57 protein-coding genes (2 of these 57 running past the window's edge) are annotated in these 57,671 nt (G+C 39.4%); 16 read left to right on the forward strand and 41 right to left on the reverse strand.

Translation table 11 applies throughout. The features are described from left to right. From R8G33_09475 to R8G33_09520, 10 genes are all read right to left on the reverse strand, one after another. Nucleotides 1-295, reverse strand: partial view of a type IV pilin protein gene (locus R8G33_09475; GenBank protein MDW3095888.1) — the 5' portion only. The gene continues 119 nt to the left of window position 1, outside the view; the window shows 295 of its 414 coding nt (coding positions 1-295); the start codon lies at nucleotides 293-295; the stop codon falls past the left edge of the window. A gap of 1 nt (nucleotide 296) precedes the next feature. Continuing rightward, nucleotides 297-671: a hypothetical protein gene (locus R8G33_09480; protein ID MDW3095889.1), complete on the reverse strand. Its 375-nt coding sequence runs from the start codon at nucleotides 669-671 to the stop codon at nucleotides 297-299. Next, nucleotides 671-4,381 carry a PilC/PilY family type IV pilus protein gene (locus R8G33_09485; protein MDW3095890.1) on the reverse strand — a complete coding sequence of 1,237 codons (3,711 nt, stop codon included), beginning with the start codon at nucleotides 4,379-4,381 and terminating at the stop codon, nucleotides 671-673. The genes R8G33_09480 and R8G33_09485 overlap by 1 nt, the downstream gene beginning before the upstream one ends. After that, on the reverse strand, nucleotides 4,365-4,877 hold the full coding sequence (locus tag R8G33_09490; GenBank protein ID MDW3095891.1) for a PilX N-terminal domain-containing pilus assembly protein: 513 nt from the start codon (nucleotides 4,875-4,877) through the stop codon (nucleotides 4,365-4,367). Before R8G33_09490 ends, R8G33_09485 begins: the two co-directional genes overlap by 17 nt. A gap of 43 nt (nucleotides 4,878-4,920) precedes the next feature. Next, nucleotides 4,921-5,994 (reverse strand): PilW family protein, encoded by a 1,074-nt coding sequence (locus R8G33_09495; protein ID MDW3095892.1) that lies wholly within the window; start codon nucleotides 5,992-5,994, stop codon nucleotides 4,921-4,923. A gap of 3 nt (nucleotides 5,995-5,997) precedes the next feature. Further along, complete coding sequence (pilV, locus tag R8G33_09500; protein ID MDW3095893.1) at nucleotides 5,998-6,489, reverse strand: type IV pilus modification protein PilV; 492 nt, start codon at nucleotides 6,487-6,489, stop codon at nucleotides 5,998-6,000. Beyond that, nucleotides 6,489-7,037 carry a GspH/FimT family pseudopilin gene (locus R8G33_09505; protein MDW3095894.1) on the reverse strand — a complete coding sequence of 183 codons (549 nt, stop codon included), beginning with the start codon at nucleotides 7,035-7,037 and terminating at the stop codon, nucleotides 6,489-6,491. Before R8G33_09505 ends, pilV begins: the two co-directional genes overlap by 1 nt. A gap of 296 nt (nucleotides 7,038-7,333) precedes the next feature. Continuing rightward, nucleotides 7,334-8,200, reverse strand: coding sequence for a divergent polysaccharide deacetylase family protein (locus R8G33_09510; protein MDW3095895.1), 867 nt, complete (start codon nucleotides 8,198-8,200; stop codon nucleotides 7,334-7,336). Continuing rightward, nucleotides 8,181-9,509: a S41 family peptidase gene (locus tag R8G33_09515; protein ID MDW3095896.1), complete on the reverse strand. Its 1,329-nt coding sequence runs from the start codon at nucleotides 9,507-9,509 to the stop codon at nucleotides 8,181-8,183. The genes R8G33_09510 and R8G33_09515 overlap by 20 nt, the downstream gene beginning before the upstream one ends. Nucleotides 9,510-9,588: 79 nt before the next feature. Next, nucleotides 9,589-10,698: a peptidoglycan DD-metalloendopeptidase family protein gene (locus R8G33_09520; protein ID MDW3095897.1), complete on the reverse strand. Its 1,110-nt coding sequence runs from the start codon at nucleotides 10,696-10,698 to the stop codon at nucleotides 9,589-9,591. A 179-nt stretch (nucleotides 10,699-10,877) separates the two neighbouring features. Between R8G33_09520 and R8G33_09525 the strand changes: the two genes are divergently transcribed. Genes R8G33_09525 through R8G33_09545 form a run of 5 tightly spaced genes read left to right on the forward strand, consistent with a single transcriptional unit; the run spans nucleotide 10,878 to nucleotide 13,507 of the window. After that, on the forward strand, nucleotides 10,878-11,210 hold the full coding sequence (locus R8G33_09525; protein MDW3095898.1) for a metalloregulator ArsR/SmtB family transcription factor: 333 nt from the start codon (nucleotides 10,878-10,880) through the stop codon (nucleotides 11,208-11,210). Between the two features lie 59 nt (nucleotides 11,211-11,269). After that, a complete protein-coding gene (locus R8G33_09530) occupies nucleotides 11,270-11,695 on the forward strand; it encodes a rhodanese-like domain-containing protein (protein MDW3095899.1) in 426 nt (141 codons plus the stop codon). After that, complete coding sequence (gene grxC, locus R8G33_09535; GenBank protein ID MDW3095900.1) at nucleotides 11,692-11,952, forward strand: glutaredoxin 3; 261 nt, start codon at nucleotides 11,692-11,694, stop codon at nucleotides 11,950-11,952. Before R8G33_09530 ends, grxC begins: the two co-directional genes overlap by 4 nt. 48 nt (nucleotides 11,953-12,000) lie before the next feature. After that, on the forward strand, nucleotides 12,001-12,465 hold the full coding sequence (gene secB, locus R8G33_09540) for a protein-export chaperone SecB (GenBank protein ID MDW3095901.1): 465 nt from the start codon (nucleotides 12,001-12,003) through the stop codon (nucleotides 12,463-12,465). 34 nt (nucleotides 12,466-12,499) lie between these two features. Then, nucleotides 12,500-13,507 (forward strand): NAD(P)H-dependent glycerol-3-phosphate dehydrogenase, encoded by a 1,008-nt coding sequence (locus R8G33_09545; GenBank protein ID MDW3095902.1) that lies wholly within the window; start codon nucleotides 12,500-12,502, stop codon nucleotides 13,505-13,507. Here the strand turns inward: R8G33_09545 and R8G33_09550 are convergent. Continuing rightward, the gene (locus R8G33_09550; GenBank protein ID MDW3095903.1) at nucleotides 13,504-13,968 is read right to left on the reverse strand and encodes a tRNA (cytidine(34)-2'-O)-methyltransferase; all 465 of its coding nucleotides are present in this window, start codon (nucleotides 13,966-13,968) and stop codon (nucleotides 13,504-13,506) included. The two genes, R8G33_09545 and R8G33_09550, sit on opposite strands and share 4 nt — an antisense overlap. On the opposite strand from R8G33_09550, the gene R8G33_09555 reads away from it, so the two are divergent. Beyond that, entirely contained in the window at nucleotides 13,967-14,908 is a 942-nt protein-coding gene (locus R8G33_09555) for a dihydroorotate dehydrogenase (protein ID MDW3095904.1), read from the forward strand. The genes R8G33_09550 and R8G33_09555 overlap by 2 nt on opposite strands. 169 nt (nucleotides 14,909-15,077) lie before the next feature. Here the strand turns inward: R8G33_09555 and ntrC are convergent, their stop codons facing one another. From ntrC to glnA, 4 genes are all read right to left on the reverse strand, one after another. Further along, the gene (gene ntrC, locus R8G33_09560; protein ID MDW3095905.1) at nucleotides 15,078-16,490 is read right to left on the reverse strand and encodes a nitrogen regulation protein NR(I); all 1,413 of its coding nucleotides are present in this window, start codon (nucleotides 16,488-16,490) and stop codon (nucleotides 15,078-15,080) included. Further along, a complete protein-coding gene (gene glnL, locus R8G33_09565) occupies nucleotides 16,483-17,574 on the reverse strand; it encodes a nitrogen regulation protein NR(II) (protein ID MDW3095906.1) in 1,092 nt (363 codons plus the stop codon). The genes ntrC and glnL overlap by 8 nt, the downstream gene beginning before the upstream one ends. A 179-nt stretch (nucleotides 17,575-17,753) precedes the next feature. Then, the gene (locus R8G33_09570) at nucleotides 17,754-18,308 is read right to left on the reverse strand and encodes a DUF4124 domain-containing protein (GenBank protein ID MDW3095907.1); all 555 of its coding nucleotides are present in this window, start codon (nucleotides 18,306-18,308) and stop codon (nucleotides 17,754-17,756) included. A gap of 87 nt (nucleotides 18,309-18,395) precedes the next feature. Then, nucleotides 18,396-19,805 (reverse strand): glutamate--ammonia ligase, encoded by a 1,410-nt coding sequence (glnA, locus tag R8G33_09575; protein ID MDW3095908.1) that lies wholly within the window; start codon nucleotides 19,803-19,805, stop codon nucleotides 18,396-18,398. Nucleotides 19,806-20,663: 858 nt separating this feature from the next. Between glnA and glyQ the strand changes: the two genes are divergently transcribed. From glyQ to R8G33_09595, 4 genes are read left to right on the forward strand one after another with little or no spacing between them, the layout of a single operon-like run. Beyond that, entirely contained in the window at nucleotides 20,664-21,545 is an 882-nt protein-coding gene (glyQ, locus tag R8G33_09580; GenBank protein MDW3095909.1) for a glycine--tRNA ligase subunit alpha, read from the forward strand. 8 nt (nucleotides 21,546-21,553) lie between these two features. Beyond that, nucleotides 21,554-23,623, forward strand: coding sequence for a glycine--tRNA ligase subunit beta (gene glyS, locus R8G33_09585; protein ID MDW3095910.1), 2,070 nt, complete (start codon nucleotides 21,554-21,556; stop codon nucleotides 23,621-23,623). A gap of 16 nt (nucleotides 23,624-23,639) precedes the next feature. Continuing rightward, the gene (gmhB, locus tag R8G33_09590) at nucleotides 23,640-24,179 is read left to right on the forward strand and encodes a D-glycero-beta-D-manno-heptose 1,7-bisphosphate 7-phosphatase (protein MDW3095911.1); all 540 of its coding nucleotides are present in this window, start codon (nucleotides 23,640-23,642) and stop codon (nucleotides 24,177-24,179) included. After that, the gene (locus tag R8G33_09595; GenBank protein ID MDW3095912.1) at nucleotides 24,179-24,898 is read left to right on the forward strand and encodes a lysophospholipid acyltransferase family protein; all 720 of its coding nucleotides are present in this window, start codon (nucleotides 24,179-24,181) and stop codon (nucleotides 24,896-24,898) included. The genes gmhB and R8G33_09595 overlap by 1 nt, the downstream gene beginning before the upstream one ends. Here R8G33_09595 and R8G33_09600 read toward each other — a convergent pair. Beyond that, nucleotides 24,895-25,926, reverse strand: coding sequence for an NADP(H)-dependent aldo-keto reductase (locus tag R8G33_09600; protein MDW3095913.1), 1,032 nt, complete (start codon nucleotides 25,924-25,926; stop codon nucleotides 24,895-24,897). The two genes, R8G33_09595 and R8G33_09600, sit on opposite strands and share 4 nt — an antisense overlap. A 235-nt stretch (nucleotides 25,927-26,161) precedes the next feature. On the opposite strand from R8G33_09600, the gene sulP reads away from it, so the two are divergent. Continuing rightward, nucleotides 26,162-27,940, forward strand: coding sequence for a sulfate permease (gene sulP / locus R8G33_09605; GenBank protein ID MDW3095914.1), 1,779 nt, complete (start codon nucleotides 26,162-26,164; stop codon nucleotides 27,938-27,940). Nucleotides 27,941-27,951: 11 nt separating this feature from the next. Here sulP and trmB read toward each other — a convergent pair whose 3' ends face one another. From trmB to R8G33_09645, 8 genes are all read right to left on the reverse strand, one after another. Then, nucleotides 27,952-28,644, reverse strand: a complete 693-nt coding sequence (trmB, locus tag R8G33_09610) for a tRNA (guanosine(46)-N7)-methyltransferase TrmB (protein MDW3095915.1) — start codon at nucleotides 28,642-28,644, stop codon at nucleotides 27,952-27,954. Then, nucleotides 28,641-29,411, reverse strand: a complete 771-nt coding sequence (locus tag R8G33_09615; GenBank protein MDW3095916.1) for a thiazole synthase — start codon at nucleotides 29,409-29,411, stop codon at nucleotides 28,641-28,643. Before R8G33_09615 ends, trmB begins: the two co-directional genes overlap by 4 nt. Nucleotides 29,412-29,479: 68 nt before the next feature. Beyond that, nucleotides 29,480-29,680: a sulfur carrier protein ThiS gene (gene thiS, locus R8G33_09620; GenBank protein MDW3095917.1), complete on the reverse strand. Its 201-nt coding sequence runs from the start codon at nucleotides 29,678-29,680 to the stop codon at nucleotides 29,480-29,482. A 141-nt stretch (nucleotides 29,681-29,821) separates the two neighbouring features. Continuing rightward, on the reverse strand, nucleotides 29,822-31,198 hold the full coding sequence (locus tag R8G33_09625) for an AMP-binding protein (protein ID MDW3095918.1): 1,377 nt from the start codon (nucleotides 31,196-31,198) through the stop codon (nucleotides 29,822-29,824). A gap of 1 nt (nucleotide 31,199) precedes the next feature. Beyond that, nucleotides 31,200-32,276 carry a glycosyltransferase family 4 protein gene (locus R8G33_09630; protein ID MDW3095919.1) on the reverse strand — a complete coding sequence of 359 codons (1,077 nt, stop codon included), beginning with the start codon at nucleotides 32,274-32,276 and terminating at the stop codon, nucleotides 31,200-31,202. Nucleotides 32,277-32,301: 25 nt separating this feature from the next. Next, on the reverse strand, nucleotides 32,302-34,194 hold the full coding sequence (locus R8G33_09635) for an amidotransferase 1, exosortase A system-associated (protein ID MDW3095920.1): 1,893 nt from the start codon (nucleotides 34,192-34,194) through the stop codon (nucleotides 32,302-32,304). Between the two features lie 132 nt (nucleotides 34,195-34,326). Beyond that, nucleotides 34,327-35,556: a TIGR03088 family PEP-CTERM/XrtA system glycosyltransferase gene (locus R8G33_09640; protein MDW3095921.1), complete on the reverse strand. Its 1,230-nt coding sequence runs from the start codon at nucleotides 35,554-35,556 to the stop codon at nucleotides 34,327-34,329. Between the two features lie 172 nt (nucleotides 35,557-35,728). Continuing rightward, nucleotides 35,729-36,142 (reverse strand): MarR family transcriptional regulator, encoded by a 414-nt coding sequence (locus tag R8G33_09645; protein MDW3095922.1) that lies wholly within the window; start codon nucleotides 36,140-36,142, stop codon nucleotides 35,729-35,731. Nucleotides 36,143-36,318: 176 nt separating this feature from the next. On the opposite strand from R8G33_09645, the gene R8G33_09650 reads away from it, so the two are divergent. The 5 genes from R8G33_09650 to R8G33_09670 all read left to right on the forward strand — a co-directional run bounded on the left by R8G33_09650 (nucleotide 36,319) and on the right by R8G33_09670 (nucleotide 39,635). After that, on the forward strand, nucleotides 36,319-37,380 hold the full coding sequence (locus R8G33_09650) for an FAD-dependent oxidoreductase (protein MDW3095923.1): 1,062 nt from the start codon (nucleotides 36,319-36,321) through the stop codon (nucleotides 37,378-37,380). A gap of 62 nt (nucleotides 37,381-37,442) precedes the next feature. Then, nucleotides 37,443-37,871: a Fur family transcriptional regulator gene (locus R8G33_09655; GenBank protein MDW3095924.1), complete on the forward strand. Its 429-nt coding sequence runs from the start codon at nucleotides 37,443-37,445 to the stop codon at nucleotides 37,869-37,871. Nucleotides 37,872-38,089: 218 nt separating this feature from the next. Beyond that, the gene (locus R8G33_09660; protein ID MDW3095925.1) at nucleotides 38,090-38,305 is read left to right on the forward strand and encodes a hypothetical protein; all 216 of its coding nucleotides are present in this window, start codon (nucleotides 38,090-38,092) and stop codon (nucleotides 38,303-38,305) included. Nucleotides 38,306-38,538: 233 nt separating this feature from the next. Continuing rightward, nucleotides 38,539-39,123 (forward strand): hypothetical protein, encoded by a 585-nt coding sequence (locus R8G33_09665; protein MDW3095926.1) that lies wholly within the window; start codon nucleotides 38,539-38,541, stop codon nucleotides 39,121-39,123. A 290-nt stretch (nucleotides 39,124-39,413) separates the two neighbouring features. Further along, on the forward strand, nucleotides 39,414-39,635 hold the full coding sequence (locus R8G33_09670; GenBank protein ID MDW3095927.1) for a hypothetical protein: 222 nt from the start codon (nucleotides 39,414-39,416) through the stop codon (nucleotides 39,633-39,635). A gap of 9 nt (nucleotides 39,636-39,644) precedes the next feature. Here R8G33_09670 and R8G33_09675 read toward each other — a convergent pair whose 3' ends face one another. The 17 genes from R8G33_09675 to rsmG form a co-directional block, all read right to left on the reverse strand. Then, nucleotides 39,645-40,901 carry a 2-oxo acid dehydrogenase subunit E2 gene (locus R8G33_09675; GenBank protein ID MDW3095928.1) on the reverse strand — a complete coding sequence of 419 codons (1,257 nt, stop codon included), beginning with the start codon at nucleotides 40,899-40,901 and terminating at the stop codon, nucleotides 39,645-39,647. A 7-nt stretch (nucleotides 40,902-40,908) separates the two neighbouring features. Further along, entirely contained in the window at nucleotides 40,909-43,593 is a 2,685-nt protein-coding gene (gene aceE / locus R8G33_09680) for a pyruvate dehydrogenase (acetyl-transferring), homodimeric type (GenBank protein ID MDW3095929.1), read from the reverse strand. 76 nt (nucleotides 43,594-43,669) lie between these two features. After that, the gene (locus tag R8G33_09685; GenBank protein ID MDW3095930.1) at nucleotides 43,670-45,106 is read right to left on the reverse strand and encodes a lipopolysaccharide biosynthesis protein; all 1,437 of its coding nucleotides are present in this window, start codon (nucleotides 45,104-45,106) and stop codon (nucleotides 43,670-43,672) included. A 79-nt stretch (nucleotides 45,107-45,185) separates the two neighbouring features. Next, nucleotides 45,186-47,015: a glutamine--fructose-6-phosphate transaminase (isomerizing) gene (gene glmS / locus R8G33_09690; GenBank protein MDW3095931.1), complete on the reverse strand. Its 1,830-nt coding sequence runs from the start codon at nucleotides 47,013-47,015 to the stop codon at nucleotides 45,186-45,188. A gap of 22 nt (nucleotides 47,016-47,037) precedes the next feature. Further along, complete coding sequence (gene glmU / locus R8G33_09695) at nucleotides 47,038-48,411, reverse strand: bifunctional UDP-N-acetylglucosamine diphosphorylase/glucosamine-1-phosphate N-acetyltransferase GlmU (GenBank protein MDW3095932.1); 1,374 nt, start codon at nucleotides 48,409-48,411, stop codon at nucleotides 47,038-47,040. Nucleotides 48,412-48,566: 155 nt separating this feature from the next. Continuing rightward, nucleotides 48,567-48,989 (reverse strand): F0F1 ATP synthase subunit epsilon, encoded by a 423-nt coding sequence (locus tag R8G33_09700; protein ID MDW3095933.1) that lies wholly within the window; start codon nucleotides 48,987-48,989, stop codon nucleotides 48,567-48,569. 9 nt (nucleotides 48,990-48,998) lie between these two features. Then, nucleotides 48,999-50,378 (reverse strand): F0F1 ATP synthase subunit beta, encoded by a 1,380-nt coding sequence (gene atpD / locus R8G33_09705; GenBank protein MDW3095934.1) that lies wholly within the window; start codon nucleotides 50,376-50,378, stop codon nucleotides 48,999-49,001. Nucleotides 50,379-50,427: 49 nt separating this feature from the next. Further along, on the reverse strand, nucleotides 50,428-51,294 hold the full coding sequence (gene atpG / locus R8G33_09710; protein MDW3095935.1) for a F0F1 ATP synthase subunit gamma: 867 nt from the start codon (nucleotides 51,292-51,294) through the stop codon (nucleotides 50,428-50,430). A gap of 5 nt (nucleotides 51,295-51,299) precedes the next feature. Next, the gene (gene atpA / locus R8G33_09715) at nucleotides 51,300-52,841 is read right to left on the reverse strand and encodes a F0F1 ATP synthase subunit alpha (protein MDW3095936.1); all 1,542 of its coding nucleotides are present in this window, start codon (nucleotides 52,839-52,841) and stop codon (nucleotides 51,300-51,302) included. A gap of 37 nt (nucleotides 52,842-52,878) precedes the next feature. Next, nucleotides 52,879-53,415, reverse strand: a complete 537-nt coding sequence (locus tag R8G33_09720; GenBank protein ID MDW3095937.1) for a F0F1 ATP synthase subunit delta — start codon at nucleotides 53,413-53,415, stop codon at nucleotides 52,879-52,881. Nucleotides 53,416-53,424: 9 nt separating this feature from the next. Continuing rightward, the gene (locus tag R8G33_09725) at nucleotides 53,425-53,895 is read right to left on the reverse strand and encodes a F0F1 ATP synthase subunit B (protein MDW3095938.1); all 471 of its coding nucleotides are present in this window, start codon (nucleotides 53,893-53,895) and stop codon (nucleotides 53,425-53,427) included. Nucleotides 53,896-53,929: 34 nt separating this feature from the next. Then, a complete protein-coding gene (gene atpE, locus R8G33_09730; protein MDW3095939.1) occupies nucleotides 53,930-54,163 on the reverse strand; it encodes a F0F1 ATP synthase subunit C in 234 nt (77 codons plus the stop codon). A 47-nt stretch (nucleotides 54,164-54,210) separates the two neighbouring features. Beyond that, complete coding sequence (gene atpB, locus R8G33_09735; GenBank protein MDW3095940.1) at nucleotides 54,211-55,068, reverse strand: F0F1 ATP synthase subunit A; 858 nt, start codon at nucleotides 55,066-55,068, stop codon at nucleotides 54,211-54,213. Between the two features lie 2 nt (nucleotides 55,069-55,070). Beyond that, entirely contained in the window at nucleotides 55,071-55,454 is a 384-nt protein-coding gene (locus R8G33_09740) for an ATP synthase subunit I (GenBank protein ID MDW3095941.1), read from the reverse strand. Between the two features lie 209 nt (nucleotides 55,455-55,663). Continuing rightward, nucleotides 55,664-56,557 carry a ParB/RepB/Spo0J family partition protein gene (locus tag R8G33_09745; GenBank protein ID MDW3095942.1) on the reverse strand — a complete coding sequence of 298 codons (894 nt, stop codon included), beginning with the start codon at nucleotides 56,555-56,557 and terminating at the stop codon, nucleotides 55,664-55,666. 3 nt (nucleotides 56,558-56,560) lie between these two features. Next, on the reverse strand, nucleotides 56,561-57,349 hold the full coding sequence (locus R8G33_09750) for a ParA family protein (GenBank protein ID MDW3095943.1): 789 nt from the start codon (nucleotides 57,347-57,349) through the stop codon (nucleotides 56,561-56,563). A gap of 5 nt (nucleotides 57,350-57,354) precedes the next feature. Next, nucleotides 57,355-57,671 carry the 3' portion of a 16S rRNA (guanine(527)-N(7))-methyltransferase RsmG gene (gene rsmG, locus R8G33_09755; GenBank protein ID MDW3095944.1) on the reverse strand. It continues 301 nt past the right edge of the window, so 317 of the gene's 618 nt are visible here — the last part of the coding sequence; its start codon lies beyond the right edge, outside the window — the gene reads right to left on this strand; its stop codon occupies nucleotides 57,355-57,357.

Here is a 57,671-nt window from a genome sequence, read left to right on the forward strand (position 1 = left end):
GGGTTCCACATGTACCAGCACTTATTAAATAAAATGCACCTTCAGTAGACACGCTTCCACCGCCTGCATCAGCATAACTCAGGTCAGCAATCAAATTAGTAGTGTAAGTATTATTACTAGTAAAGAACTTTCTTTGTTGCTGCATTATTTCCAACAATTTTACTTTAGCATCTGCATAACGAGTTCTCGTTACATGATTTTGATACGACGGATATGCAAGAGATGCAAGTATTGCGACAATTGCTACTATTATTAACAACTCAACAAGAGTAAAGCCAGATAAATATCTTTTCACTTTATCTTGCTAGCTCAACTGTACAATCTAGTAACCATATATGTGTTATCTCTCTCGAGTTAGTCTCGCTAACTTTAAATGCAATTTCTTGATCTTCGTCATCATCTTCTAGTTCATCTTTATCATATTCACAATCTGCCTCTGAAGCATCAAAAATTTCCACATCTTCTATTAAATTAAAGCGTGAAGTGCCTATGCGAATTGATTCACCAGAGTTAAACACAGAGTCCAAATTGCCAAACTTAAGTTTTTCGACTTCAAACGGGGGGTTAAAACTGCAATTACTATTTGGAAAGTCCGTGGAGCTTATTACACATTCTGATGCAAAGGATTGTGATGCAAGCATTAATACTAGTAGTGTATAAATTTTTGTCATCAGAATTCCACCTCTCTCCATGCTTGTCTGCCAACTAATTCTGTTTTTGCCGTGTTAGTCAAAATAGAATCAATATCTGTATCCGCTAGCTGAGTAATTCGATAATCACCAAAGAAGGTCGAGTCTGATGGGGTTGATTTGAAACGTGTACCAACAATTGTTTTTAACTGACCCGCGACATTAATATTATCATTTGAGTCAAATAAGTTATCTGCATTTATATCAAAAATAACTTCTTGTCCAGCGGTTCCATTTTGGGGGTTTAACGCCAAAGAAAAACCACCTGGCGATGGATCACAGCTTAAAGGCTGTGGAATAATTGTATTAACAAATAACACTCCATTGCGTAACTGTAATTCACGAATAGCTTTTTCACCTGGAAATATTATATCCCCCGACTCATCCTCCACATCAAAGTCAATAAACCAGCCTTGTCTACTTCCAATAGCGTTATTTGTAACTGTTCTTACCTCTAAATTAATTCCCGCAGTGGCATCGACAAAAACATTATTAGATAAAAATTGCTCTCGTAAGTTAGAGATACTGACTTCAGAGCCAATAGCGTTCGTAATGTTACCTGCTTGATCAAATGCTACTTCATCAAAAACACCGTATATAGACTGTATACCCGTATCTATTGCATCACTTTCTGTAAAGTAACTTCCAGTTGTAACCACGACCACTACTCCAGCACCATTCTCTCTTTGTACGACTATTGGACGTGTAGTGATAGGCTGTGGATCTCCACTATTAGACTCACCAGAATTTGGCGCGACAGCTTTTAGTAAAATAAATCGATTACTTGATGAACTCCAATCTCCTGGATCTTCACTAATAATATTTATTACATGAAGATTACCCCGTAAATCTCCTGCATAAAGTCTGTCAATTGTGCCATCAGCATTTAAATCAATGGCTCTGACATCTGCGATACCATTGGGTTTTCCATCACCTTCAACGCCAGTATTAATTTTTACTAAATCTGAATTTGGTGTTTTGCTCCATACTCCGTCGATGCCTTCATCAATGAAAAGCATGTAGATAATAGCCTCACCTTCTTCACTAGTACTGTTATAACCATTTCCAAATACAGCGACCCATCTTTTATTAACCCCATCTGGAGCGTTACTCATCGCTATTAAAGGGCGCCCATATGAAAATCCAAGATCACTAATTGATCCATCACTGTTTGCATCTGGATCATCTTCAGGCCCAAACTCCCACATTACTTGATTAACTGGATTCTCTTCAGGTCCTGGTTCAGTGATATTAAGTGCATAGTATCCACGCCCTCCCGCACCTAATCCACCAACGACAATTGTGTTCCAACTAGGACTAGTACCACCTGCCCTTATGTAGGCATCCTCCACGCTTGGCGTTGAATCTACAAAATATTGATGCTTATATTCTGGTCGTGTTAACTCTGAAAGATTTTCAAATACAAAACTGGGGACATAAGCAAATCGCTCATTACCTGTTTGCGCATTGAAGACATGAAACATGCCATCATTTGCGGCGACTAAAACTGAAGCGTCGCGACTAACTTGTTGTGCTTGAAAATCAAAATATGTTTCACCTTCAATACTAGGCCATGCTCCACCAAACCTCCCCACTGCCTGTGGCTGTCCAACGAAAACAGGTGCTGCATTGGCAATAGTGCCAAGCTTTGCATTATGAATGATGCCTCCACCAGTACTATCAGTTTCTGGGCGTATGCGAAATTCACCATCAATAAAGCTAGTCCCCTCTCTTGTCGTTAATCCTCTCAGATATTCGAGTCGATCCTTACCAATAGGTAGCGGTGTGGCTCTAGCAGGCTCGGGGTTATTTAGGTCTGACTGTTGTGATGAATCAAGTTCATCAAAATCAAATTCGATACCGTCGTTAATATCATTTGAGAATGTAAAAATAGTTCTTTGCAAATTACTAGCACCATTAACCCCAGCCAATAAATCTAATTGCTTAGAAGCACTCCATAAAAATGTTGGCTGAGAACCATCGCTGACATTCAATGTTCCATCTGAGTTAATGCTGACCTCTTGGGCAACCAAGTCTCCAGAATTACTAAATGAATCATAAAAGGTTCGATATAAAATTAAATCCGCACTTGTTGCTTGTGTATTAATGGCAATTGGCGTTGTTGAACCTAACCCTGTAGATATAGCTTGTGAAAGATTTGCAGCCGAGGTACCGACTGCTTGTTCAGCAGCATCGATATATTTGCCACGAGCATTAAATGCAGCATGAACAAAGTCTCTAACTAAATCTAAATCGCTATTGCGAGGATTATTCCAAGGCGGTGCCTCTGATAAGCTTTCTCTTAAGGCTGGTTGTAAAGTAACAATATGTGTTTTGATATGTTGGTGCAATCGGTCATCTGAATCTAAATCTGCAAAATTTATATCGATGGGCTCAGGAACAACTTCATCTGGTAAATCACTATGAAGATCATCCTCATAAAATGAAATTGCTAGATCAGCTAATGTGTCTGGAATATTATCTTCAAATGGTGGGCCATCAAATTCTGAAGAATCGTCGCTATCTCTGTCGGAGGGAGGATTTATAAATATTCGATCATAAAAACCATCACTCGTTAAAATAATATGATTTGCTTGACATGTCCCAGCAGGTATCGATTCTGCAGGACAATCATCGCTACCTGGATCAGAAGGACTGATCCCAGGGAATAAATCACTATTCCTACAGGCCAAATAGTCCCTCGTTTCTTTATAACGATCTGCCAGCGGAGACTCTTCACCTACATTAGAAGGTATTGCTTGAGGACTAGAAGAATACAGCGCAGATAATAAATTACTTTTCTCTGCCTCTGTTGCATCGATATTCAATTCTTTAGCAACTATGTTATTAGCGTTGCTAAAATGCGCTAACCCCACTCGAGCATTATTTTCATTAAAAATATATTCACCCAGAATTGCTTTAACACGCAAATGACGGCTACGGTGATAAGAAAACCAGTTAGCAAAATTCTGTAATTCAGGCGAATCTGGCTCTACATCAACTTCACTATCCATTGTGAAATTGCCATCTTCTTTACGACTACAGGTGTAATATCTAAATTTATCTATTCCGGTTGATGCCTCAGGTGCCTGAGTAAAATCTATAGTTGAGGAGTTTGCCAAATAAGGATCTAGCGGTGCATCATCAACTGGCACATCAGCAAACTCTGTACCATCATCCCTAAAGCCTTTCCATGGTTCATAGACAACATCAGGATTATAATAAAGTTTATTAAAAGCAGCACAGCGGAAACGCCAAGAACGTTCATCTGCTACATAACAATTATTCTGATAAACATTTGAGGTGGTCGAAATACCATATGCATAGCCGCCAAAAGCTGCGGCTTCTAGTTCGCAACCAGGCCTCTGTGTAATCTGTAATGATGGATCTGACGAACCAAAATTACTGCCGTCAGGGTCAGGGCCAAAAAACAGTCCCGAACTTAATGCGTCTGCGGTAATAACTTCAAAGTCCTTACTGCCAGAGTCATCTAACAAGATCATTACATTCGCGAATACTGTCGGTGTTAACTCTAGAGGTGTTTTTGCTAAATCTGGTATCTGTTGAGGAGGCGTTGCAATAGATAAACTTGATGCACATGCAATAATTACAGCAGAGATACTTGTAATAATGCCGCGTTTAAATTGAAAAGAAGTTAAGCCCATGTTTTTCATTTCAATTTGAAATACCATACATAGCTTCTAAAACAACAACCGTGCTATCTGAGCCCCCTGTACCACGCGCAGTTATTTTAAACATCTCTACCATAGAGTCAGTAGCACCTGCGTTGTAAGAATTATCCACATTTAACTCCCTATCACTATCAGGTACTACAGGGCCTATGTACTGAATTATATATCGTGGTTTTGAAGTGACTCCGCCCATAACATCTACTATAACGGCATCGCTATTATTACCCGTCCAATCTATTGAAGGTTCATTCCAGGCTTCATCAAAAAGATTTGCTAACAAACCGTCAGAATCATTATCATCAAATGCACTAAGATTAACTGCACCTTCACTATCCAGAAAAGCTTCTGCTGACCTAATAGCAGACTCTGCGGCCTCAAATGCTGTCATTTTATCTTTCATATTATTTGACATTAGCTCTTGTAAGCCCGATGACTGCATACTGGACACCGCAAGCAGTGTCATTACAGTCAGCATAATCAAGCCAACGACGAGCACTACACCATGCTGCTTATTTGTATTAATTTTCTAACTCCATCATTCAGATATTACGAACACTGACTGTCATTGATGAAACGTATCGTTTTCGCTTGTCTCGTGCATGTGTTGGAACACCAGGTGTACCTTCGACATCAATAACTGTATTAGCAACAACATAAGGCTTTTCATCGAAGCCAGCAGCTTCGCGCAAACCATCTTCACTTGCGAATAGCAATCCTACCCTAACGGTCACTACATCTTGCCAGTTACTTGCAAGTTCAGAGTTATCAGCCTTTAAATACTTATCCGCCAAGCCATCATTATTTAAATCAAGCCCATAAAGCAATTGCATAGTTTCTACATTCTCAATTAGTTCTTCACTGGGCGCTGAATTTTGCATAGAGCTATTAACATTTAAATAACGTCGATACAATGAATACTCAGAGCCTGAGCCAGGTGATGAATCGGTTATGTAATAAGCCACTGCAAAATAATTCGCTAGCTGTGAATCGTTGCTAAATGAATGCCCCAAGTTTGCCGTTGTATTTCCCGGGCTCTCAGTCCCCGTACCATCCGCAATTGAAATTCGAGTAGGGTCACTTGACTGTATTGCCCCTGCTTGGAACAACCTTGCGGTAGTTGAGTCACAAGCAATCATGAGGCTACCTGGCTCCACCCAGTCAGCACCGCCCAAGTCACGTTGCATAATAATCTGGTCATTAGCAGCATCATAAAAATTCACTGCAGCAACCTTATTACCTCCTCGCAAGATGATTATAGAATCTGACCCGGCTAAAACTTCATTTGTTTCACCAGGAAATGGGTTGGCCCCATTCTCAAAACCTTTGATCGAGTTTTCAAATAATGCAGACCACCATTTACTTGAGTTAACAAGGCTTAGTTTGTTTTGTGGTTGACTACATGGAATATATCCAGCCATTCGAATATCACGCGCCAACATTTCTGTTGAGAACCTTGTATTCTCTTGCAGCCGAGATAATCCCTCTGTAACTCTATAAGTAGATTTAGTCCCAATATATATTTGTAATACACCGCCAACAAGTAAAAGGCTTAATAATAAAGCCACCATTAATTCAACAATTGTTAATCCAAGCTGTCTGTTAGGTATATGCATAGTTTATAAACTTGTAAACATAGAAACACTATGCTGTTCGCCAGCTGTGTCAGTCCAACGTACGGTAACTTGCGTTTGACCCGCAACTTGCGTAATTTCCCCATCACCTGCAGGCAAAGTTGCTTGAGAAACTAATCCACTGCAGTAACTATATTGCTTATAGTTGCCTAAATTACACTTCCACTCTAATAAGTCTAGACTTGCCATTTGTGCAGCAGAACAATTCGACGTTACACAATTTGGCGCTGGATTCGGCGGTGCATCTCCAAATCCAGTCACATAACTTGTAGTAGTAATAGCCTGCTCGCGATTTGCACGCATACGATCTATGACACTGCTCGCTAGTGAAGTTGCCTGGCTTCGAAGGTGGGCATTATAGCTGCTCGATATGCTCTGACCCTGTAAGTTTGCCAAACCTAATAGTCCAACACTAAAGACGATAAGGGTAATTAGAACCTCAATTAAACTAAATCCTGATACTTTGCTTCTATTCATTATGTCGCACAGTCATTCGTAGCACCTTCATTTAAACGCACTCGCCCTGAAGTTATTATCGTAATCTTTTTTGATTTGCCAAGATCATTATCTTTGCACAAGTTAACACTGCCATTTATTCCGGAAACTCGCCCTGAGGCAAGGTATGGGATATTATTTATACAGCACCCTGTACCACGCAAAGTTAAACTTGCAGGCAAAGAGTCATGTACCCATAGAAGCTCTTCTCCGGCATCACGATCTCCATCTGAATTTTCATTTACATAAACTATCCAACCAACCTCATAACCTGCACCGCCACAGTTTTCACCATCAGCGCTTGCACATAGTGCAACTGGTGAGTTTCTTCTAATTGCCTCACTCCTAGCCAGCGTTAGCGAAGATATAAACTCATTTATACTGCTAGTGAGTTGATTCCTCTCCATTAAGCCCTGAAATGATGGCACGCCAATTGAGAGAATTACTGCTGCCACTACAATTGTCAGCATCAACTCTACGATAGTAAATCCGGCCAAGTGTTTAGGTTTTAAAAAAGCTGCTTGATTCATCTATAAAATACAGCGCCTATTGATAAACAACTAGTTCTAAGTAGATTTTTTAAAGTATAGAGGAATGTACGCAACTGAAAAGACCTAATTTGCGTAATAATGTACGCACTTATTTGAATGAATTACTTTAACTGCGTAATTCATCATTATGGATAGTTGTGAGTTTTCATTAATTTTGCGACTTTAAAAAACCGGAAGCAAATTAAGGAATAACAATTATTTGTTATGTATTGTGTTTAAATTAATTGTATATCTTCATAACCAACAAGAATTTTTCTGCTGGTAACTCTACGATTCTAATTTATTTGCGTAGGATAATGAGAGGTCAGCTTAGGCCATTGCTGCTTTTGACTATGCATTTTAATCAAAGTAGTGACTGGCACCACTTCAATGTTGTGATCGAGTAACGTAGGTAGATAGCCACTCAGTAGTTTTATTGTGGATGGATATGGATGGCCTATTGCAACCGCATAGCCTTTACGCTTCGCGATCTTTTTTAGGTAATTTAGTTGGCGTCTAATATCTTCTTCATTTCTGCTGCTATCTATAAAAACATCTCTAGAAATATTAGGAACGTAATGCTCTTTGGCAATTTGGCTAGCGACGGTTAACGCAGTCGTTTTGCTGTCTACAAAGTAGAGATTGTCATTTCTATTCGATAGCACCTCCATTAACCATGACATATGCCCAGGATGTTGTGTTAGCAAACTACCCATATGGTTATTGACACCACGCGCATGCGGAACAGAGTTAATACTAATTTGAACTGACTTTTGGAATTCTGTTTGCGTGAGTTCCAGGGTAAGTGCACCATGGCCTAACTCAGAGCGCCCTGCTGATTGCATCGGTAAATGCACCATCACTTCTTTGCCATAAGACGCAGCTAAATTCGCTAGACGTTTTGAGTACGGACGTTTGGGTAAAAATGCATAGGTTAACTGGTATGGCAAATCAATTAATGTTTGTCCTTGATGAAAATTGTTACCTAAGTCATCAATAATTATTGCGACCTTGTAGGTCTCTTGTGCGACTAACGATTCATCAGCAAACAAACCTGACACAGACAATAACAAGGTCACCCCGATGAAGAGGCGACCTAATATTGTTGATGTAACTTGTTTTGAAACTGGCTTAATTAAATGATTATACGCTCGTCGAGTCATTGTTTTTTGCTAGATCTTTTAAGATGCTTAGCGCCTCATTCAACACTGCATCTTCCTCACTGTCTACTGATATTGTAATACGTTTCACTTCTTTTTTAGCCTTGTCGGTACTTTTATCTTGGTTATTTTCCAAATGACCTTTTAAATCTGCCTCACGCACAAATTCAAAGCGCTTATTTTCATCATCTTCACCACCATGAATCTCTTCAACCAATATATCAGGGTCAATACCTTCTCCTTGAATCGACTTGCCTGATGGTGTGTAGTAACGCGCAGTAGTTAACTTCAATGCCGCATCTTCTTTGAGTGGCAGAATAGTTTGCACTGATCCTTTACCAAAGGATTTTTGTCCCATAATCACAGCACGCTTATGATCCTGTAATGCACCTGCAACAATTTCTGATGCAGAAGCAGAACCTTCATTAATAAGCACTATAATTGGAATACCATCGACCGAATCATTTGTACTTGCACTGTAGTTTAATTCGGCATCTTCCACACGACCTTTTGTGAAAACAATCAGCTCTCCATCTTCAAGGAAGATATCAGATACACCAACTGCACCTGTTAAAACACCGCCAGGATTATTTCGCAAATCCAGTACTAGTCCTTGTAAATTTTTACTTTCCTTACTCAGTAACTTTTCAACAGCCGCAATTACATTACGCGTCGTTTTAGATTGGAAACTTGAAATGCGAATATAACCATATCCTGGTTCTAGAATTCGACTACGAACACTTTTCACTCGAATCACATCTCGAACCACCGTTATTTCTAATGGCTTCACCTCACCTTCGCGAACAATGGTTAGTAATATTTTAGAACCTCGTTTTCCACGCATTAATTTAACAGCATCATTAAGCGTTAAACCTTTTACTTGTGTCTCATCCAGCTTAATAATAATGTCACCAGCTTGAACACCAGCCTTGTCTGCGGGCGTATCTTCGATAGGAGAGATAACGCGCACAAAGCCATTTTCCATCCCTACTTCTATCCCAAGGCCACCAAACTCACCTGTGGTACCAATCTGCAACTCTTTGAATTCTTCTTGACTTAAGTAAGAGGAGTGTGGATCCAGACTACTTAACATGCCGCGAATCGCACCTTCCAGTAATGCTTCATCACCGACCTCTTCTACGTAATCTTTTTTAATTCGTGCATATATATCTGTGAACAAACGGATATCTGACAGTGGCAATTCCAGTAAAGCATTATCACGCTTTGCAAATACTTGGTGGCTTCCCGCCAATAGCAAGCCGATTAGTAAACCGACGGTCAATCCCAAGCTGAGGGGTTTTACACTTTTCATGATTTGCTCCTTGTGGCGATTAGGCTTCTATAAACCGACCGCTACTGGTTATTTTGTCTTCTGATCTATTAAATTATATTTACAGAGAATAAGCCATATTTGGGTGTACACACCAGTTCGCTGGATCTACTGGCGTTCCTTGGCGACGAATCTCAAAATATAGACTGGTTTGATCAACGTCTCCAGAATCCCCTACTACTGCAATCAATTCACCCTGATCAACATTCTCACCCACATTTTTATATAATCCTTCAGCATGGGCATATAAGCTCATATATTCGTCACCATGATCTATAATTACTAGCCATCCATAATGATCAAACCAGTCAGAGAACACTACATTGCCTGCATAAATAGCATGCACTTTGTCACCACGATCAGCTTTTATAGAGACACCCGACCACTGCAATCCATCTGAGCCCTGCCTATTTTGTCCAAATCGATTTTTTAACTCACCTCTTGTGGGCCAATGTAGTTTTCCAGCATTGCTAGCAAATTTCCCTTGTGACTTCTTAACTGTAAGTTTTTTAAGTAATTTTTGTAATTTTTTTTTCTTACTACGCTCTTGTTTTAAATTAACCTGATCAGACTTAATCTTATTTTCGAGCTCCCGCTGAGCGTTTTCTTTTCGAATGCGGACTTTCTCCAGCCCAGATTGCTCTTTTGATTGTTTTTTAAGCAAATTTTGCAGTGTTTCTTGCTGCTTCTTAATTTCGAATTGATTTGTTTTTATTTCATCAGCCAAGCCACTAATATGATTAATCTGCTTTACACGTGCTTGGTGAATGTAGTCATAAATTAGTGCGTTCTTACCTACATCTTGTAAATTACTCTGGCTTAGTAACAACTTCCATTTGCTTTGAGATCGGGCACGATAAGCGCTGCGAATTTGTTGCTGAAATAAGTTTGCTTGGACTCCCAGAGCTTGATCAATTAGGACTTTTTCCTCGTGTAGCATCACAGAACGTTGCTTACTATTAGTAATTTTGAGTTTTGAGTCTTTTATACGTTGATGCAACTTACCAATCTCACGATCTAGTTTTGCCATTTCTTTTCGTACAACATCATGATTTTTAACGTTTTTTGCGAGATTGCTCTCTATTTGACCAACAATTTTTGTTATGGTGTCCAATTGTTGTTGCGTAGCGTCTAAATCACCCTGACCAAATGCCGAATTAACAACTAACATATTGAAATATAATAGAAAAACTATAGGCGCAGCAGCTTGAGGCTTAGCTACAATCTCAGTTAAATGATGGAAAAGGCTATTCAACAGACAGATTCCCGACTATTATCAGCGTATTAATGGTTTAGAATATTAGATAATGCCATTATTAATTTTTTAGGAATTGAATGGAAGCGAACAAAATGACTGAAACTGGCTTTGTGTCCCTCAATCGCTCAGACCTCATGGCAAAAGAGGATGACATAGAAAGGGCATCACGCTCATTAAAGGCGATGTCCCATCCTTTACGCCTGAAGATTCTATGCGTACTAGGCAATCAAGAAGTTAGCGTGCAAGACATTGTAGAAAATGTAGGCACCTCTCAGAGTAATATCTCACAGCATCTGGCTATACTACGAGATAAAGGCATATTAAAATCTCGCAAAGATGCAAACAGAGTATTTTATAAGGTTGGTGACGAACGCACCCTGAAACTTATTGAGATGATGCAACACGTTTTCTGTTCTGTACACTAGATTAGATCCCGCATAATTAATTCGTATAATACAGCCCTCAATAACGGGCGGCCTACTTAATGACTCCTGATTCAGAATTCTTTACCAATAACCTTGTTTTATTCATCGCCCTTGGAATCATCCTTGCGTTAATCGTTCGCATGGAAATTAAGAGAGCGATGCGTGGATTCAAAAATATTTCCCCTGCAGAAGCAGTTCAACTGATAAACAAAGAAGATGCCATCATGCTAGATGTGCGAGAAAGTAATGAGCTAACTCAAGGATCTATTCGTGGAGCGAAACATTTAGCATTAAGTGTGCTAAAACAACGTGTAGAAGAGCTAAAAGCACATACCGAACAACCCATCATTGCTTATTGCAAAGCAGGGACAAGGTCTTCAGCAGCGTGTGAAATATTGAAGAAAAATAACTTTACTAATGTTATGTCCCTCAAAGGTGGTATCGAGGGTTGGAAAACTGCAAACTTACCCGTGGTGAAATCATGACTACCCCAAATATAAAAGTATATAGCGGCCGTTTATGCACATACTGCAATGCCGCAAAACGATTGCTTGACAGCAAAGGTGTCAAGTATGAAGAAATCTTAATTGATGATGACCAAGCTATACGTGATGAGATGGAAAAACTCAGTGGGCGCACTAGCGTTCCACAAATTTTTATTGGAGATACACATGTTGGTGGCTTTGACGATTTAGCAGAGCTAAACCGCGAAGGAAAGCTCAATGGCATGTTAGGTCTTTAGTAACATAAGAATAGTGTGTGTTAAAGTTATATACCCTAAAGAATAACTATGGCTGACAACGAACAAAAATTTGAGATTCAAAAAATCTTTCTTAAGGATGCGTCATTTGAATCACCAAACTCTCCTGATATTTTTCGAGAGAAGTGGCAGCCAAAAACAGATATTCATTTAACTGCACAGAACATAAAGTTGACTGATGAACTATATGAAGTAACGCTCAATGTAGAAGTTACCTCTTCACAAAATGAAAAAACAGCTTTCTTAGTTGAATTAAAACAGTCAGGTGTTTTTTTAATAAAAGATTTCCCTGAGGATCAGAGAAACCACCTTCTTGGAAGCTACTGCCCACATACACTATTCCCATTTGCACGCGAAGTAGTAGCCGACTTAGTTGGCAAGGGCGGATTCCCTCCATTACTGTTATCACCTGTGAATTTTGATGCTTTATATTCACAGCAGTTAGCGAAATTAAAGGAAGAGCAGCAAGCTACCAGCGAAGAGACAAAACACTAATTTCTCTCGCGAACGATTGCAGGAGGCACTAAGCATGACAGAACCAATTATTGGTGTACTCGGTGCCGGAGCATGGGGCACAGCATTAGCAATACATCTTGCAAAATTACATCCAGAAATACATCTTTGGGCGAGGAACGCTAATGCCTTACATGAAATATTTACTGACAAAGAAAATAAACGTTACCTCCCGGGCTCCTCTTTACCAGATAATATTATTCCCAGTGCAGACTTTTCTGTACTAGTAAACAGTTGTACCCATGTATTAGTGGCCGTCCCAAGTACCACCATGCGCGACATGGTGCAACGCATTAATTCTCATGCCTCCGGAAATTTACGCGGCATTATTTGGGCGAGCAAAGGCCTAGAACAAAATACCGGCAAATTTTTACACCAAGTTGCAGAAGAGGAATTATCTAGCAATATTCACACAGCAATTCTATCTGGACCATCTTTTGCTCAAGAAGTTGGTAAAGGTTTACCTACTGCAGTGACTATTGCATCGACCAATGAAGCCTTTGCTAATGAAGTTGCGCAGTTATTCCACCACCCGCTATTTCGCACCTATATCAGTACAGATGTCACGGGTGTAGAAATTGGTGGCACATTTAAAAATATTTTGGCCATCGCCGCTGGCATAATTGATGGACTTCAATTTGGCGCTAATGCCCGTGCTGCGCTCATCACCCGCGGGGTTGCCGAGATGATTCGCTTTGGTAAAAGGCTTGGTGTCAACACTGATACATTTACAGGGCTATCAGGCATTGGTGACATTGTATTAACATGCACAGAAAACATGTCACGTAACCGTCGCTTTGGCTTAGGCCTGGGCTCAGGAAAATCTCTGCAAGAAGTCGAACAAGAAATAGGGCAAGTAATAGAGGGTAAGTATGCTGCTAAAGTCGTATTTGATTTAGCGCAGAAACTGAATATTGAATTACCAATTAGCACACAAGTTTATGAAGTATTATATAACAACAAATCTGCGCGAGAAGCCGTAGAAGAGTTATTAGCTCGCTCTCTCAAAAATGAAGCAGATTAAATTGCACCAGCAAAATCTTTTTGCCGCCATGCTTCAAATATAAATATCGATACCGTGTTAGATAAATTAATACTGCGGCTGTTTTCCAACATAGGCACACGCAGAATATTATTTTTATCAAATGTTTTTAATATGCTATCTGGCAAGCCACGTGTTTCTGGACCAAATATAAGCGCATCACCCGCTTGGTAGTTGATTTGGCTATAATTTTTAGTGCCTTTAGTGGAGCATGCAAATAATCGGCTTGCTGGTAAATTTTCTAAACAACTGGCGTAATCAGGATATTCTTGTACTAAACTCTTATCTATATAATCTAAAGCGGCACGACGCATACGCTTATCATCTATCTCGAACCCAAGGGGATGAATTAAATGCAACTGACAGCCACTATTTGCGCATAAGCGCATAATATTACCTGTGTTAGGTGGAATTTCCGGTTGATATAATACGATATGAAACATGAGCTCTAAATATAAACAATTACTTAACAATTTCTGCGGCTTAGAATTTCAAACACCCTTGGTGTTACTTTCCGGCTGCGTGGGCTTTGGTCAAGAATACACGCGTGTGGTGGGATATTCTAATCAAGAAATTGGTGCCATCTGCTTAAAAGGCACTACGCTAGAGAATCGTCTGGGTAACTCTGCTCACCGAATATACGAAACACCCGCTGGCATGCTTAACGCAATAGGCTTACAAAACCCTGGCGCAAAAACAGTCGTTAACGAATATTTGCCTAAATTAGACTTTAATGAAACACGTTATATAGCGAATGTGTCTGGTTCTACTATTGAGGAATACACAGAGGTAACACGTATTTTTGATGACTCCCCGATTGATGCCGTCGAAATTAATATTTCATGCCCCAATGTGAAAGAAGGTGGCGTCGCGTTTGGTAATGATCCTGATATGTCTGCCAAAGTTGTTGAAGCATGTCGCGCAGTCACAAATAAACCGATCATCACAAAACTATCTCCTAATCAAACTGATATTGCATACAATGCTAAACGTTGTATTGATGCTGGTACCGACGCCTTTGCCGTAATCAATACCTTAATGGGAATGGCCATAGACATTAATTCGCGCAAACCGGTGATAGGTAACAACCAAGGCGGGCTATCTGGCCCAGCAATCAAACCAATTGCCTTATTAAAAGTGCACCAAGTTTATCAGGTGTGTAAGGAACATAATATTCCTATTATTGGTCAGGGTGGCGTATGTTCTGGAGAAGACGCACTGGAATTTATTATTGCAGGTGCAAGTGCAGTCGGAATTGGCACTGGCCTTTATTATGATCCATTGATTTGTGCTGGAATAAATAAAACAATTAGTAATTATTTAGCAGACAATAATCTATCCCATATTTCAGAATTAGTGGGCAGTCTCGTTTTAAATCAATGAAAAAAGAGTCAAAAATATTCTAGACAAGCAACTCAAAAAAGATCGCCATTTTTTACTTTACACTATTGTTGCATTTCGTATTGCGTTCTGACTTTTAATAAATACATCTTAGATAATAACCATTTTTGAGACAAAGGTAGATACCTCAAAAACTACTCAATTAGCTCTTTTAATCAGTCGAACTACCGCTATATTCATACATTTTAAGTTCTTGTATTTTTCGCGTAAGTGTATTTCTTCCCCAGCCTAGTAGTTTAGCGGCACGTTGTCTTTTACCACCTGTTTTTTTCATGGCTACTTCTATTAGCACACGTTCAAATTGTGGCGTGGCATCCTGGAGTATTTCTGCACCACCATTTTCTAGTTTTTGATCTGCCCAACTTGCCAGCATAGATTGCCAGTCTGATGTTGAATCAATTGGTGCGCTAGACTCTTTTATCTCTTGAGGCAGGTCTTCTAAGAGAATTGTTTTCCCGGAGGCCATCACGGTTAACCAGCGACAAAGATTTTCAAGCTGACGCACATTACCAGACCAATCTAACTTACTTAAATAAGTAATTACCCCTTCATCTAATTGCTTTGCTTCAACTTCTAGCTCAGCCGCAGCGGCGACTAAGAAATGTTTCATCAAAATTGGAATGTCTTGGCGGCGTTCTCTCAATGCGGGTACCTTGATACGAATGACGTTTAACCGATGCATTAAGTCTTCGCGAAAATCCCCTTTTTCAACTAGCTCTTGTAAATTTTGATGGGTTGCCGCAATAATTCTTACGTCTGCCTTAACAGGCTCGTGTCCCCCAACCCTATAAAACTCCCCGTCTGACAAAACACGCAATAAACGTGTTTGCAAGTCTGCTGGCATGTCACCAATTTCATCCAAGAATAAAGTACCCATGTTTGCTTGTTCAAAGCGGCCGCGCCTTTGCCCTTGTGCCCCAGTAAACGATCCTTTTTCATGGCCAAACAATTCTGATTCTAAAAGATCCTTAGGAATCGCGGCCATATTCAGCGCGATAAAAGGCTTTGTACTTCGTAAAGAATGTTTATGAAGTGCATGAGCAACTAATTCTTTACCTGTGCCTGTTTCACCATTAATCAATACCGTAATACTTGATCTGGATAATCGACCAATTGCGCGAAACACTTCCTGCATAGCTTGTGACTCACCAATTATTTCGGGCACTTCTTCAGCAATAGTGTTTGTTGGTGCTATTTCATCGGTAGATTGATATGCACGTTTTGTTAGTTCGACAGCTTCTTCGATATCAAATGGTTTAGGTAAATACTCAAATGCACCACCTTTATAAGCATGCACTGCATTATCTAAATCTGAGTGCGCTGTCATCACAATGACAGGCAGTTCGGGGTGTTGTGTTTGTACTCTTTCTAAAAACTGGAATCCATCCATACCTGGCATACGCACATCTGTAATAATTACTTGCGGCGTACTTGTTTCTAGAGCTTTCATTGCATTGGTTGCTGAATCAAAAAGCTCTACATTTAAATTGGCTTTATTCAATGCACGTTCTAAAACCCAACGTATTGAACGATCATCATCTATTACCCATATATCATTATTCATAATTTTCTTTCTCTTGCTCGGTGTGTTGCTGTGTCCCATTTTCTATTGGCAGCATGACTTTAAATTCTGTACGACCTACTTCTGACTTAAATTTAATTAAGCCATGATGTTGATTTATTAACATCTGTGAGATGGCTAAACCCAAACCACTACCATCTGTTTGTCCCGAAACCATAGGGAAAAATATTTTTGCTGAAATATCTTCTGGGATCCCGGGCCCGTTATCTATTATGCTCATACATGCCACAAGCTTATGCGCTATACCATTAATGGTGTAGTGCCTTAAGACACGTGTCTTAAAAGTTATTTCGCCTTTGTTATCAACTGCACGAATTGCATTCCTTGTAATGTTTAAAACTGCTTGTACGAGCAGGTCCCGATCGAAACTTATCATTGGTATACTTGGATCGTAATCAATTCTAAACTTTATATTTTTATCTTCTGCAGATACCAAACTATATACATGATGTAGTACCTCATGAATATTATGTGGTATTTTATTAGGCACGATATTTGGTCCAAGCATGCGATCGACTAATTTATGTAATCTATCTGCTTCTTTAATAATAATACCGGTGTACTCTGTCAGTTCATTGTTTTCTAACTCTGACTCTAATAATTGCGCAGCACCTCTTAATCCACCTAGTGGATTTTTTATTTCATGCGCCATCCCGCGCAACATACTTCGTGTGGCTTGATGTTCTTTTAATAGATGGCTTTCTTTTAAAATTTTTAATTGCCTGTCTAATATCACAATCTCAACCAGTACTTTTTCTTCATCATCCATTTCAACTGTATTGATTGTTAAATTTGCAGTGACTTCACTACTATCAAATACGCGTAATATGCACTCATGCTCTGTCCACGAATGTCCTTTGTTAATGGAATCTTGCATACGCATAAAAATATCTCCATCTCTATCCGCCAACATTGATGAAAAAGCCATGCCTTCTGCTCGTGTACTACTCACACTAAATGTCGCTTCTGCGGCTGGGTTCATGTATTCCAATTCACACTGTTTATTTAATAGAAGAATGGCTGTTGATTGGCTGTCGACGATAAATGAATAAAAGTTATCTCTCATAGTGACCTTATCTAGCAAATAGTGAACCAAGGTCATCGCACTACAATGGAATTTGTGCAATTTAAGGGATACAGCCCTTTAGAACGTGGAATTGTGTTATCTAGTTACGACGATGCTCACCTGTAGTAACACTATTATCGCACTATTTTGGTGCAATATACATTTTCGCGCTATTGGAATTAATTATGGTGGCGCAGGAGATGGAATACTGTTGGTCTAGTGGCTTTCACAACATGTCCGGCTGAGTTCATTAATTCAGCTTTGAGTGTGTGTGTACCACGATCTACATTCATCAATTTAACAGAAGTTTGGAGCCCTTTAGAGATTTCAACTCCATCCATATAAATTGCCAAGATAGCACCTGTATCTGCGAAGTTATCAGGTAGAACTCGCACACTTATCTGCACATTTCCTGAATTTTCTCGTATGGCCACATCATGAGCAGGCTCTACTATTATGAGTTCCTTATATTTTACAGTGTCATTAGAACGTTTAGCAGAACTAGATTCAGTAGCATTTGAAATTTTAGGTGCTGGTACCGAAATTATCTGAGGTAATTCTTCTTTCGCTACTTCACTTTCGGCCTTGTTTTTGCCTGGAGGTGGCTGATCTGAATAAATGAGATTCCCATCTGCATCTTTCCATTTAAACAGCTCTGCATGGGCGCTAATCACCATCAAACATACTATGATAATTAAAATCGGTTTTATTACATTTGAACCACGTTTATTCATACTTCTTTAGATACACAATTTTAAAGATGGTTGCAAAAAAAACGCCCCTATAAGGGGCGTTTTTACGATCAAAAGTGAATTTTTAACTTAACAGCTGTAATACATATCAAATTCGATTGGGTGAGTCGCCTGTCGTAGCGCCGTTACCTCTTCCATTTTAAGCTCAATATAGCCATCAATCGCATCATCAGTAAATACACCGCCCGCTTTTAAGAAATCACGATCTTTATCCAGTGCATCTAATGCTTCATCTAGAGATGAACATACTTTTGGTATGGCTGCATCTTCTTCAGGTGGCAAGTCATATAAATCCTTGTCATTGGCGTCTCCTGGGTCAATTTGGTTTTGTATACCATCTAGACCGGCCATCAGCATTGATGCAAATGTCAGGTAAGGGTTACCTGTTGGGTCGCCAAAACGTACTTCAATTCGTCTACCTTTTGGATTTGACTCATAAGGAATTCGGATTGATGCAGAGCGATTTCGTGCAGAGTAAGCCAACATCACTGGTGCTTCAAAGCCAGGTACTAAGCGCTTGTAACTATTCGTTGATGCGTTTGCAAATGCATTGATCGCTTTCGCATGCTTAAGAATACCACCAATGTAGTAGAGTGCGGTTTGTGAAAGATTGCCGTATTTATCTCCTGCAAATAAATTTTCACCATCTTTTGCTAATGACATATGCACGTGCATGCCATTACCATTATCACCCACTAAAGGCTTTGGCATAAATGTCGCGGTTTTACCGTAATTATGTGCAACATTTAAAACGACATATTTTAGTATTTGATTGTGATCTGCTCGTGTAGTTAAAGTATTGAATTTAGTGCCAATTTCGCATTGACCTGCAGTACCCACTTCGTGGTGATGCACTTCTGTTTCAACACCCATTTCTTCCATTACCTGGCACATCGCTGAACGAATATCTTGCAATGAATCTACTGGAGGTACCGGAAAGTAACCGCCCTTGACTCCTGGACGATGGCCGATATTACCATCTGGATGATCTTTAGAAGAAGCCCAAGCAGCCTCTTCAGAATCAATTTCAAATGAACACCCTGACATTTCATTTTTCCAACGCACATCGTCAAATACGAAAAACTCAGGTTCTGGACCAAAATAAGCAGTATCACCAATACCTGATGATTTTAAATATTCTTCTGCTCGCTTAGCCACTGAACGAGGATCTCGCCCATACCCCTGCATAGTGGCAGGTTCTAGAATATCGCAGCGTAAAATTAAAGTAGGATCGCTGAAGAATGGATCCATCACAGCTGAATCTGCATCAGGCATTAAGATCATGTCTGACTCGTTGATTCCCTTCCATCCCGCAATTGATGAACCATCAAACATTTTTCCTGATTCAAATATACTCTCATCAATAGTATGAGAAGGGACAGATACATGCTGCTCTTTCCCGCGTGTATCAGTAAAGCGAAAATCGACGTAACGCACGTCGTTATCTTTTATCATTTTTAAAACATCACCTGCGGACATTTAGAGACTCCTATTGTTTGATATATTAATTAACCGGTAATGTGGCCGAGTTTATTATGGTTTTTATTGTCATTGGGACTAAGCATGATATATGCCAGTCAATTAGTGGCTAAAAACAAGCACTTAGCTACGAACGAAGTAGGAGGCCAAGCAATTTGTTATATTTATGCTCTATTACGGTGCAGTAAAATAATAAATGCGTTATTTTAGTGCATATATTTAATAACTAATCGAGTTGCACAAATTTGAAGCGATCTAATCTCCCTTAATGTCTTCTTATAAAGTAAATTACCAACGCTGTCATCTTTACGGCCATAATTTGTCAACAATCGCCAGAAAATGCTTAAATGTGAACTAGTTCCGTTACATTAAATTTTATCAAAACTTGTATTTCTGTCCGATTTTTCACGCCTTTCACTATCATTATAGTGATTTTATTCAATGAGTTACATTTTTCTTCTTAATCTATCTAACTAACTCTGGCACAGCACTTGCTCATATATCAGTAGCTCTAAAAGCATTAATAGTGTGATGTCTAGGCGGGATGCCAAGCTTAATTAAAACAGGATGTTGAATTGAGTTAGAGACATGAGCTTTCTAGGATAAGTCTCAAGCTCAGGGAGGGCATGATTTGCTAAGGATGGCAAATTACGCGCAAGGACTTGGGATTTCATGGATGATCTTTTGTTTCAGGATGAAATCTGTCAAGACATGGATGTCTTGTGACAGAATCTTTAAAGTTCCGCACTTAAATTATCTTAAAACCCCACTCTAGCCACACTCTGGCAAAATAATACTCGTATTCATTTATGTACACGGTACAATTCTCGCCTCTCAAGATATGAACACGTAAGTCCCGTGAGCTACTCAATAAGTTTCCAAACACTCATTCTAAATCTGCAAAAATATTGGGCCGACCAAGGATGCGCTTTACTTCAGCCTTTTGATAAAGAAATGGGTGCGGGCACTTTTCATCCCGGGACGTTCCTGAGGTCAATCGGACCTGAACCCTGGAAAGCAGCATATCCTCAACCTTGTCGAAGACCTACTGATGGTCGCTATGGTGACAACCCAAATCGATTGCAGCACTACTACCAATTCCAGGTAGTACTTAAGCCATCTCCGGACAACATCCAGGAGTTATATCTTCAATCATTGCAACAACTTGGTATTGACCCACTAGAGCATGACATTCGTTTTGTTGAAGACAATTGGGAATCTCCAACTTTAGGGGCATGGGGCTTAGGCTGGGAGGTGTGGTTAAACGGCATGGAGGTATCTCAATTTACTTACTTCCAACAAGTCGGGGGAATTAATTGCCAGCCTGTGACTGGTGAGATTACGTATGGTCTGGAGCGTCTAGCCATGTACCTTCAGGGCAAAGACAATATTTATCAGTTAGATTGGAATAATGATGTTAGTTATGGTGATATTTTTCACCAAAATGAAATTGAACAATCGAAATATAATTTTGAATATGCCGATACTAAACATTTATTTAATGAGTTTGATGCCAGTGAAGCGGAATGTAATCGCTTAATTGAAAACTCCTTACCACTCCCAGCATATGAGCAAGTGTTAAAAGCATCACACGTATTTAATTTACTAGATGCACGACAAGTTATTTCCGTGACCGAAAGGCAGCAGTACATATTACGTATTCGAACTTTAGCTAGATTGGTCGCTACTACATATCTTGGGTCAAGAGAAAGCATCGGCTTTCCTCTGCTCAACAAGTAACTATACACATGGGCACAAATACATTATTAATTGAGATCGGCACTGAGGAATTACCTCCTACAGCAGCAAAAAATTTAAGCGACACTTTTGCTAGTTATATTTCATCTCAACTCTCTGAATCTGGCTTCACTTTCACAAAAGTAAAACCATTTGTAACTCCACGTCGATTAGCCTTAATCATTTCAGATGCCAGTGCCGAGCAACCCGAACAGAATATTGAGCGCAAAGGCCCAGCGATTAAAGCAGCCTATGATAAGGAAGGGCAACCAACAAAAGCAGCTATTGGTTTTGCAAATTCTTGTGGTGTAGACATACAAGATTTACAAACTATTGAAACTGATAAAGGTTCCTGGCTGTATTTCAAATCACGGGCCAATGGCAAATCAATTCAGCAAGTCTTACCAGAAGTAATTGAACAAGGCTTAATTAAATTACCAATCCCAAAGCCAATGCGCTGGGGTAGTAGCGACGTTGAATTCGTTCGCCCCATACACTGGATAACAGTTATGTATGGTAATGAAGTAGTTGCTTGCAAGATAAAAGGTATTAGCTCATCTAACACAACTTTTGGGCACCGCTTCCATGCGCCGCAGGCAATCGCGCTATCACACGCAAATGATTACCAGTCACTGTTAATTGGCGCAAAAGTAATTGCTGATTTTTCGGAACGAGAAAATAAAATTCGCTTACTACTAGAAGAGTGCGCGCATAAAAATAATGCTGATTTGAATTTCAGCGACGCCCTACTAGAAGAAGTCACTAACTTGGTAGAATGGCCAACGATTATTGTGGGTGAGTTTTCTGAAGCATTCCTCGATATCCCACAAGAAGCGCTAGTGGTAACAATGCAAGATGCACAGAGATATTTTCCACTATTTTCCAAGCAAGATGGAAAATTACTACCGCTTTTCATCACTATCGCTAACATTGAAAGCAGAAATCCCGACACTATTAAACATGGTAATGAACGCGTCATTAAACCTAGATTTGATGATGCAAAATTCTTCTGGGAAAGGGATAAACAGAAATCATTAGAAAGTAGAACAAATGACTTACAAGGGATTCTGTTTGAAAAGCAGCTAGGATCATTACTAGAAAAATCACAACGAGTTTCAAGTCTTACAAAAGCTTTATGCAAACAAATAGACATTGACAATAAAGATGCTGCTCGTGCTGCACTACTTTGCAAAGCAGACCTAGTGAGCGACATGGTCAATGAGTTCCCCAAGTTGCAGGGTATTATGGGCCGTTATTATGCGCACAATGATAACGAATCAGTTGAAGTTGCTACCGCTATAGGAGAGCATTACCAGCCTTTGCAGTCTGGTAGTTCACTTCCTTCCAGCATTGATGGACAAGTTGTCGCACTATGTGACCGCATTGATACTCTCGTTGGTATTTTTGCTACGGGCAAAAAACCTAGCGGCGTTAAGGATCCATATGCATTACGCCGTGCCGCCTTAGGTGTGATTCGTATATCAATTGAAAGAAACGTCGATTATGACTTGCTGAGTTTGTTAGTAGATTCCGCATCATCTCTGGATGCTAAATTAAAAACATCAGACAGTGCTGAAGAAGTATTTGAGTTTATTATAGAAAGGCTGCGAGGTTACCTCATTGATCAAGGAGTGAATCCTGATACCTTTGAAGCCGTACGAAGCTTAAAGCCGACTCGCTTGTTAGACTTTAATGAACGTATAGATGCTGTCCAAACATTTCGTGCGTTGCCGGAAGCTGACAGTTTAGCAGCTGCAAATAAGCGTATTAGTAATATTCTCAAAAAGACAGGTAGTGTAAATAACAAAATTGATAGTAGTTTATTTTCTGAAATAGCTGAGCAAGAGTTGTATAAACAATTATCAGCGCTTGAGAAAGTGGTGACACCAAAATTTGTTTCTCGCCACTATGCTGAAGCCTTAACTGACTTAGCACAACTAAGATCTACTATTGATACTTTTTTTGATGATGTCATGGTTATGGATGAAAGAGAAAATATTCGTGATAATCGAATTGCACTACTAGCCAATGTTCGCCGTTTATTCACAACGGTAGCTGACATTTCTCTATTACAAAGTTGATATAACGCCCGTTGTTATGGAAGCAGTAATTCTTGATCGCGACGGTGTGATTAATCACGACAGTCCTGATTATATAAAGTCCCCCGAAGAATGGCATGCAATTGATGGTAGCCTTGAAGCAATCGCTCGCCTGACAAAAGCTGGAATTAAGGTATTTATTGCTAGCAATCAGTCTGGCATAGCTTATGGTTTATTTGATTACAATACTCTTTGTGCCATGCATAAAAAATTACTGCATGAAGCTGAAAGCTTGGGCGGTCGAATTAACGGTTTTTTCTTTTGCCCGTTTTTAACTGGCCCATGCCGCAAGCCCAATCCAGGTTTACTTATTGATATTGCAAACCGTGTTCATATCAATTTAGAGGTTACACCATTTATTGGCGATGCCATGCGTGATTTAGAGGCTGCAATCGCCGTTGATGCAATACCAGTATTAGTTAGAACAGGAAAAGGCACATCAACACTCAATAGTGGCGAGGTTCCGAGCCATGTCCAGGTTCACGAAAATTTGTATGATGCTGTTGACTCATTACTAAAGCAACTATCGGATAGCTAATGCGCTTTATACGTTCATTGATATTTTTATTAGGCATGACTATTTCAACCTGCCTGTGGGTTATTCCTTGTATCCTCGCGCGTCTACTCCCTTATCACATATGTTTTGCGATTGTATCTAGCTGGTGCACTTTCAATGTTCGCTGGGCAAAATTCACGTGTGGCATTCACTATGAGATATCAGGCTTAGAAAACATTCCAGAAAAAGCTTGTGTCATTATGTCTAACCACCAATCCACCTGGGAGACTCTTGCGTATCCATCAATTTTTCCAACCCTTACTTGGGTGATTAAAAAAGAATTATTATATGTTCCATTGTTCGGCTGGGGTATTGCTTCAACTCAGCCTATCGCGCTTGATCGCAAGCAAGGTAAAAAATCCTTCATTCAGTTAATAAAAGACGGGAAAGATAAATTAAACTTAGGTCGCTTTATTATAATATTCCCAGAGGGAACACGTATCCCTTATGATGAAGAAAGACCACTTAAGATAGGCGGATTTGTTCTCGCCAAAAAATCTAATACCTACATACTGCCAGTAGCCCATGATGCGGGCCGTTTATGGCCGCGCAACGGATTTTTAAAATCCCCTGGAACAATTCACTTACACATCGGCAAACCATTTCCTACTCAAGATCAAACTGCAGAACAATTACGAGAACGCTATGCCACGTGGTTAAAAGAGACTCGTGCCCAGCTTAAACTTAAACTTGTTAATTAAGGGCTTGGATTAGGAATTTGACGATGAATAGCCTCAATGCCCTCTACCACCTCTGAAGATAACGTCACATTGATACTGTCAATATTCTCTGCTAATTGGTCAACTGATGTTGCACCTATAATATTGCTGCTTAGAAAAGGCCGGCTATTTACATAAGCTAATGCCATTTGCGTTGCAGATAAGCCATTTTTTTTTGCTAAAGCGACATATTTTTCTGTTGCAAATTTAGATTGCTGATTACTATAGCGTGTGTAGCCTTCAAATAACGTTAAGCGTGCTTTACTGAGATCATTTTTTTGCAGATATTTGCCTGTTAGCACACCAAAGCCCAACGGAGAATACGCTAACAAATCTACTTTTTCCCTTTGAGAAAATTCTGCCAAACCAACTTCAAAAGTCCGGTTTAGTAAACTATAGGGGTTTTGGATTGAAATAATACGTGGCCATGAATTATTTTCTGACAACATTAGATACTGCATTACACCCCAGGGTGTTTCATTTGAAATACCGATATAACGAATCTTGCCAGATTCAACAAAGTCATTAAGTACTTCTAAGGTTTCTTTTATAGGTGTTGAATTTGTTTCATCATATTGATAACCAAGTTTGCCAAAAAAATTTGTGTTGCGGGCTGGCCAATGAATCTGATAAAGGTCTATATAATCAGTTTGTAGTCGCCGCAGGCTCTCTTCGAGTGCTTGTTGCATTTGGCTACGTACTAGCTTTGCACCGTTGCGCAAATAATCCATCATGCCAGGACCAGCAACCTTACTAGCTATTATTACTTTATCCCTAGATTTTTCTTTGTGCAGCCAGGTACCAATATAGGCCTCTGTTATACCCTGGGTCTGTTGGCGAGGTGGTACTGGATACATTTCAGCAGTATCAATGAAATTGACCCCATGAGCTAAAGCATAATCAAGCTGTTGATGTGCTTCTAGTTCACTATTTTGTTCTCCAAATGTCATAGTCCCCAAACAAATTTTACTAACTCTAAGGTCAGAATTTCCTAATTTGTTATATTCCATACTTAATCCAATTCAGAAATTTAAAGATCAGTGGCCAAACTTTATTAGAAATAAATATTTCAAATATTAGACACAGCGATTCATTATTCTAGACCATAAGCCATCTCTAATATGCTAGAATTTCCAACCCTAGGATTATGCAACTATTTCCCAACAATTTTTGCCTTGACCTATTGTTTGAATTCGTTAAAACCCCACTATAGTTACCCGACTAAGTCAGAAAGAAGGATTTTCGTTGAACTTATTAAATCTGATATCACAGAGACTTACTAAACGTTTTTTGCCATTTCGTGGATGGATCCATGAATTGAAAGACCCACAAGTCCTTAAAGCTGATCTGATTGCAGGTGTTACCGTCGCTTTAGTATTAATTCCTCAGTCAATGGCGTATGCGCAATTAGCCGGACTACCTCCATATTACGGTTTATATGCTTCGTTCCTGCCGGTTATGATGGCTTCATTAATGGGGTCTTCACGACAAGTACATACAGGTCCGGTCGCGGTAGTTTCCTTACTAACCGCCGCTGCACTAGCCCCTTTTGCCTCTGGTGATCCTGCTCAATATGCAGCATACGCTGTCATGCTGGCCTTAATGGTAGGAGTATTTCAGTTATCCCTTGGGTTATTACAACTGGGATTTTTCGTGGATTTTCTCTCTCACCCTGTGGTCGTGGGCTTTACAAATGGTGCCGCAATAATCATTGCCACCTCACAGTTGGGAAAATTATTTGGAGTGACTGCCGAAAGAGCTGAACATCACTATGAGACTGTCTGGAGAATTATTGAACAGGCATATCATCACACTCATATGCCCACGGTTGCTTTTAGTATCGCAGCATTAGCAATAATGATTCTGCTAAAGAAATTTGCCCCTAAAATACCGGGCGTCTTAACCGCCGTTGTAATTACTACAGTGGCATCATGGTTACTAAATTATGAGCAAATTGGCGGTAAGGTGGTCGGAACAATTCCCCAAGGCTTACCTGGCTTTGCTTTTCCAGATATTGATCTACAAATAGCTACTCAGTTACTTACCAATGCAATTGCCATTGGCTTAATTGGTTTCACAGAAGCTATCTCAGTTGCTAAGGCAATAGCGGCACAAACTCGTCAGCGTTTAGATGCAAATCAAGGGTTAGTAGGGCAAGGACTTGCAAATATAACTTCTAGTTTATTCCAGGGTTATGCAGTTTCTGGTTCATTTTCTCGTTCAGCAGTAAACTTAAGCGCTGGCGCGAAAACTGGATTTGCTGCGATAGCAAGTGGATTGTTAGTTATGATCACACTGCTATTTTTAACTCCCCTACTGTATCACCTGCCTCAACCAACATTGGCCGCAGTAATTATTCTTGCTGTTTTTAATTTAATTAAGTTTAAGCCAATTAAATATGCGTGGCGAGTGCAGAAACATGATGCCATCGTAGCAATGATTACATTTATTCTAACTCTATTGTTAGCTCCTCATTTAGAGTTAAGTATATTAGTGGGCGTTGTTCTTTCCATGGGCTTATACATGTACCGCACCATGCGCCCAAGAATCGCTGTTTTAGCAATGCAAAGTGATGGCAGCCTTGCTGATGCTGAATCAAACATCCTTAAAACCTGCCCCAAAATTTCTATCTTGCGTTTTGACGGTTCACTATTTTTTGCAAACACAGGCTATTTCGAAGAAAAAGTCTTAGAACGAGTTGCTTCTAAACCTGATTTAAAATTTATTATTATTGACGCTGAGGGTATTAACGAGATTGATGCAACTGGTGAAGAAATGCTGCATCAACTAGCTTTAAGATTACATGGCTTAGGTATTGAATTCTTATTTTGCCGAACTAAGAAGCAGGTGATGGATATATTTCTACGTACCGGCTTTGCCAGCGATGCATGGATTGACCACTTCTGTCATACAGAACAACAGGCGATTGATTTTGCATGGAGTAAGATTGAAGACTGTCAGGAAGATAGCTGTCCTTTATCTACTCAGGAAGGTTGTCCTGCCTGCACAATGAAAAGCTCATAGAGTCTTATTCACTATTTTTCTATGCGATATATTAAGTCTGTCACTTGATGTCCAATTCTAAGCCCGCGCTGTTCGAAACGCGTGGGCGGGCGATCTAGCCCTAGTGGGTTTATAGAAGAATTAGTCGGGATAAGATTTTTTACATTAGCGACATTTTTAGTCATAAACTCCACATATGGCTGCCAGTCACTAGCTAAATGCAAGACACCATTTACTTGTATAACTCTAGTAATTTCCAGCAAAAACTCTTTCTGAATTAACCTGCGTTTATGGTGGCGAGTTTTTGGCCAAGGATCTGGAAACCAAACCATTGCGCCTAACAATTCATTCGACATAAATTTTGTTCGCAGCATCTGCATGACATCTGCTTTAATTACACGTACATTCTCTAATTCTTGTAAATGTATTTTACGCAGTACCGCACCGATCCCTGGCCTGTATACTTCTACTCCAACAAAATTCAAGTCTGGTCGTTGTTGAGCGAGTGCCAGCAAGGAATCACCACTCCCAAACCCCACATCAAGTATCAGCGGTTGATCTTTTATAAACCAGTCATTGCTAACATATTTTGATACATCATCGATGGGGATCCCGTATATCGGCCATAATTCATCAAATGCTTTTTTCTGTGCATTTGTAAATCTTCCTTCTCGAATGACAAAGCTTCGATTTGTTCGTCGAGGAGGTGTTTGCGGATGTTTCAACGTTTAGCGGAAATGGTATCTTCGATAGGTGAAGATGCAGATGCAAATCTACGTTTAGACATACGTCCCGCTAGATATGCTAGTCTGCCTGCCACAATTGCGTGATTCATTGCTGTCGCCATCGTTACAGGATACGTTGCTTCCGCAATAGCAGTATTCATTAACACACCCTCACAGCCCAACTCCATCGCGATTGCTGCATCTGATGCAGTTCCTACACCGGCGTCTACTATCACTGGTACTTTTGAATTTTCAATGATTGTAACGATATTATAAGGATTGCGAATTCCCAGACCCGAGCCAATTGGTGCTGCTAACGGCATGATTGATGCACAGCCAATTTCTTCTAGTGTCTTCGCTATGATCGGATCATCATTGGTATACACCATTACTTCAAAGCCATCCTTAACCAAAATTTCTGCAGCTTTAATAGTATCAATTACATTTGGAAATAATGTAGTTTTATCAGCGAGGACTTCCAACTTAACTAATGAATGACCATCTAATAACTCTCTACCCAATTTGCATACACGTACCGCATCTTCGCAAGTAAAACAGCCAGCAGTATTAGGGAGAATAGTAAATTCATCTGCCGGAATATAATCTAGTAAATTTTCTTGTCCTGCTTCTTGACCAATATTGGTACGACGCAATGCTACTGTGACAATTTCTGCACCACTAGCAACAATCGCCTCTCTAGTTTGCTCAAAATCTCGATACTTACCTGTGCCTACTAGTAATCGAGAATTGAATTGACGTTGGCCCATTTTCCAGGGCGTCTGTGTTATTTCCACTCTGCAAATTTCTTCTATAAAAATATGATTGTAAAGATTTATTAACCGCCGCCAACAGCTTGAATGATCTCAACTCGATCACCTGGTGATAAAGTAAAATGACTATGCTGAGTACGAGGTATCACTTCCCGATTAACCTCAACAGCTACTCTGCAGTCCTTCAATTCTAGCATCTCTAAAACTCTTGTAACCGAGCATTGATCGAGAATCTGTGTAGCTTCTCCATTCAATATAATTTCCATAGTGTTCAGATCAGTTCGTCACGGTAACTTCTGATTTTACAGGATTAAAAAGCTTTCTGTTACTTCTAAGTTTATTTTATTCGACGAAATTTAGGATTCAGCTTGCAACCTTGGAGTTTAAGTTACTGAAATTGGCCTTACTTATATAGCGTGACTGATTACATATCTGAATTTACCTGACTTTTCTACAGGAATTTTATCCACACATTCAATATTAATCTCGACCCCCTCGCCTAAACGCGCTTTAAAACCTTTAATAATTTCAGATCTATCAATTTCGGTAAAGTCGCTATTCACTATTAAGTAAATTCGTGTTGCGTCTTTAGTTTCTTGAACTATTTTAAATTCATTAATGCTAGTAATTTCTCTGAGTACGTATATCAATGCAAGCCCATGCATAACACTACCGTTTTGGCTAACCACAAAATCTGTCGTACGCCCTTGAATTTCTTTTAGTATGGGTAGCCCACGCCCACATGCACATTGCATGTCATCTAGCACACCAATATCACCCGTACGATAGCGAATAAACGGATAACCTTTAGTTGCCAGGTGTGTAACAACTATCTCGCCTGACTTACCAATCTCAACCGGTTGCCCCTGAGGATCGATAATTTCAACTATAATATCTTCAGCCGTTATATGCATATTGCCTGAGGGGCATTCATGCGCGATGAATCCCGCATCACGTCCACCATAGCCATTGGCAACTTTACACCCGAAGCATTTTTCAATTAAATGCCGTTGCTCTGGATATAGATATTCTGATGTGACAAATACAACTTTGATGCCTATCCGCGTCATATCAATAGAATGCTCATGGGCATACTTAGCAATTCGCCCTAGTGCTGAAGGGTAACCAAACAACATCTTGGGTTTATAATCAATAATCTCTTTGATAAAACCCTGCAGTTTTTCATCAGACATATCAAAGGCAGGCAATAGCTTTGTACGTAATAACTTATCTCGAATTAAACGTACTTTATCTTGCGCACCTAATTCTATAGGTGACCCCCAAACAACTAACTCAGGATCACCAATATCGACACCCCACCAACGTGTTGCTCGCCACTTTGCTGCAACATCATGACTGACTCGTTCATTGCCAATATAAAAAACCAATGGCTGACCACTTGAACCGCCAGTATTAAACTTAGCAAGATTGTCAGGAATATTAGATTTTAAACGTTCTGAATTTTCACGAATAATCGCTTTAGTCAAAAATGGTAATTTCGTTAGCGCATCTAACGAATTCACCTTTTCGGGATCAAAACTTAATTGTGTAAACAAATCCTTAAAGAAAGGCACATTGATATAGACATGATTTAACAATTCACGCAGGCGTTGTAGTTGTAGTTGTTTAATTTGCTCTGGCGTTTGCCATTGACTACTTTCAAGCTTCTTAAGCGCATTGACAGTTACGTGCTTTTTCAGTTTTTCATGCAATGGAAATAATAGCCTTGATGCAATAGTTGTATAAGCATCTGAGTGTTGCCTTATTTTTAATGGATCACTCATATTAAGCTGCTAACATTTTGTATAAGGACAACCAGTGTCGGCTTACCTCAGACCAAGAAAACTGCTTAACTAAAATTAATCCCGAGCTTACCAATTGCTGTTGGCAGCGTTTATCTTCCAGCACCCTGCAAATTTCACTCGCCATAGCTACCGGATCCTCCGGATCTACAAGCAGTGCTGTCTTCTCGTGCTCAACCATATATGGAATTCCGCCGACATTTGTACTAACAACCGGTACACCACTTGCCAATGCCTCTAAAATTGAATTTGGCATATTGTCTACACGACTTGGGTTTAACATTACATCCGCAGATTGATACAATGCTGGCATCTCCTGAGTATCAACTCGACCTGTAAATTTAACTTGTTTCGCGATGCCCAGCTCTTGTACTAATGATTTTAAGTTATCTCGTTCGGGCCCTGTGCCAGCAATTGTAAGTTTTGCATTAGGATAAGAATCTAATATTTCTTTAAATGCTCTAATTGCTGTTTCATTGTCATATATAAGTTCTAAATTTCTTGCTACAAGTAAATGTGGCAAATATTTCTCTTGTTGCTCTTTTCTTGCATTGAAACGATCTAGGTCAATAATGTTAGCAATAATTTGTGTTGTAATGCCTCTTTTACTAAACACTTTCTCTAAAAAAAGCGAGGGAACAATTATTTTAGAACTCGCATTCAATGTTGGCTTAACATACTTAAATGATTTGCTGAAAAATTTTTCTGCTTCACCGCCTCTGTAATTAATCACTGTTGGGACACCACGTAATTTAGCTATCCAAACTGCTGGAACTGTAAACAAATGCCATGACCACCCTGAGTTAGCCATAATGTGAAATAAATCTACGCGACCCGCAACGCTCCATAGTTTAATAATGTAAAAAAACAATCTAAAAAATGCCCGTATAACTGGAATTTTTCCTATCCAAATAGGTTTGTATGCAACATTTGTTTGCACGACATCGACTTGTACTTTTTCTTCTCTGAGTAATTTAGCTAATTGTAACGTTTGATTAGCCATCCCACCTGAAGGTGGTGGTAGTGGTCCAACCAATCCTATTTGTAAAGAATTACCCATTGCATCACTTAATAGTGTGTTATGCCTATGTATTCAAACGATCTAAGAAAGACTCAAACATTAATAATGTCCAAATTGGTGCGCTATAGTCACGTACACCAGATTGGTGTTGACTTACTAACTGGTTTAGGTACTTTTCCTCAAACATGCCGGTACTAGCCAATTTTTCACCCAAAATAGCTGAGGTAACTTTTTCTTTAAGAGGGCCACGGAACCAGCTTGCTAGAGGCACGCCAAAACCCATTTTTTTACGATATAGAATATCCTGAGATAAATGAGACTCAAGTGATTTCTTAAATATATATTTACCCTCAGTACCCTTTAATTTCATATGAGGTGGCAAACCAGAAATCCATTCTACAAACTTGTGATCTAATAAAGGTACGCGTACTTCTAGTGAATGCGCCATGCTGGCTCGATCAACTTTAGTTAATATGTCACCCACCAAATAGGTTTTCATATCCATATACTGCACAAGTGATAAGGGGTGGTCTGTTGGTGCACGGTTCGCGTGGTGACGTAATACCTCTACTGCATTGTAACCTTGAAGTTCATTTTTAAACGATTTATTAAATAACGACTCTCTTTGTTTGTCGCTAAATAAACTCACACTATGTAGGTAGCCCTGACATGTGTCTCGTGCCATTGCTTCAAACGTAGTTTTAGCGCGGAATATTTTTGGCGCCCAATCAGCTTTAGGATAAAGATTACCTAAAGTACCAAACACAGGCCTTCTAAGCCCTAACGGTAATGCAGATCGAATACGCTCTTCATAGTTATGCCAACGATAACGACGATAACCTGCAAAATTTTCATCACCTCCATCTCCAGATAATGCCACAGTGACATTTTTTCTTGCGAGCTCACATAAGCGATAAGTTGGCATCGCAGAACTGTCTGCATATGGTTCATCGTACAAACCACCTAACTTTCCGACTAAATCAAAATCGTTAGGATCAACTTGTTCTACACGGTGATCAGTTTTGTATTGGTCAGCAATCTGCTGCGCATATGATGCTTCGTTAAATTTAGGGTCGCCAAATGAGATTGAACATGTATTGACTGCAGATTCATTTAAGCCTGCCATCATTGCTACAACTGCACTTGAATCTACCCCTCCTGATAAAAATGCCCCTAATGGCACTTCTGCGACTAACCTAATATCGACCGCTTCTTTTAGATGCCTAAGTAATTCTTCACTAACTTCAGATTCATCCATAACGGGGTGCAAATTAAATGGTACATCCCAGTATTCTTTTTGTTGTGGAATAGGCGCACCACGCTTAACTGTTAAACTATGGCCTGGCGATAACTTATAAGTATTTTTAAATATTGTCTTAGGTTCTGGCACATAGCCATAGGCAAAATAATCTTCAACAGAATAAGGATCAATGTCTCTTCCTAATTGCGGATACACCATTAGAGATTTAAGCTCTGATCCAAAAATTAACTTCCCATCTGGTAATATTGAATAATAAAGTGGTTTGATCCCTAGACGGTCACGGGCCATAAAAAATGTTTCTTTATTTTTATCCCAGATTGCAAAAGCAAACATCCCTCTAAATCTTTCTACACAAGCCTCGCCCCATTGCTCCCATGCATGCACAATAACTTCTGTGTCACAGCGAGTCCTAAATGTATGTCCTGCCTTTTGTAACTCTTCTGCGAGCTCAGGAAAATTATATATTTCGCCGTTATATACTACTACTACTGAGTTATCTTCATTGTAGAGCGGTTGTTTACCACTTGAGATATCAATGATTGATAAGCGACGATGTCCTAACCCCACGCCTTCTTCTATATGTAATCCATCTTGATCAGGGCCACGATGATATTGTGAGTCATTCATACGAGAGAGAACATTCTTGTCAATCGAACGCTTAGCTTTAGTATCAAATATCCCGGTTATTCCGCACATGTAGTTTGTCCGTTATTATATTTTGTTAATTGATTTTATTGCTGGTCATATTGAAGTGACAGTTTATGATGTTTCTGTTTCTAAGAATTTCCAGTAGTACAGTTATTCTTGCAGCCTAGTCATTAATTTTTACTATTCATTAGTTAGCTCTTCTTTTGGCCTAATATTAATTAACATGATATCGTCATAAACAGATATGTATTTATCCACCATATGTTCTAAACGAAACCGTTCAGCAATTAATTCACGCGCAGCTTGACCATCTGCCTGTCTTTTTTGCTCATTCTCTACATATGCTTCTAATGCATTCGTCATTTCACCTACATTCTCAGATGGCACCAGTACCCCAGTTGTACCTTCAACGACCAATTCAGGGTTACCCCCTACTCTAGTTGCGATAACTGGTAACCCACTGGCCATTGCCTCAAGTATGGTATTGGAAATACCTTCATTACGAGATGGCAGTACAAATATATCCATACTGCTCATTAATGAATTCACGTCATCTCGACTGCCTGGTAACCAAGCCTGGGCGGACAAATCAGCAGCATCTAATTTAGCTTGCGCCTGAGGCCTTAATTCACCATCACCAATAATAGCTAAGCGTAAATTTTTTTGTTGATAGTTACTTCGTCTTGCTAACTGAATGAATGCGTCGACTAGTGTGAGTTGATCTTTAACTGGTTCCATTCTCCCAACAGTACCAATTAGAATAGTATTTTGTGTGATAAAACCTTCTGGGAATGCAGATAGATCAGTAGCCTGTTTTAGGCTAAAGCAGAATCGGTCAGCATCAACACCATTGTAAATTTGGGTTAATTTCTCTTTTGGAATACCAGCATCTTGGTTTAAATAATTGACTATATGTTTAGACAAACCAATATAGCGGTGCACCAGCACACTCATGAATCTCCTTAACATGCGGTATTTACGATTAGCACCATTTAAGTCACTCATACCCCAACCATGCTCGCTGTGCACTCGGCGTTTTACCCCTGCTAACATAGCAATAGCAACCATTTCTAATGCTGCTAAATTACGAGTATGTGTGATCGCAGGCTTTAGTCTTCTGAGTAGCTTCCATAAACGAAAATATAAGCCTAAATCATGTCCAGGCTTTTTATTTAAACAATAGATTTCGACATCTTTGCGTTTTAAACGATGCTTAAATTCTGTAGCATCTGTGAGAGATATAATTACATGACGATAATTATCTTCTGGTATGCGATTAATTAGATTAACAACACCATTTTCCAAACCACCCACAGCAAAGCGATATAATATATGTGCGATCAGTGGAGGTTTTACGTCAACTCGAGAATTTGAAAGTGACGCTGCTGTATCAAGTGCTTTGACTTGCATGGTAAACGTGTATATCCAAGGTCAATAATTGCTCAATTATACCTTGTGGATATACAAAAAAACTTTGATTACATCGCATTAACCCCAATACCGAGTACAGGTATAGGCTATTTTTTAGAAACTTGTGACTACCTTAGGATATAGGCACAAATTGAAATATCAGAATTTTGTTTTAGAAAGATTTACTTAATTCATCTAATTCCATTAGACCAGCTTTGACAGCCTTATTTCCTCTAGGTGTCAATACTACATCCACGACGCGTCGATCTGTTTTACTGCGCTCACGAGTAATATAATCTAAGGACTCCAATTGATCCAAATAGCGACTGATGGTTGCCGGCTCAACTTGTAAGTGTTGAGCGACTGCTGCGGGTGTCACTGCATGTTCGCTCCATAGCGTCACTAGCACTTGCCACAAATTATAATTGATACCAAATCGAGATACTTTTTTGCTTATAGAGTATCCTACTTGTCGCGACATAACAGTTAAATCAACTAATAAATTAGCACGATCTTTTGCAGGGGAACGTAAGTCAGTCAGTTTTTTAGGTACTATTTCTTTATTAAATTCGCGTGCTGTGATCATTTTTAAATCCTTACTGATGAAACAATTTTTTAACTTTCAATTATTATCACAGTGTTATTATTTGAATGCATTAAATGTTAACCATATTTAACAATGTTTTACGAATTGAATCATTGTCTTTCAAGATAGTCATCGGCACTATCAATTCATTTTTATAACAATCTGGCTAATTTACAGTGAAATCTGACTTAGTGATCATCGGCGGAGGTATAATAGGTTTATATAGTGCCTATCTATTGGCGCAACGTGGCATTAATATAACACTTATAGATAGAGGAGAATTTGGCAAAGAAAGTTCTTGGGTAGCGGGAGGTATTCTCACACCACTACTCCCATGGGATTACCAAAAACAAGTGCTGCTGCTGACAGCAAATTCATCTAATGAATACGATACCCTAGCTAACAGGCTATTAGTACAAACGAATATTGATATTGAATACTGGAAATGCGGTTTAACTATCTTTGGCAGGTGTAGTGATAGCATTCAAGATTGGTGCATAAACCACAAGTTGAAATACGAGCATTCTAATGACCTACAAAGACAACACTTTCATTTACCAGAGATAGCTCAAGTTAGGATGCCAAAAGTAATTAAAGCTTTGATAAAAAGCCTTAACGAAAATAACGTCACTTTACTTAGCAATACATCTGTAAATAATTTACATCTCAAAAACAATCAAGTGGTTGCTATAGATACCTCCATTGGAAATATTAAAACGCATAAGGCTATATGGGCCAATGGAGCTTGGCTGCCTGAATTAGCTAATTCGACTCACGCAGCTCATATCCCTTCAATAACACCAATAAAGGGGCAAGTTATTGCAATACAGGCGATACCAGGATTACTTAATCACATTACTTATCATAATGGACATTACTTAATACCACGCAAAGATGGGCTGATCATCGCCGGTAGTACTCTGGAAAAAGTTGGCTATGATAAAAGTATTACTAATATCGCACGTGATGCTTTATGGGAAAATTCTATTTCGATGCTTCCAGAACTCAGTAAGTTTCCAATCGTCCATCAGTGGGCAGGGCTAAGACCGGGTTCACCTAATAATATTCCTACAATTGGCCCTCACCCTGAAATCAAAGGACTATATTTAAGCTGTGGACATTTTCGTTATGGGGTTGCTATGGCGCCTGAATCTGCACATATCATTTGCAAGTGGATTATGGACAGTGGTGATTCACTTAGCCAGGATGAACGAGATTTTGCAATTCAAAATTACTAACTGTCCATAATATAACTAATCTGATAAATAGACTTATTCTAAATTCTGGCTATAATGCCGCCATGACATTGGCACCTTCAAAGTTTATCCATGGCAGCCCACAGGTTGCGGCATATCTGCGCTCTCATGGCATTACCCCAACACTACAACGCATTCGCATTGGTGAGGCTCTTTTTGCTAAGGCACAACATGTCTCTGCAGAGCAAGTGTTGTCTATGGTCAATAAAGAAAATGAAGAGGTCTCTAAAGCGACCGTTTATAACACACTAGGACTATTTGCCAGTAAGGGTTTACTACATGAAGTAGTTATTGAGGCAAGCAAAGTATTTTATGATACCAATCTAGATAAACACCACCATCTATATCATATTGACACAGGCGTACTAGAAGATATTTCAGCTAATCAAGTTAAAATTGGGCAGTTACCTGAATTGCCTGACGGGACAATTTTAGAGGATGTTGATGTAATTATCCGCCTACGCAAATCTTAAATTATTTTAACCACATCATTTTCTTTTCTCACTCGAGTAACTGTTTCAAAGCTAATAAGTTATCGTTAGGAACTTCTTTAAATACAGATATGTTTTAACTTTTAACAATTATTTAATAAAATTGTAATAATCATTATTTTTGAATTTGCTCTCATTTTCACATTTTTTTTCATGACAAATTAGCTGTATAAATTTCGTGCATGGCAGGGAGCATGATAATGAAACATAGAATAAATAAAAATGATGAGTCACAACTAGGCTTACTAATGCAGGATACTCTAGAAAGTTTTTTTGAGTATGAAGACAGTATCAACCCAAGTGAGTCGCATAAAAAGAATGTCAAAGCAAAATTAGAAAAATTAATTTTGATTCTAAAAGTGACAAATAATAAATATCTGTCTGAAATTGAATATCTTCGTCATGAATTAGATTAAATATCTAAAACTCTTTTAATAATATTGAGTTAGCGAGGTGATGCTAGATATACTTAAAATAAGTTATTAATTTAATGATAAATTCTTTGAAGTAGTAATTCTTTCGCTGTCTATATTGCGACTCATTTCACAGCGCAATTTCCTTCTGAACAATACGATCGAGTGTAATAAGATCAAACGCAAAATGACGTTTGGCATAAAGCTACTACACTACATATAGAAGGAACTACACGATGAACTCATTGAGTCGTCAGGCGTTAAACTATTTAAACTCATCAGAAAGTAATGATAAGCAGGCACGAAATAAACTCTGCTGTCTAATTTTATTATTCGAGAAAGACTATAAATCTAAAATTGACCAACTTGATGAAGTCTTACTTTTACATATATTAAATCACTTAACTGAGTGTTATCTAGAGTCTATTACATACTTAGGACAAGAAAAGCATTCTGCAACTGAACATTTAATTAAGCGGCTAACATTATCCGACATTACAATGGGAAGCAGCCGAACAACTGTGTTTAATCGTTGTACCTATTATTCGCGTGAGTTACTAGGTGAATTTAACGAGGCTACAAATGATCAGAATCTAACAATTCTATCTGAACTTGAAAAGCTAAAAGATACTACAGACAAGGAAATCACTCACGATAATATCCCGCCGCTACAAGATTTTACAGATACTGAGTGTAATGAAATACCTGCACCCGCGTTAGCGAATATAAAAATTGAAAGTAGCGAACCGATTGAGAAAAACGAACAATTTTCTTCTATATATACATTGTGGAATCAAAAATATAATCCCGCTTTTAAATAATGTCGACGAGAATACCACTCATCTACATTTTTGACTAAAAAAGATATTAATTTGAAGGAGCTCACATTTAACTAACTCACTCAAAATACTCAAAGAATTTATTTTCATATCCAATAAAGTGTCTATTTATGAGAGAAACTTCAAGTTTTTGACACATAACTGCACTCATTTGGCTACGCCCATATAAAATGTGATCAATAAACCATAAATCATAGCTAAATTTAGATTTAATAACATCACAAGGAACTACTAGACATGGATGTCAATTTCCAAGGACGAGTATACAGAGTATGGATCAATTAGAAGAAACTGTTGTTAATCCAAATATCTCATTAAATAATTTTGAGGTAAAAATTCGTGAGCATGAAACTAGTGTTCAGAAGAGTGCAGTAGTTGATAACACAGATAAAAAGAATCACAACAGCAAAGGTCTTTCTAGAAACAATAAATCTTTATTGCTATTAGCACTTATAACTGCAGTTTTTATTTACCAGCTCAGTGTGATAATTTAGATTTCACCGCTATATCATTAGAGACCATACATCGCTTAGTTTATTCTTAAGGCTTGTTATAAAATTTACGCCGGCCACCCCATCAATTGCCCTGTGATCATAGGTTAAAGACAAAGGTAACATTAAGCGTTCTTCAATCTCATCATTGTTTATAACTAATTTTGTATAGCTTCTAGAAACACCCAGTATAGCCACTTCTGGAAAATTAATTATCGGGGTGAAATGACTACCACCAATGCCGCCTAGGCTTGTAATTGTCATACAACCACCCTGCATTTGTCTTGGTGTTAATTTTCCTTCTCGTGCAAGTGAACTTACCTCCGCCAACTCTTTAGCTATTTCTGTTATTTTCTTTTGGTCTACATCTCTGATTACTGGCACAACTAATCCACGTGGTGTATCCACAGCAATACCTAGATGATAATATTTTTTATGGATCAGTGATGTTACTTCGCTATTAATTGAGCTATTAAAGTCCGAATATTCTTGTAAGCACTTTACTAATGCCTTCATAATAAAGGGCAACAACGTCAACTTTATTTCTTGAGACTGCATTTTTTCTTTCAGCTGATTACGCGCTAATTCGGTCTCAGTAATGTCAGCATTATCAAATTGTGTAACATGTGGCGCGACTTCCCAAGCATGTTGCAAATGTTTTGCTGATACTTGTCGTAGCTTATTTAATGGCTTTTCTTCTATTTCTCCAAATTCACTAAAATCTGGCAGTATGTATTGTGGGTTTGCAATTCCAATACCTACAGTAGAGATACGTTTTTGAATATAGCTCTGTACATCTTGCTTGAGTATCCTGCCATGTTCTGCACTGCCGGTAACTTTATCTAAATCTAAACCAAGTTCAGTTGCATATTTTCTTACTGCAGGGCTTGCATAAGCTTTATCGGGGTTAATATTATTTTTTTTATTTTTAGTTTGCTGTTTTTTATTTACATTCTCTTCGATGCTCTGCTCTTTTGTAATCGCCTCAACTTCACTAGTAGCAACTTTGTCTTCACTATTAGTTGTTTCACCCATTTCTATTACTATTAATTCATCTCCTTGTTTTACTTTGTCCCCTACTGAAACGTTAACCCTCTTGACTACGCCAGCATATGATGAGGGGAATTCCATCATTGCTTTATCACTTTCTAATGTGACAATAGATTGGTTTGCTTCAACTACATCACCAGGAGATACTAAAATTTCGATAATATCCACTTCATCAAAATCTTCTATATCCGTTACAACAATTGTCTTTTCTTCATTCATATAATAATTAACCAAACATTGGGTTGACCCTCTCTGAGTCTATTTGGTATTTATCAATGGCTTGTTTTATCACAACTGTATCAACCTTTGATTGATTAGCCATCTCATATAACGCGGCTATTACTATATATCGATAATCAACTTCAAAATATTCGCGCAATTTTTCTCTTGTGTCGCTACGCCCAAATCCATCAGTTCCTAGTACGCGATAACACCCGGGCACTAAAGATCTAATTTGATCAGCATATAATTTCACATAATCAGTAGCTGCAATTACAACTTGATCATCAGACTTTAGGCACTGTGTGACATACGACTGTTTTGCATTTTGATCAGGATGTAACATATTCCAACGATTTACCTCAATGCCATCTCGGTATAATTCATTGAAACTAGTAACGCTCCATACATTTGTAGATACCTTATAATCATCTTCTAAAATCTCAGCTGCTTTAATTATTTCTCGAAGTATTGCCCCACAACCTAAAAGCTGTACATCACATTTATTGTTTGCAGAAGCTTTAAATAAGTACATTCCTTTAATTATCCCATCTTCAATACCTTCTGGCATAGCGGGATGTTTATAATTTTCATTCATCACTGTAATGTAATAAAAACAATCGTGCTGCTTTTCATACATACGAACTAACCCATCATGAATGATTACCGTCAGCTCATAAGCAAAGGTTGGATCATAACTTCTGCAGTTAGGTATAAAGTTAGCCATAATATGACTTTGGCCATCTTGGTGTTGTAAGCCTTCTCCTGCTAATGTCGTTCTACCTGCTGTACCACCCAATAAAAATCCACGAGAATGACTATCAGCAGCTAACCATGCTAGATCACCGATACGTTGAAAACCAAACATTGAGTAAAAAATATAGAATGGAATCATAGCTAAGCCGTGACTGCTATAGGAGCATGCTGCCGCTATCCATGAGGACATAGCCCCGGCTTCATTAATACCTTCCTGTAGTATTTGTCCTGCCTTATCTTCCCGATAATACATGAGGTCATCAGCATCTACAGGGTCATAGAGCTGGCCTTTGCGCGAGTAAATTCCCATGGTACGAAACATTCCCTCCATACCAAATGTTCGTGCCTCATCAGGAACGATAGGCACAATATATTTACTAATACTTTTCTCTCTTGTCAGTGCAGTCAATATGCGTACAAACGTCATTGTAGTTGAATATTCGCGCTCGCCACTGTCAGCAACTAGCTTAGAAAATATATCGAATTCCGGAATTTTTATAGGAGCAAATGCAGGAAATGGCTTTCTCTGTGGGATAGAACCACCGAGTTTTTCTCGGCATTGTTTTATATAAAGAATTTCTGGGCTATCGTCTGCAGGCTTATAAAATGGGACCTTGTCAAGATCTTCATCTGGGATTGGAATCTGATAACGATCCCTAAATTCTTTTATAGAGTCTTTTGTTGGCTTTTTTAATTGATGTGCAATGTTAAGGCTCTCTCCACTTTTACCAAGTCCATAACCTTTAACCGTTTTAGCTAATATAACTGTTGGTTGGCCTTTGTGCTTTACTGCAGAAGTATAGGCCGCATAAACTTTTTGCTGATCATGCCCACCGCGGTTTAACCGCCATAAGTCTTCATCCGTCATTTTAGACACTAACGCTTCAAGTTCAGGATACTTACCAAAGAAGTGTTCTCTAGTATATGCACCTCCCTTAGCCCGGTAGTTTTGATAATCACCATCTACGGCTTCTTCCATGCGTTTTAATAAAATACCGGAGCTATCATTCTCGAATAATGGGTCCCAATTAGAACCCCAGACTAACTTAATAACATTCCAACCTGCACCGCGGAACACACCTTCTAATTCTTGAATTATTTTCCCATTACCGCGCACAGGTCCATCTAGACGTTGTAAGTTGCAGTTAACAACAAATATTAAGTTATCTAGATTTTCACGTGCCGCTAATGAAATTGCACCTAAAGACTCCGGCTCATCCATTTCACCATCACCAGTAAACACCCAAACCTTACGACCCTCTTCATCCTTGAGACTACGGTCATTTAAATACTTCATGAATCTAGCTTGATAGATTCCTGTAATTGGCCCCAAACCCATAGATACAGTCGGAAACTGCCAAAAGTCTGGCATTAACCATGGGTGTGGGTATGAAGTTAATCCCTCCCTATCAACATCCCGACGGAAATTTTTTAATTGCTTCTCTGTAAGTCGGCCTTCCAAGTATGCACGCGCATACACGCCTGGCGCTGCGTGTCCCTGAAAATAGACTAAGTCTCCATTGTGTTGATCACTAGGCCCTCTAAAGAAATGATTAAAGCCTATGCTATACAGAGTTGCAGCAGAAGCATATGAGGATATATGCCCACCCAGCTCAGTTGTAACTTTTGCTGCCTGTACAACCATAGCTAGAGCATTCCAACGCTCCAATGAACGCACCCGATGCTCCAAGGACAGATCACCTGGAAGTCGTTCTTCATCCGCACTGTCAATAGTATTGATATATGGAGTTGTAGTTTTGAAAGGGAGATTGACGCCAGCACGTCTTGATTCAGTGATTAATGTTTCTATTATTTGATGAGCTTTATTTTCACCAGTATGTTCTATGACATCATGTAATGCCTGTACCCATTCCTGGGTTTCCTCATCATCAATTTCTGGCCTCGTCGTCAACAAATGCTCCTTTTTAATAAGCATTAAAATTCTGTTGACTTAACTTATACTACTTTTAAAAAGTTTACTATAGTGTTTAGACAAGCCTCATTATTAAACGCTATCGACTTCTAACCATTGAATATAATTGCCATGCAGTATCACGTTGGAACGCAAGCACCAAGCCTGTGTAAGTCACCGCGCCTACAAATATCAACATAATTAACTCTAACGCCGTATTACCAATAAGCGGGCTAATGAGTTCTCTTGCAAGCGTCACCATTACATACATGATCGCACTAAATAAAGCAGGATAAGCAAATTCACGAACATAAGTACTAAACTTCATCCCTATTGTTGACAAAACAATCCTCATAGAAATATAGAAATACGGCGGATAAGCTATTAACCATGACAAAGATATGCCAATCAATCCCCAATGTGCGCCTACATAAAAAGCAATCGGCATAATCACGCAACCAATCGCGAGTGCTTTTACGCCAACATCAGGACGGCCCATAGCAAATAGTAACGGGTCTGTAATATTCATCATTTTAAGTGCCATTACTGCGCTAATAATTTGTAATGGTAATGCAGCCGGTGTCCATTTTTCACCAAGCAGAACATCAACTAACTCTGGTGAAACACAAGACACGCCCATAAATACAGGGAAAATTACGATCCCAAGTAATCGTACTGCTTTGCACAGTAGCTCATTCATTTTTTGTTGATTATCTTGAATTGTTGAAAAAGCAGAGAAGCCCACTTCATTCAAGATCATCATAAACTTGTCAATTGGCAGACATGCAATCTGCATTGCCACCGAGTAGTATCCTAATGCTTTTTGTCCTACCAATTTACCCATAACAACTGCATCAGCAGAATTATAGAAGTAGTAAAGTATGCGATGAAGAGTAATTAGACCGCCAAAGCTTAATGCTTCACCAATACCATCAAATGAAAAGCTAGGCCTACAGGTGTAACGAGATACAATCATTGCACCCAATGTTTGTACGGTTGTATAAGCCAGAGCACCATGTACTAAAGACCAAACCCCATAACCCAAAAATGCAAATATAAGTGTGGTAACACTTTGAGCAATAACAGCAGCAAATCTAATCAAAGACACGCTGCGAAATTCCATATTTCTTCTCATGATTGCATTGGGAATATAGAAGAAAATACGAATCAGAGTTTGCAGGCCTAAAATATAAATAATTATTTCTAGTCGAGGGTCTCCAAAAAAGTCTGCAATAAGCGGAGCGGTAAAATAGAGGATTGCGTAAAATCCAATATTAAATATAAACAGCATACCGAAAATTTGCTGAACAAACTTATCTGACAACTCTTTCTTCTTAACGATTGCCGATGCCAAGCCCATATCATCCAATATTTCTAGCAAGCCGATTACAACTGAAGCTAACGCCATCAACCCGTAATCTTCAGGTGACAATAGTCTTATTACTATTAAAGTCGCTGCCCACATTAATATCTGACTGAGGACACGCATGCCTGCCATCCATCTAATTGAGCTAGAAACCTCTTTTCCAATAGACATGGCTGAATGCTTACATAAGATTGTGAGTAGATTTCACTCTAAATTTAAGGATGAGTAAAATAACTTGTAGTGACCGGATTTATTCCACTGTCACAGATTTTGCTAAATTTCTTGGCTGATCAACATCAGTCCCTTTAAGCACGGCGACATGATATGAAAGTAGTTGTAACGGAATAGTAAATATAATTGGAGCAACCGCATTCTCTGGTGCATCTAATTCAATAAGCTGCATGCCTTCTTCTATACCAAATGCACAACCCGCATCAGCAAAGACATGTAATTCACCGCCACGTGCACGTACTTCTTCTATATTTGATTTAAGCTTTTCTAACAATTCATTATTAGGTGCAACTGTTATCACTGGCATGTCGCTATCCACTAATGCAATTGGCCCATGCTTCAATTCACCAGCCGCATAGGATTCTGCATGAATATAGGAAATTTCTTTTAACTTTAACGCACCTTCCATTGCAATAGGGTGGTGAGATCCTCGGCCTAGGAATAATGCGTGATGCTTATCTTTATATAACTTTGCCAACTCTTTAATTGGGTCATCCAACGATAATGCTTTATTAATACGTACTGGTAAATTAAGCAGCTGTTCAACTAAGATTTTTTCCATTTCTGGATGTAAGCCATTTCGACGTCCAATCAGAATCACCAACATCATTAATGCTACTAATTGGGTAGTAAAGGCTTTAGTTGAAGCTACGCCAATTTCAGGACCTGCATGAGTCATCAAGGCTAAATCAGATTCCCTAACTAGCGAGCTCTCAGGAACATTACATATCACTAACGAACCAACATAATTTTCTGAACTTGCTTGCAAAAGTGCGGCAAGACTATCAGCCGTTTCACCTGACTGTGAAATAGTTACAAACAATGTACCCGGTCTAACAACATGTTTCCGATAACGAAATTCACTGGCTACTTCAACGTGACAGTGAATACCTGCAATTTCTTCAAACCAGTATTTAGCAACTAAGCCAGCGTGATAGCTTGTACCACACGCGATAATTTGTATCGCTTGAGTTTTATCTAGAATGGCTTTCGCTTTTGGCCCAAGAATTTCATCCATCACTCGACCATTAAGCACTCTACCCTCTAATGTATCGGCAATTGCACGTGGCTGCTCATAAATTTCTTTGAGCATGTAGTGTTCGTATTCACCTTTTTCCGCCGCATCTGAGTTTTGTTTACTAGATTTAATTTCTCTTTCGACAAATTCTCCTTTAAGATCGAATATAGAAATCTTATCGCGTGTAATTTCTGCGATATCACCATTCTCTAAATATATAAACTTATGTGTTTCTTTTAATAATGCATGCACATCAGAAGCAATGAAATTTTCATTTTCACCTACGCCAATAACTAGTGGGCTACCGCTACGGGCAGCAATAATTCTATCTTCATCGGTACGATCAATCACACCTAAGGCATAAGCACCTTTTAGGTCTTTAACAGTGTTTTGTACAGCAAAAAATAATGAGTCACCTTTTTCCAAATATAAAACTATTTGATGTGCAATTACTTCTGTATCTGTATCTGAAGTAAATTTGAATCCTGCTTTAGACTGCATCTCACGCAGTTCTTGATAATTTTCAATAATGCCGTTATGAACAATAGCAACTCGACCATTACATATATGTGGGTGAGCATTGTATTCTGATGGCACTCCGTGCGTAGCCCAGCGAGTGTGTGCAATCCCCACAATACCGCTTAAGTTTGACTCTTGTAGCGCATCACCCAATTCTGATACTTTTCCAGGACGCCTTACTCTTTCTAGCAGGCCTTTGTTTAGCACAGCCATACCCGCAGAATCATACCCTCTATACTCAAGGCGTTTTAAACCTTCTAACAATATATCTGATACGTCTCTTTTTGATATTGCTCCAACGATTCCACACATAACGAAAGTCTCCTTACTTCCTTTACTTCTTCTGTTTAACTGGCCTTTGCCAATTATCTATTGTTGTCTGTTTGCTACGAGACAGTGTTAATTTTTCTCCAGGGACGTCTCGCGTAATTGTTGAACCTGCCCCAATAGTTGCACCGTCATCTATATTTACTGGCGCAACTAATTGTGTGTCAGAGCCAATAAAAACATTATTGCCAATAACAGTTCTATGTTTATTTGCACCATCATAATTGCAGCAAATAGTTCCTGCGCCAATGTTAGTTTTTTCACCGATGCTGGCATCTCCGATATAACTCAAATGATTAACTTTGCTGCCTGAAGCAATATTTGATTTCTTTACTTCAACAAAATTGCCCAATTTTACTTCGTTTGCTAATTCTGTATTGGGACGCACACGAGCAAAAGGACCTATTTCACAGTTTTTACCAATTTTTGAATCCTCGATCACAGAATTAGGATGTATTACCGTTCCTGTTTCAATAACACTATGTGATATCACACAATTCATCCCAATTGAGACATCATCACCTATTTCAACGTTTCCACGGAATAAAACGTTTGGTTCAATAATAATATCGTTTCCAATTTCTATATTTCCATCAACATAGGTACTTGAAGCATCACGCAACGTCGCACCATTAATCATTAGTCTTTCGCGTTGTCTAGCTTGGTATACGCCTTCCATTTCAGCAAGATGAACGCGATTATTAACCCCCATTACTTCACTCGGGTCTTCACAGATCACTGCCTCAACAGGCTTTCCATCCGCTACAGCTAATCCAACACAATCCGTTAAATAATATTCCTGCTGCTTATTATTATTATCAATGTTATCAAGCCACTTAATTAAACTCTGCGAAGATGCACATAGAATTCCTGTGTTTATTTCTGCGATTTTTCTAATCTCATTATCTGCATCTTTTTCTTCTACAATTTTTTCAACTTTACCTTGTATACTCCGCACTATACGTCCATAACCGTGTGGGTTAGAAAGTTCTGTAGTTAAAATTGCCATTGATTCTTTAGGTTGCTGTTCTAACAATGTTTTCAGCGTTGTTTCTCTTGCTAGTGGAACATCACCATACAAAATAAGAATATTTTCATCTGCTTTAGCTGTAAAAAATGGAATAGCCTGCTGAACTGCATGCCCTGTACCCAGTCTCTTCGCTTGTTCTACCCATTCTACTTTCTCATTCTGAATTGCAGAACGTACTGCTTCACCACCATGGCCATAAACAACGATGATTCGATCGGCGCCTAAATTTTCTGCGGTTGTAATGGTATGCGCCAACATGGATTTACCCCCGACTTGATGCAGTACTTTGGGTAATTTGCTGCACATACGAGTGCCTTGACCAGCGGCTAATATAACGACGTTTAGAGACATAGATCTATTAATTCTTTGAGATAGAAAAGGTTACACTATTATTCTAGTCCATATTTTGAACTAGTTACCCTTACATAGAAATGAAAAAGGCAGCCATTTGGCTGCCTTTATGTTCTATTTATCTCAAAGCTTTGAATCTATTAGAAATTTAGCTATCAGATCTTTCCTTTGCGGAATTTTTCTATCATACGGAGTTGAGCAGCTGCTTCAGCAAGCTCAGCAAGTGCTCTTGCACTATCTACCTCTGACTGTTTATCCTTAAGAAGCTCTTCTGCATGCTGCTTTGCCTCAAGTGCCATATTTTCATCAAGGTCTTCTGCCCGAATTGCAGTATCAGAGAGCACAGTAACCACATCAGGTTGAACTTCCAGCATACCGCCGGACACGTAGATATATCGGTCCTCTTCACCTTCAACTTCAATTTTTAATTCACCGGGCTTTAGGCGAGTCACTAATGGTGTATGTTGTGGATATATTCCCACATCACCAACAATGGCCGGTGCAAAAACAGCATTGACAGTGCCAGAGAATATCTCGGATTCAGCGCTTACGATATCAAGTTGCATATTAGTTGCCATAACTAGCGATTACTTAAGATCTTCTGCTTTCTTCAGTACTGAGTCAATATTTCCAGCCATGTAGAATGCTTGCTCTGGTAGATGGTCATACTCGCCATCAACAATCGCTCGGAAACTTGCAACAGTTTCATTCAATGGAACTAACTCACCTGGCGTACCGGTAAATACTTCTGCAACACTAAATGGTTGTGATAAGAATCGTTGGATCTTGCGAGCACGTGTAACAACTTGCTTATCTTCTTCTGACAACTCATCCATACCAAGAATCGCAATAATGTCCTTAAGCTCTTGATATTTTTGTAGAGTGTTCTGTACTGCGCGCGCAGTTTCGTAGTGTTCTTGTCCAATTACTAATGGATCCAACTGGCGGCTAGTAGAATCTAGTGGATCCACCGCAGGGTAGATACCTAATTCTGCTACTTGACGAGAAAGTACGACAGTCGCATCTAAGTGTGCAAATGTGGTTGCAGGTGATGGATCGGTCAAGTCATCTGCAGGCACATATACTGCTTGAATTGAAGTAATTGAACCACTGTTGGTTGAAGTAATTCGTTCTTGTAGCGCACCCATTTCTTCTGCAAGTGTTGGTTGATAACCTACCGCAGATGGCATACGACCAAGTAGTGCAGATACCTCTGTTCCTGCCAATGTGTATCGATATATATTATCGATAAACATTAATACGTCTTTACCTTCATCACGGAAATACTCCGCCATGGTCAATCCTGTTAGCGCAACTCGTAGTCTGTTTCCCGGTGGTTCATTCATCTGACCGTATACCATGGCCACTTTATCTAGTACGCCCGCTTCTTTCATCTCGTAGTAGAAATCGTTTCCTTCACGAGTACGCTCTCCAACACCCGCGAACACTGATAATCCTGAATGCGCTTTTGCGATGTTGTTAATTAATTCCATCATGGTCACGGTCTTACCTACACCCGCTCCACCGAACAGACCAATTTTTCCGCCCTTAGCAAATGGGCAAAGTAAATCAATTACTTTAATGCCTGTTGTTAGTAACTCGTTTCCTCCAGCTTGCTCTTCAAAACTTGGTGGTAAACGGTGAATAGGCATCGTTGAGTCATTGCCAATATCTCCAGCATTATCAACTGGGTTACCCAGCACATCCATGACACGACCTAATGTTTTTGGTCCAACAGGGACGTTAATTGCTTTGCCGGTATTGGTGACTTGCAAACCACGCTGCAATCCTTCAGATGCACCCATAACAATGGTTCTTACTACTCCATCGCCAAGCTGCTGTTGTACTTCTAGCGTCAATCCTTTTTCATCTACTTTTAGTGCATCGTACACTTTAGGTATTTGACTGGATGGAAACTCCACGTCAACGACCGCGCCGATTACTTCTATAATTTGACCAGTACTCATTTTAATTCCTCGTTACTTCAATCTTTAATATAAATTCTTTCCGTCAGCATTAAACGGCCGCTGCACCACCAACAATCTCTGATAATTCTTGTGTAATCGATGCTTGGCGTGCTTTGTTATAAGCCAGCTGCAAATCATCGATAAGGCTACCCGCATTATCGGACGCACTTTTCATTGCAATCATTCTTGCCGCCATTTCACAGGCGACATTTTCAACTACACCACGATAAACAATTGATTCAACGTATCTGATTAATAGTGAGTCTAAAACTTCTTTTGCATCAGGCTCGTATATATAATCCCAGTGATGTTGTCTAACTTCTTCTTCATCACTCGGCAACGGTAACAATGTATTGACGTCTGATGATTGCGTCATGGTATTAACAAATTCATTTTCCACTATATGCAAACGATCAATGTTGCCTTCAGAATAAGCATCTAACATTACTTTCACTGGACCAATAATTTCGTTCATGTGAATGTTATCGCCCAACCCGCTAGCATGAGACACAATATTCAAATCTGATAAGCGCCTAAAGAAAGCCATACCTTTAGAACCGATGATACTAAGATCAACCTCTACACCTTGATCTTGGTATTCTTTTATTTGGCGCAATGCACTTTTGAACAAATTAACGTTTAAGCCACCACACAATCCGCGATCGGTAGAAATGATAATGAATCCTGCACGTTTAACCTCATCACGAGCAGTCATATAAGGATGTTTGTATTCGGAATGCGCTGCAGCTAGATGATTAATTACTTGCTTAATTTTAATCGCATATGGTCGTGTTTCATTCATACGATCTTGTGCTTTACGCATTTTACTCGCAGCAACCATTTCCATTGCTTTAGTGATCTTCTGAGTATTCTTAATACTCGAGATCTGGGTACGTATTTGTTTAGCGCCAGACATAAGTCTTACCAAACACCGTTAGCTTTAAACGCTTCAACAGCTTGCTTGATTGCTGCTTCAATGTCGTCATTGTAATCGCCAGTGTCATTTATCTTATCAAGCAAATCTTTGTTATTTGAACGCAAGTAATCATGCATAGCAGCTTCAAATGCTACAACTTTGCTCTTATCAACATCATCGATATAACCCTTATCTACCGCATAAAGAGAAATCGCCATCTCGCCTACTGTTAATGGAGAGTATTGTGGTTGTTTCATTAACTCCATCACACGCTCACCACGTTCTAATTGCTTACGTGTTTGCTCATCAAGATCTGATGCGAACTGAGAGAAGGCTGCTAATTCACGATACTGAGCAAGTGCCAAACGAACACCGCCACCTAGTTTCTTAACAATCTTGGTTTGTGCAGCACCACCAACACGAGATACTGATAGACCCGCATTAATTGCTGGTCTGAAACCTGAATTAAACAAATCTGATTCCAAAAAGATTTGACCATCAGTAATTGAAATTACGTTTGTTGGTACGAAAGCTGATACGTCGCCAGCCTGCGTTTCAATTATAGGTAACGCGGTTAAAGAACCTGTTTTTCCTTTAACCTCACCATTCGTAAACGCTTCAACATATTCTTCGTTTACACGAGATGCACGCTCTAGCAATCTTGAGTGTAAGTAAAATACATCACCCGGATAAGCTTCTCGACCAGGTGGACGACGTAGTAATAAAGATACTTGCCTGTAGGCTACCGCTTGCTTGGACAGATCATCATAAATTATTAATGCGTCTTCTCCACGGTCACGGAAATATTCGCCCATAGTGCAACCAGAGTAAGGAGCAATGTATTGCATCGCTGCAGATTCTGCAGCTGCAGCGGATACAATTATGGTATGACCCATTGCATCATGCTCTTCTAGTTTTCTTACTACGTTTGCAACCGATGAATTCTTTTGACCAATTGCGACATAAATACATTTAACACCAGTGCCCTTTTGGTTAATGATGGCATCAAGTGCTACTGCTGTTTTACCAGTTTGGCGGTCACCAATAATAAGTTCTCGTTGGCCACGGCCAATTGGAACCATGGCATCAATTGATTTCAATCCTGTTTGAACTGGCTGATCTACAGATTTACGCTCAATTACACCTGGTGCAATTTTTTCAATAGGTGCATTTAATTTTGCTTCGATTGGACCTTTGCCATCTATTGGTTCACCGAGAGAATTCACTACACGGCCAAGTAACTCAGGGCCTGTAGGTACCTCGAGAATGTTACCTGTACACTTTACTTTGTCGCCCTCAGAAATTTCTTTGTAGTCACCAAGTACTACGGCGCCAACTGAATCACGCTCCAAGTTCAACGCCATTCCGAATACGTTTCCTGGAAATTCAATCATTTCTCCAGAGACCACATCGGCCAAGCCATGAATTCGAACAATACCGTCAGTAACACCAACGACTGTTCCCTCTGTGCGCGCTTCAGACGCGGCTTCAAACTTATCAATACGTTGTTTGATTAAGCTTGTTATTTCTGTAGGGTTGAGTTGCATATGAATTCCTCTTGAACTCTATAATTTAATCTAAATTCTAGTTGCTAAGCGTATTTGACAGCTTTTCTAAGCGTCCACGTACTGAGCCATCAATGACCATGTCACCTGCTCTTATGATTGCGCCGCCAATTAATGTTTCATCAATGCTTGTAGTAATAGATACTTTTTTACCAAGTCTTTTTGCTAATGACGCAGAGATTGCTTCTACCTGTTGATCATCAACTTCTAGCGCACTAATTAACTCTGCATCTACAGTGCCTTGAGCTTGAGCTTGATAGTGATGATACAAAACGACGATATCTGGCAGTAATGAGATACGATCATTCTCTGCAAGTAATTTAATAAAGTTTTTAGCGTGGCCATCTAATTTATCTGCACACACCTCATTAAATAATTCTGCAGACTGTTGTCTGTTCAGGCTAGGTTGGTCTAACGCTGTTTTCATGGTTGCGTCATTTGCCACTGCGGCACAAAAACCTAGCATCTCTGCCCACTGACCTATAACACCATTAGATGATGCATAATCAAACGCGGCTCTTGCATAAGGTCGTGCTGCTGTTGTTAATTCTGACACATGTTTTCCTTAAATTTGTGCGGCAAGATCATCGAGCACTGCTTTGTGAGCATCTGCATTGATCTCTTTGTTAAGTACTCTTTCAGCACCAGCAATTGCGAGAGTAGACACCTGAGAACGTAACTGTTCTTTTGCTCGGTTGATTTCTTTTTCTATATCAGAATGCGCAGCTACTTTAATTCGCTCGCCTTCTTGCACAGCTGTGCCTTTGGCTTCTTCAACAATCTCGTTTGCACGTTTCTGAGCTTGGTTAATAATCTCAGATGCTTGTTGTTTCGCTTCAGTCATTTGTGCTTGTACTTGCACTTGAGCTTGCTCTTGAGACTGCATGCCACGCTCTGCAGCTTCCAAGCCTTCTGCGATTTTCTTCTTTCTCTCAGCTAGCGCGCCTGTAATAGGCGGCCAGACAAACTTCATGCAGAAATATGCAAAAAATAGAAACGCGATGGATTGTCCGATTAGGGTGAGATTAATATTCACCTTTACACCTCACTAATGTTACGACTTATAGGACTTAAAGAGCGAAAATCATGTAAAACGCGATGCCTACAGCAATCATAGGAACAGCATCCACTAGACCAAGTACGATAAACATTTGTGTACGTAACATTGGGATTAATTCAGGCTGACGCGCGATGCCTTCCATATATTTTCCACCCAAGTTACCAATACCGATCGCTGCACCTAATGCACCAAGGCCCATTAATATTCCGCCGGCTAAGAAAATAACTGCTTGTGATAATTCCATAACGTCTCCGCTCTACTAAAGTTAAAGTTTTTTAATAACGTAATTGTCTAATGATGCTCATGCGCCATATTTAAATATACAACGGTTAACACCATAAAAATGAAAGCTTGTAGTACTACTACTAAGATATGGAATATAGCCCATATCAACTGTAGCCCACCTCCAAAAATACCGAGGATGAATCCCCCTCCGTACATTAATGCGATCAAAATAAAGATCATTTCACCCGCATATAGATTTCCAAATAAACGTAAGCCCAGTGAGATTGGCTTAGCAAGCAATGCCACTGTCTCTAAAAAGAAGTTCACTGGAATAAGGATCAGATTGAAAGGAAATTTAGCGCTAAATGGTTGAAGTGTAAGCTCCGCTGTAAACCCGCCAAACCCTTTCATTTTGATGCTGTAGTAGAGCACCATTAAAAATACTGTAATTGACATCCCCATCGTGGCATTCGGGTCTGTGGTTGGCACAACCTTCATATACTCAATACCCGCCATGGCTGAAAGGTGTGGTATCCAGTCTACTGGTACCAAATCCATCAGATTCATACCGAGCACCCAAACAAATACTGTCAGTGCTAATGGTGCAACTATCGGGGTCGATCCGTGAAATGTGCTCTTAACATTATCATCAATAAATTCAATTACCCACTCGACAAAATTTTGCAGCCCGCTCGGGACATCTGAAGATGCGGACTTAGCGGCTCTAGAAAAGAAAAATATAAATAAAAAGCCAATTAATATAGACCAGAACATGGTGTCAACATGGATTGCCCAAAATCCCATCTCAGAAGCTTCTTCAGCGCCATGAGCAAATCCCCAATGACCATCTGGATGTTGACCAAATGTAAGGTTTGTTAGGTGGTGTTTTATATACCCAGAAGCGGTCAGCTCTTCGCTTGCCATTTCTATAAATCCCTATTTTTATTTAAAACCGACATAACTACTGGAGTTAGCCAGTGCGTTAGATGCGCTAATCCAAATCCAGCCAGCAGTGCCACTGGATGAATCCAATCTTGTGTTGCAAATACACCTGCAAATAGAGCTGCAGTTATTATAATCTTTCCAATTTCTGCGGTGTACATACTATTTTGCAGCTGATTCACATCGGCTGTTTGCTTACCTGCTAATTTACGCGCCAAATAAATATTTGGAATAATGCAGATAAAACCACCGAGCAATGAAGAAAGTGCAACTAGTATACCTTGATAAATCAATCCGATCGCTATTACACAAGCTACAATTATTTGGGAGATCAAAATCGTAGTAACTAACGATTGCTTTTTAGCCAAGTTTTTTCAACCTATTCAGGCAGTTGGCGATTAAAGTTGATACTTTCATTCGTTTGAATTTATTGTTTTAAATTAAGGATATATACCCTCAAGCTACAAACGAATCTTGCTCGCGGCGCGGAGTATAAGCGCTGGCGGATAAAATCTCAACATGTGTATATTAATAATATTAACGAGGAAGATTTCTGCACTATTATAGGCAGGGTTAACTAACTACTAGCACCAATCTTACGTAAAATTCCGTCTAGTTCATCCAAATCATTGTACTGAATTTCAATTTTGCCTTTTTTGGAGTTTGCGCTATGTTTTATCTCGACTGCAGCACCAAGAGTATCTGCAATAATATTTTCCAAATTCTGGATATTTGGGTCTTTTTTAGGTGAAATCGAGGTTTTATTACTTACACTATTTATCAACTTACGGATCGCCTGTTCGGTTTGTCTAACTGTAAGATTTTTGGCGACAATCCTAGCGGCCACCTGACCTTGCTGACTTGTGGGTAGCGAGAGCAAGGCGCGTGCATGACCCATGCTTAATTTTTCCTGTCTAATTAGGTCGCGCACTTCTATAGGTAACTCTAACAAGCGCAGCATATTGCTCACTGTGGCGCGCGCTTTACCAAGCACATCAGCTACTTTCTGGTGAGTCCAATCAAATTGTTTGGTCAAATTTGACATAGCAAAAGCCTCTTCAATTGGATTGAGGTCTTCACGCTGAAGATTTTCTATTAATGCCATAGCGGCGGCTGATTCATCGTTAGCCTCTTTGATGACAGCCGGGATTTCATCTAAACCTGCTTTTTGCGCGGCATGCCAACGTCGTTCGCCTGCAATTAATTCGTAGCGATTACCAGTTTTTCTTACTACGATTGGTTGTATTAACCCTTGGCTGCGAATTGAGTCAGCTAACTCAGTAAGCCCTTCTTCTGTCATATTCTGTCGAGGCTGAAATGGGCTACGGTCGACCAGATCGACATCAATATAATCAAGTCCGCTGGCATGTTTTTCCTCGGATTGTTGCGATGTTGGCGCTGCCTCCACAGGTGTGGATAACAATATATCGACACCTAAATTACCCAGCCCTTTTCGTTTCTTTGCACTCATTTTTTATGACACCCTCGGCTGTAATGCTGCTTCTTCTCGTCTCAACATTTCACCGGCTAATGCAATATAGGCGCGAGAACCGCGCGAACCTTTATCATAACGAATCACGGGTAAGCCATGACTAGGTGCTTCTGCTAAGGTGACATTTCTTGGAATGATAGTTCGATAAACATTATCTCCAAAATGAGTCGTGAGTTGAGAAGACACATCGTTGGCTAAGTTATTACGAGGATCAAACATAGTTCTTAGCACACCCTCAACCTGTAGCTCTGGATTTGCGCTTTGTCGCACTCTTTCTATAGTTCCAAGTAATGCAGATAGCCCTTCTAACGCATAATACTCACACTGAGTAGGAATAATCACACTTTGTGCTGCGACCAGGCCATTCACTGTTAACATGTTTAAAGAGGGAGGACTGTCTATTAATATATAGTCATATCTATCTGCAACCAGTCCTAATGCACGTCGTAGTTTAAATTCTCTACCTCGCATTTCTAACAATCCAACCTCTGCACTGGTCAGTTGCTCATTAGAGGGCAATATGTCATAGCCAGCGCTCTCACTAGTAACGATGCATTCATCAATTGAATGCTGTTCTAACAACACATGTGCAACAGAAATTTCTACTTCGCGTTTATCTATACCCGAGCCCATAGTGGCGTTGCCTTGAGGATCTAGGTCTACCAACAATACTTTTCGCTTTGCTGCTGCTAGTGATGCTGCTAGATTAACCGTCGTTGTGGTCTTGCCCACACCACCTTTTTGATTCGTAATTGCAATAATCCTAGCCATACCAACTAAGCCCGGTCTGCCAAAAGAATGTGACGCTGGGAATCTAGACCTGGAATAGTCACTGAGTGTGCTCGGATATTATTGACTTGGGTTAAAGAAGGAAAATTATGCGGCTGTACTCCTAACATAATCAGCACTTGGCCTTGAGGTGCGCAGACAGCGGCTAACATTTCTAGAGCCTTCCCCAATGGCGCAAAGGCTCGTGACAGAACCGAATTTGGCGCTTTATTAGGCTGATAATCTTCTACTCGTGTTTGCACAATATCGACATTGGTTAAATTTAAATCCATCACCGCCTGGCGCATAAACCTGGCTTTTTTAC

This window comes from Gammaproteobacteria bacterium (genome assembly GCA_033344735.1).
Taxonomy (GTDB): Bacteria; Pseudomonadota; Gammaproteobacteria; order UBA4575; family UBA4575; genus UBA1858.

Coding starts and splice junctions, on each gene's coding strand:
- R8G33_09520 (MDW3095897.1), bottom strand. CDS start 10,698: ATGTTAGTTGTTAATTCGGCATTTGGTCAGGGTGATTTAGACGCTACG.
- R8G33_09495 (MDW3095892.1), bottom strand. CDS start 5,994: ATGCATATACCTAACAGACAGCTTGGATTAACAATTGTTGAATTAATG.
- glnA (MDW3095908.1), bottom strand. CDS start 19,805: ATGTCCGCAGGTGATGTTTTAAAAATGATAAAAGATAACGACGTGCGT.
- R8G33_09615 (MDW3095916.1), bottom strand. CDS start 29,411: ATGGGCCAACGTCAATTCAATTCTCGATTACTAGTAGGCACAGGTAAG.
- R8G33_09685 (MDW3095930.1), bottom strand. CDS start 45,106: ATGTCTATTGGAAAAGAGGTTTCTAGCTCAATTAGATGGATGGCAGGC.
- R8G33_09630 (MDW3095919.1), bottom strand. CDS start 32,276: ATGGGTAATTCTTTACAAATAGGATTGGTTGGACCACTACCACCACCT.
- R8G33_09530 (MDW3095899.1), top strand. CDS start 11,270: ATGACTCCTGATTCAGAATTCTTTACCAATAACCTTGTTTTATTCATC.
- R8G33_09555 (MDW3095904.1), top strand. CDS start 13,967: ATGAGCTCTAAATATAAACAATTACTTAACAATTTCTGCGGCTTAGAA.
- R8G33_09700 (MDW3095933.1), bottom strand. CDS start 48,989: ATGGCAACTAATATGCAACTTGATATCGTAAGCGCTGAATCCGAGATA.
- R8G33_09675 (MDW3095928.1), bottom strand. CDS start 40,901: ATGAATGAAGAAAAGACAATTGTTGTAACGGATATAGAAGATTTTGAT.
- R8G33_09660 (MDW3095925.1), top strand. CDS start 38,090: ATGAAACATAGAATAAATAAAAATGATGAGTCACAACTAGGCTTACTA.
- R8G33_09485 (MDW3095890.1), bottom strand. CDS start 4,381: ATGGTATTTCAAATTGAAATGAAAAACATGGGCTTAACTTCTTTTCAA.
- glmS (MDW3095931.1), bottom strand. CDS start 47,015: ATGTGTGGAATCGTTGGAGCAATATCAAAAAGAGACGTATCAGATATA.
- R8G33_09545 (MDW3095902.1), top strand. CDS start 12,500: ATGACAGAACCAATTATTGGTGTACTCGGTGCCGGAGCATGGGGCACA.
- R8G33_09745 (MDW3095942.1), bottom strand. CDS start 56,557: ATGAGTGCAAAGAAACGAAAAGGGCTGGGTAATTTAGGTGTCGATATA.
- R8G33_09635 (MDW3095920.1), bottom strand. CDS start 34,194: ATGTGCGGAATAACCGGGATATTTGATACTAAAGCTAAGCGTTCGATT.
- pilV (MDW3095893.1), bottom strand. CDS start 6,489: ATGAATAGAAGCAAAGTATCAGGATTTAGTTTAATTGAGGTTCTAATT.
- atpD (MDW3095934.1), bottom strand. CDS start 50,378: ATGAGTACTGGTCAAATTATAGAAGTAATCGGCGCGGTCGTTGACGTG.
- R8G33_09645 (MDW3095922.1), bottom strand. CDS start 36,142: ATGATCACAGCACGCGAATTTAATAAAGAAATAGTACCTAAAAAACTG.
- grxC (MDW3095900.1), top strand. CDS start 11,692: ATGACTACCCCAAATATAAAAGTATATAGCGGCCGTTTATGCACATAC.
- aceE (MDW3095929.1), bottom strand. CDS start 43,593: ATGCTTATTAAAAAGGAGCATTTGTTGACGACGAGGCCAGAAATTGAT.
- R8G33_09525 (MDW3095898.1), top strand. CDS start 10,878: ATGACTGAAACTGGCTTTGTGTCCCTCAATCGCTCAGACCTCATGGCA.
- R8G33_09515 (MDW3095896.1), bottom strand. CDS start 9,509: ATGAAAAGTGTAAAACCCCTCAGCTTGGGATTGACCGTCGGTTTACTA.
- R8G33_09505 (MDW3095894.1), bottom strand. CDS start 7,037: ATGAATCAAGCAGCTTTTTTAAAACCTAAACACTTGGCCGGATTTACT.
- ntrC (MDW3095905.1), bottom strand. CDS start 16,490: ATGAATAATGATATATGGGTAATAGATGATGATCGTTCAATACGTTGG.
- R8G33_09655 (MDW3095924.1), top strand. CDS start 37,443: ATGACATTGGCACCTTCAAAGTTTATCCATGGCAGCCCACAGGTTGCG.
- R8G33_09670 (MDW3095927.1), top strand. CDS start 39,414: ATGGATCAATTAGAAGAAACTGTTGTTAATCCAAATATCTCATTAAAT.
- R8G33_09665 (MDW3095926.1), top strand. CDS start 38,539: ATGAACTCATTGAGTCGTCAGGCGTTAAACTATTTAAACTCATCAGAA.
- R8G33_09625 (MDW3095918.1), bottom strand. CDS start 31,198: ATGAGTGATCCATTAAAAATAAGGCAACACTCAGATGCTTATACAACT.
- R8G33_09600 (MDW3095913.1), bottom strand. CDS start 25,926: ATGGAATATAACAAATTAGGAAATTCTGACCTTAGAGTTAGTAAAATT.
- R8G33_09510 (MDW3095895.1), bottom strand. CDS start 8,200: ATGACTCGACGAGCGTATAATCATTTAATTAAGCCAGTTTCAAAACAA.
- R8G33_09480 (MDW3095889.1), bottom strand. CDS start 671: ATGACAAAAATTTATACACTACTAGTATTAATGCTTGCATCACAATCC.
- gmhB (MDW3095911.1), top strand. CDS start 23,640: ATGGAAGCAGTAATTCTTGATCGCGACGGTGTGATTAATCACGACAGT.
- glmU (MDW3095932.1), bottom strand. CDS start 48,411: ATGTCTCTAAACGTCGTTATATTAGCCGCTGGTCAAGGCACTCGTATG.
- R8G33_09595 (MDW3095912.1), top strand. CDS start 24,179: ATGCGCTTTATACGTTCATTGATATTTTTATTAGGCATGACTATTTCA.
- glyS (MDW3095910.1), top strand. CDS start 21,554: ATGGGCACAAATACATTATTAATTGAGATCGGCACTGAGGAATTACCT.
- atpB (MDW3095940.1), bottom strand. CDS start 55,068: ATGGCAAGCGAAGAGCTGACCGCTTCTGGGTATATAAAACACCACCTA.
- atpG (MDW3095935.1), bottom strand. CDS start 51,294: ATGTCTGGCGCTAAACAAATACGTACCCAGATCTCGAGTATTAAGAAT.
- R8G33_09570 (MDW3095907.1), bottom strand. CDS start 18,308: ATGAATAAACGTGGTTCAAATGTAATAAAACCGATTTTAATTATCATA.
- thiS (MDW3095917.1), bottom strand. CDS start 29,680: ATGGAAATTATATTGAATGGAGAAGCTACACAGATTCTCGATCAATGC.
- atpE (MDW3095939.1), bottom strand. CDS start 54,163: ATGGAATTATCACAAGCAGTTATTTTCTTAGCCGGCGGAATATTAATG.
- R8G33_09550 (MDW3095903.1), bottom strand. CDS start 13,968: ATGTTTCATATCGTATTATATCAACCGGAAATTCCACCTAACACAGGT.
- atpA (MDW3095936.1), bottom strand. CDS start 52,841: ATGCAACTCAACCCTACAGAAATAACAAGCTTAATCAAACAACGTATT.
- R8G33_09750 (MDW3095943.1), bottom strand. CDS start 57,349: ATGGCTAGGATTATTGCAATTACGAATCAAAAAGGTGGTGTGGGCAAG.
- R8G33_09640 (MDW3095921.1), bottom strand. CDS start 35,556: ATGCAAGTCAAAGCACTTGATACAGCAGCGTCACTTTCAAATTCTCGA.
- secB (MDW3095901.1), top strand. CDS start 12,001: ATGGCTGACAACGAACAAAAATTTGAGATTCAAAAAATCTTTCTTAAG.
- glnL (MDW3095906.1), bottom strand. CDS start 17,574: ATGAGAGATAACTTTTATTCATTTATCGTCGACAGCCAATCAACAGCC.